This window comes from Acidovorax sp. Leaf78 (genome assembly GCF_001422735.1).
Taxonomy (GTDB): Bacteria; Pseudomonadota; Gammaproteobacteria; order Burkholderiales; family Burkholderiaceae_C; genus Acidovorax.
Genome location: NZ_LMLZ01000020.1, coordinates 941,451 through 997,504 on the forward strand (window position 1 = coordinate 941,451; position 56,054 = coordinate 997,504).

Consider the following 56,054-nt stretch of genomic DNA (forward strand, 5'->3'; position numbering starts at 1 on the left):
ATGAGCTGCGCCTGCACCACCTGCCACGTCATCGTGCGCCAGGGGATCAATTCGCTCAACGAGGCCGAAGAAGAAGAGGAAGACCTGCTGGACCGCGCATGGGGTCTGGAGCCACAATCGCGCCTGTCTTGCCAGGCCATCCTGGCGCAGCAGGACCTGGTGGTGGAGATTCCCAAGTACACCATCAACCACGCCAAGGAGAACCACTGATGAACGCAGCGTCGGGCCCCTCCAGCCAAGCTCGCGCCCCCTTTGCGGGCAGCGAAGCCACGAAGTGCCGTGCGTGGGGGCGCGTATGACCCGCCAGATCGTTCTCGACACCGAAACCACCGGGCTGTCGGCCGACAGTGGCGACCGCATCATCGAACTCGGTTGCGTCGAGCTGCTCAACCGCAAGCTCACGGGCAACAACCTGCACTTGTACTTCAACCCGGGCCGCGACAGCCATGAAGACGCGCTCAAGGTGCACGGCATCAGCAACGAGTTCCTGAAGGACAAGCCCAAGTTTGCCGAGGTGGCGGACGAGATCCTGCAGTACCTGCAGGGCGCCGAGATCATCATCCACAACGCTGCGTTCGACGTGGGCTTCCTGAACAAGGAGCTGGAGCTGACAGGCCGGCCCGGGTTTCGCACCTATGTGGAGAGCGTGACCGACACGTTGGCCATGGCCAAGGAGATGTATCCTGGCAAGCGCAATTCGCTGGACGCCCTGTGCGACCGTCTGGGCGTGGACAACTCCAGCCGCACCTTGCACGGCGCGCTGCTGGACGCCGAGCTGCTGGCCGATGTGTACATCAACCTCACGCGCGGCCAGGATGCGCTACTCATCGCAGACGACTCGCAGGAAGGTGCGGATGGCCTTGCGATACCTGCTGTGGACCTGCGCACGTTCAGCTTGCCGATCCTCACTGCCAGCGATGCTGAAAACGTGGCCCACGAAGAGGTGCTGGTGCAGATCGACAAGGCCAGCGGAAGCAAAACTATTTGGCGAATTGCCCAGGCTGCTTGAAAAGCTGTGCCATAATCGAAGGCTGTCGCAGCGACAAGGGTGATTAGCTCAGCGGTAGAGCACTGCCTTCACACGGCAGGGGTCACATGTTCGATCCATGTATCACCCACCACGCTTGCACAGACTTTCGTCCTCGCATCCGGTTCATCCGATGTGCTGGCGACGGGTGATTAGCTCAGCGGTAGAGCACTGCCTTCACACGGCAGGGGTCACATGTTCGATCCATGTATCACCCACCAATTCAAACCCCTGCAGGCTGCGGCCTTCAGGGGTTTTTTCATGGCCGGCCAAGGTGTGATGACCGCAGCATGGATCGCGCCGCCGTGTGTAGGCTGCAGCACAGGTGCCGTCCACGCACGGCCTCACATCGCGCACGCTGCACACACTGGCAAGTGCCGATCTCGTGCAAAAAGGCCCGGCGTGCCGCTAAAGTGTCAGGCGTTGCCGACTGCGCAACATGCCTCCAATGACGCGCCACCTTCGCCATGATCACCTTTCACAACCCCTTGCACCAAGGCCACGCGCCTGTCCATGAGTTCTACCGCGGCGAGCGCGTGCCGTGTTTTGAGAAACCCGCGCGCGTCGACTACGTGGAAGAGGCGCTGCGCCTGCGCGGCCATGACCTCGCCGCGCCGGATGTCGACAGCGCTGCGGTTCTGTCAGAGGTGCATTCACAGCGCTACCTCGCGTTCCTGCAAACGGCGTGGCAGCAGTGGGTGAGCGTTGATCCAGCCAATGCGGCAGTGCAGCCCTTTCCTTCGGTCTGGCCCGTGCGCACTTTGCGCAGCGATGTGGAGCCCGACAACTTTGTGGCGCGCCTGGGGCTGTACTCCATGGACAACGGCACGCCGATGGCTGCCGGCACCTGGGCTGCAGCCAAGGCCGGGGCTGACGCCGCTGCCAGTGCCGCGGCGCGTGTCGCTCAAGGGGCTCGCGCTTCTTTTTGCTGCACCCGCCCTCCGGGCCACCACGCCGGCCCTGACTTCATGGGAGGCTATTGCTTTTTGAACAATGCCGCCGTGGCTGCACAGGTGTTGCGCAACCAGGGTGCGGGCCGGGTCGCGCTGCTGGACGTGGACTACCACCACGGAAACGGCACCCAGAGCATCTTCTACGAGCGCTCCGACGTGCTGTTCATCAGCATCCACGGCGACCCGCGCACCGAGTACCCCTTCTATCTGGGTCATGCGGACGAGACCGGGGCGGGGCAGGGGGCGGGCTTCAATCTCAACCTGCCGCTGCCAGCGGGCACCAGCGCAGCCACCTGGTTCAGCGCGCTCGAAGCGGCGTGCCAGCGCATTGCATCCAGCGGTGCAGATGCGCTGGTGATTTCACTGGGCCTCGATGCTTTCGAGGGCGACCCTATTTCACGCTTCGCGTTGGCCTCCGAGGATTTCACGCGGTTGGGCAAGCGGCTCGCGCGCCTGGGTTTGCCCACGGTCTTCGTGCTGGAGGGCGGCTACGCCGCGGCCGAACTGGGCACCAACGCCGTCAACGTGCTGGATGGCTTCGAGCAGGCGTAAATGCAGATCTGCCCCATGGCGCTGACGCCAACAAATACTCAGGAATACGAATGACCGACAAGGTGGATTGCGTGGTGATCGGTGCGGGCGTGGTCGGGCTGGCAGTGGGTCGCGCCCTGGCCTTGAAGGGGCACGAGGTGTTGGTGCTGGAGGCTGCGGATGCCATCGGCACCCAAACCAGTTCGCGCAATAGCGAGGTGATCCATGCGGGCCTGTATTACCCCACTGGCTCGCTGAAGGCGCAGCTGTGCGTGCGGGGTCGCGACATGCTCTATGCCTACTGTGCAGAGCGCGCAGTGCCCTTTCGCCGCTGCGGCAAGCTTCTGGTGGCCACGTCCGACGCCCAGCTGCCGGGCCTGGAATCGATTCGCGCGCGTGCGTTGGCCAACGGTGTTCCGGAACTGCAGTGGCTCACCCGCGAAGAAGCCCAGGCGCTGGAGCCCGCCCTGCAATGTGTGGCGGCCCTGCATTCGCCCAACACGGGCATCGTCGACAGCCATGCGCTGATGCTCGCGCTGCAGGGCGACCTGGAGCACGCTGGTGGAATCGTGGCCCTGAATTCGCCCCTGGCGCGCGCTGAGTGCGCGCAAGATGCTATTTATTTGATAGCTGAAGACGGAACACGGCTTCAGGCGCGCACGGTGATCAACGCGGCCGGTCTGTATGCGCCCGGACTGGCTGCACGCTTTGCCGGACTTGACGCCGCCCACGTGCCCATCGCCCATTACGCCAAAGGCAACTATTTCACCCTGGCAGGCAGGGCGCCCTTCAGCCGTCTGATCTATCCCGTTCCTGAAGCAGCTGGCCTGGGGGTGCACCTGACGCTGGATCTTGGTGGCCAGGCCAAGTTCGGCCCGGACGTGCAATGGGTCGATTCCCCCGACGACCTGCTGGTGGACGCGGCCCGCGGAGATGCTTTTTATGCGGAGGTGCGCAAGTACTGGCCTGGCCTGCGCGACGGCGCACTGGCGCCTGGCTATGCCGGCATTCGTCCCAAGATCCACGGCGCCGATGCGCCCGCTGCAGATTTCGTCATCCAGGGGCCTTCGGTGCACGGAGTGGCCGGCCTCGTCAATTTGTTTGGCATCGAATCGCCCGGCTTGACAAGTGCCCTGGCCATTGCGGACCATGTGGCGGCACTGGTTTGATCCAAGGCAAGCTGCTTTCAATCGGTAACCTCTTGGGCCCCTGTCCTACGAAGGGCTTTCAAGCAGTTGGCTAAGATGAAACTTGATTCTCCAGCAGGGGAAACACCCGTTTTTTGTTGTTCTTAAGAAAGGCTTGTATGACTGTTTCCGACACCATCAATACCACCCAGGGCGAACTGGAAAAGTTGGTTTCCGATCTGCGCGGACTGCTGGCCAGCAAGGACCTCGACACCTTGCCTGAAATCAAGGTTCTGCGCCAAAAGCTGGACGACGGCCTGCAAAACGCACGCGAGTCTGCCGTCCGTGCCGCACAGGACGCCGCACGCCAAGCCAAGGATGCAGCTCTGGCTGCAGACCGTTACGCCCACGACGAACCATGGCGCGTAGCAGGTGCGGCCTTGGCAATCGGCGCGCTCGTGGGCTTTCTGTTGTCCCGCCGTTAAACAAGGCGTGCAAGGTATGAAGCTCAGGTTCGGAGGCCGCGCATGAACTGGCTGTCCATTTTGGGGCTGGAAACCTTGGTGTCCCGGTGGCGTGCCAACGTCATCGAAGCCGCCATCGCTGCCGAGGACCGCATGGACCTGGCTCGCCTGGAGTGGCAGGATCAGAAGCAACGCTTGCAGCAGATGCTGGTGTTGACCATTCTGGTCGCCGGTTTGACTGTTGTGGCTTTGATCATGCTGTCGTTGGCCGTGCTCGTGCATTTCTGGGACACACCGCAGCGTACGCTCGTCGCGTGGATCGTTGCAGGCGTCTGGGTCGCTGGATGGGCGGCTACGCTGCTCTCGCTGGTGGCTGTTGCCAAGCGCGCCAGCGACGGGTTTGCATTGACCCGCCGCGAACTCGCACAGGACTGGCGTGACATCAAGGAGCGTTTGTAATGGCCACTGCATCTCCATCCACTGCCATCGATAGCGCTGCGGACCTACCGCAGCCTACCGACGTGCAACAGAAGGTGCTCGACCGCATTGCCACTCAGCGAGCCCGCCTGCGCGCTCGCCGTGCTGCGCGTGCGCAGTCCCTGGCGCTGACTCAACAGCGAGATGGGTCGGGGGGCATCGATGAGTCGGTAGCTCTGCGCGCTATCGGATTTGCCCGAGAGCACCCCATTGCCTTGGTGGCGCTGGCAGGGGTCGGGCTCTTGGCGGGGCCACGGCGGTTGATCCGCTGGACTGGTGTGGTGTTGCCGCTGTTGCTGCGCCTGCGGCGCTGATAGCGCCCCTCGCGCTGCTGCGCTGTTGGGCTCGCTCACAAAAAAGCCGCTGTACTTCAGCGGCTTTTTTGCGTCTCAGCGGTTCACAATCGCGATTAAAAAGCTACGCGGCGTGACTATTGCGCCATGGCCTTGATGGCCTTGGCTGCCTTGACGACCAATGCGGGGCCCTCGTAGATAAGGCCGGTGTAGATCTGAACCACGTCCGCACCCGCCTGTATCTTGCTCACGGCATCGTCCGCGCTCATGACCCCGCCGACGCCGATGATCGGAAACCCTGGCCCCAGAGCGGCGCGCAGCTGCCGGATGACCTGGTTGCTGGCCTGCAGCACCGGCGCGCCACTGAGGCCACCGGTTTCTTCCGCATGCCGCATGCCTTGTACGGCGGTACGCACGATGGTGGTGTTGGTGGCGATCACGCCGTCCATGCCGTGGCGCTGCAACGTTGCCGCAATGACGGCCACCTGGGCTTCGTCCAGGTCGGGTGCAATCTTCACGAACACGGGCACGCGCTTGGCATGCCGATGGGCCAGCGCTTCGCGGCGATCTGCGATGGCAGCCAGCAACGCGTCCAGCGCAGCATCACTTTGCAGCGCGCGCAGGTTCTGGGTGTTGGGCGAGCTGATGTTGACCGTGACGTAGTCCGCATGGGAGTACACGCCTTCCAGGCAGGTCAGGTAGTCGCTGGTGGCGTTCTCGATGGGGGTGGTGGCATTCTTGCCGATGTTCAGGCCCAGCAGCATCGGGTGGCGGCGTGCCTGGGTGCGAAATTTTGCCTGCTGCACGTTGTGCAAGAAGGCGTCCAGGCCTTCGTTATTGAAGCCCAACCGGTTGATGAGCGCTCGCGCCTCGGGCAGGCGGAACATGCGTGGCTTGGGGTTGCCGGGCTGCGCCTTCGGGGTGACGGTGCCTACCTCCACAAAACCGAAGCCCATCGCTCCCAGCGCATCGATGCAGCGGGCGTTCTTGTCGAGCCCGGCAGCCATGCCGACACGGTTCGGAAAGGTCAGGCCGGCCAGTTGTACCGGGTCGTCCACCGTCTCGTTGCACCAGGCCCATTGCAGCGGCGTGCGTTGCCCGCGGGCCAGCATGTCCATGGTGAGTTCATGCGCAGCCTCGGCATCCAGGCCGAAGAGGAAAGGGCGGGTCAGGGCGTAGGGGATCAGGGACATGGGGGTGTGGCGGGGGATAATTGCGCAATAACCTCTGATTTTCTCTCATGACGACCTCCACCCCTCTCACCCAAGACGAACTCAAGACCCTGGTAGGCCAAGCCGCGTTGCAATACGTGGTGCGCGGCGAGATTGTGGGGGTGGGAACGGGCTCCACCGTCAACAAATTCATCGATGCGCTGGCCGGCATCAAGGGCGACATCAAGGGCGCGGTATCGAGCTCCGTGGCCAGTACCGAACGTCTGAAGGCGCTGGGCATACCGGTGTTCGATGCCAACGAGGTCGACTCCCTGGCGGTGTACATCGACGGCGCCGACGAGATCGATGGCAACGGTCACATGGTCAAGGGCGGCGGTGCGGCGCTCACCCGCGAGAAAATTGTGGCGGCACTCGCGGCCCGTTTTGTGTGCATCGCTGACGAGTCGAAGCTGGTGGCGGCTTTGGGCGCTTTTCCTCTGCCGGTCGAAGTGATCCCGATGGCCACGCAGCAAATCACCCGCCGCTTTGCAGCGATGGGCGGCAAGGCCACAGTGCGCTTGAAGGAAGGTCAGCCGCTGGTCACCGACAATGGTCAGCACATTCTGGATGTGACAGGCCTGTCCATCGCAGACCCGTTGGCTTTTGAGTCCGAAATCAACCAGTGGCCGGGCGTAGTGACGGTGGGCGTCTTTGCCCATCAAAAGGCATCGGTATGCCTGCTCGGTACTGCGCAGGGTGTGAATACAGTGACTTACTGAGAAAAAACCAACCGGTTTCGCCAAAAACAAAGGGCCGTGAGGCCCTGTGTTGTTTGACGGCGCCATGAGTGTGTGCTGCCCAACGATGCCACCCAGCGCAGTTCACTATCAGAAACGAATGCCTGCCGGATTGCTGGGCGAGGCGCCCTCGTTGACTGGCGCAGCGGGGCGCGCCCGGGGGTTGGCCGCTGGCGACGCTGGGTTTGATGCGGGCGCGGCTGTTGGCTCCGCAGCCTTGACGGCGACAAGTGGCGTAGGCGCTGGGGGGCGATAGTTGCGCGGCAGTTGCGATTGCGGCGGATACCCGGCCGTATCGAGATACTGTGCCCATTCGCCTTCCGAAAACCCGATGAGGTGCTGGGACCCGACGGTGCCGAAGGGAAGGCTCGTGTTGTTGCTCAGCTTCTGCAGTGCAGCAATATCTTCATTGCTGTTCACCGTGCGCTCGGTGAACGGAATGCCGCGGGCAGTCAGAAAGCTGCGGGCCGAGGTGCAGGGCGTGCAGTCATTGCCGGTGTACAGCGTGACTGGGAAGCGACCGGCAACCTGGCGCAGCGCCACAGGCAGGGTGTCATTGGCAGATGCAGGGGCGGCGCCGGTCGTACGCGTGGGCTGCGCATTGCCTTCTGCGGGCGGGCGGTCCGAGAACGTGACCTTGCCGTCTGGCCCGACGATGCGGTAGACGCCTTGCGCGTGGGCTCCGGCACACGCCAGCGTCATCAACAAAGACGCCAGCAGGGGGGCGGTCAGGGGCTTGTGCATGCTCAATTCTCCTCACTCATTCGGGTCTGATCTGTGGCCTGGATGCATTACACCGCAATGGCTTCGGGCTCAGTGTCTTCTCTTCTTCACGCGGCGGACGTTTCGGCCATGCCCTGGTGGCGCAGCAGCGCATCCAGGTTGGGCTCGCGGCCTCTGAACGCCTTGAAGGACTCCATAGCAGGGCGGCTTCCGCCAGCCTCCAGAATCGCCTCGCGGTAGCGGCGGCCTGTTTCGGTGCTGGGCAGGCCGTCGGTGCCTGCGGTTTCTTCAAAAGCGGCATAAGCGTCCGCGCTCAGCACCTCGGCCCACTTGTAGCTGTAGTAGCCCGCGGCGTAGCCGCCTGCAAAGATGTGGCTGAAGGTGTGGGCCGTGCGGCTGAAGGCCGGGGGCGTCAGCACCGATACCTCGGCGCGCACTTGGTTGAGCAGGGGCATGAAATCCTGTGCCGGGTCGTGTTCGGTGTGCAGCAGCATGTCGAACAGCGAGAACTCGATCTGGCGCAGCGTCTGCATGCCGCTCTGGAAGTTCTTGGCCGCGATCATCTTGTCGAACAGCGCGCGCGGCAGCGGGGCACCCGTGTCCACATGGGCAGTCATGTGCTTGAGCACGTCCCATTCCCAGCAGAAATTTTCCATGAACTGGCTGGGCAACTCGACCGCGTCCCATTCCACGCCGCCGATGCCCGACACATCGCGCTCGTTCACCTGGGTGAGCATGTGGTGCAGGCCGTGGCCGAACTCGTGGAACAGGGTGATCACGTCGTCGTGCGTGAGCAGGGGCGGCTTGCCGTCCACGCCACTCGCAAAGTTGCACACCAGATGCGCCACCGGGGTCTGCAGCGCGCCGGTGTCGGGGCGCAGCCAGCGGGTGCGCACGTCGTCCATCCAGGCGCCGCCGCGCTTTCCGGTGCGGGCGGGTTGGTCCAGGTAGAACTGGCCCACCAGCGTGTCGCCGCGCTCGATGCGGTAGAACTCCACGGCGGGGTTCCATACCGGAGCGCTGTCGCGGCGAATCGCCACCTCGAACAAGGTCTCGATGATCTTGAACAGGCCAGCCAGCACCTTGGGTGCCGTGAAGTATTCCTTGACCTCTTGCTCGCTGAAGGCATAGCGCGCCTCCTTGAGCTTCTCGGAGATATAAGGCCAATCCCAGGGCTGAGGGTCCGCGAGCGAGAGCTTCTCGGCCGCAAAGGCGCGGAGGTCGGCCACGTCCTTGAGGGCGTAGGGCCGGGCGCGGCGGGCCAGGTCGCGCAGGAAGCCGATCACCTCGTCGGGCGACTGGGCCATCTTGGGCACCACGGACACCTCGCCAAAATTGGCGTACCCGAGCAATTGAGCCTCTTCGCGGCGCAGCGCAAGGATCTCGCTGATCAGCGCGGTGTTGTCGAACTTGCGCGCATCGCCCTCGGCCTGGTCGGAGGCGCGGGTGACATAGGCGCGGTACAGCTTCTCGCGCAGGTCGCTGCGCGTGGCGAACTGCATCACCGGCAGGTAGCACGGCATTTTCAGGGTGAGCTTGTAGCCGTCCTTGCCGTCGGCCTGCGCTGCAGCCAGCGCTGCCTGCTGCACATCGGACGGAATGCCTTCCAGCTCGTCGGCCGTGGCGTAGTAGGCGTAGGCGTCGGTGGCGTCCAGTGCGTTCTCGCTGAACTTTTGGGACAGCTCGGCCTGGCGCTCCTGGATCTGGGCAAAGCGCTCCTTGGCTGCACCGATCAGCTCTGCACCGCTCAGCACGAAGTTGCGTACGGCATTGCGGTGGGCCTGGCGCTGTTCGGTCGAGAGCGCGGCAGGGTCGATGGCCTTGTACTTGGCATACAGCCGCTCGTCGGCGCCCAGGCGCGTCCAGAATTCGGTGACGCGGGGCAAGGCGGCGTTGTACGCGGCCCGCAGCTCTGGCGTGTCGGCCACGCTGTTGAGGTGACTCACCGCGCCCCAGGCCATGCCCAGCCGCTCGGTCGCCACGTCCAGCACCTTGGCGATCGCATCCCAGCGGGCCGGGAAGTCGGGTGCCGTGACGGTTTCCAGGGCCGCACTGGCCCGCTCGAGCAGCACATCCATGGCGGGCGCCACGTCGTCGGGACGGATGCTGTCAAAGGGTGGGAGGCCGGAGAATTCGAGAAGGGCGTTGCTCATGCGGAGGTAGATGACGCCGAAAGGCGTAGGTTCAAGTTGCAAGGCAGCCAGCGCAATCGCCGGTCGTCGTCAGGGCTCTTGGTCCATTTGACGCATTTGGCCCGTTTGGCCCGCGCTCAGTGGGCCGCGGTGCGTTCGGCTGCCTCGATGGTGTTCACCAGCAGCATGGTAATGGTCATGGGCCCAACCCCGCCAGGGACGGGGGTGATCCAGCCGGCCACTTCCTTGACACCGTCGAAGTCGACATCGCCGCAGAGCTTGCCTTCATCGTTGCGGTTCATGCCCACGTCGATCACCACGGCACCCGGCTTGACCATGTCGGCAGTCAGCACGTTGCGCTTGCCCACGGCCGCCACGATCACGTCGGCCTGCAGCGTCTGGGCTTTCAGGTCCTGGGTGGCGCTGTGGCACACAGTGACTGTGGCGTTCTGGCCCAGCAGCATCAGCGCCATGGGCTTGCCCACGATGTTGCTGCGTCCGATGACCACAGCGTGTTTGCCCTTGAGGTCGTAGCCGATGCTTTCCAGCATCTTCATGCAGCCGTAGGGTGTGCATGGCCAGAAGCCAGGCATGCCCGTCATCAGGGCGCCAGCGCTGGCGATGTGAAAGCCATCGACGTCCTTGGCGGGCGAGATGGCCTCGATCACTTTCTGCGCATCGATGTGCTTGGGCAAAGGCAGCTGCACCAGAATGCCGTGAATGGCCGGGTCGTTATTGAGTGCTTCGACGCGCGCCAGCAATGCGGCTTCCGTCATGTCGGCGTCGTACTTCTCCAGCACCGAATGCAGGCCGCCGTCTTCGCAGGCTTTGACCTTGTTGCGCACGTAAACCTGGCTGGCCGGGTTGTCGCCCACCAGCACCACAGCCAGCCCAGGCGTAACACCACGGGCCTTGAGTGCTGCTGCGCGTTGCGCCACATCGGCGCGCAATTGTCGGGAGAGGGCGTTGCCGTCGATGAGCTGTGCTGTCATGTCAAAAATACCGAATCAAAATGGCCGCTACCGCTTGTCTTTAGAGCGCAGGCAGCTATAAAAATGTGAGCAATGCAGTTTGTTCAGCTCAACCCTTGGGTGCGTTCTGCCCCAGCGCGATCTTGAGCAGGTCAGCCACGGTGTTGGCGTTGAGCTTTTCCATGATGTTGGCGCGGTGCGCCTCCACCGTCTTGATGCTGATGCCCAGGTCGTCGGCGATCTGCTTGTTCAGGCGGCCGGCCACGATGCGTTCGAGCACCTGGGCTTCGCGGCTGGTGAGCTTGGAGAGCAGGGCGTCGCGGCTGGCGGCCTGCTGGTAGCCGGCGAAGGCTTCGCGGGCGTGGTCCAGCATGCGCTCGACCAGGCCCACCAGTTCTTCTTCATTGAAAGGTTTCTGGATGAAATCCAGCGCGCCCTTCTTCATGGTGTTCACCGCCATGGGCACGTCGCCGTGGCCGGTGATGAAGACGATGGGCAGGGGGGACTTGCGCTCGATCAGGCGGTCCTGCAGCTCCAGGCCGGTCATGCCGCCCATGCGGATGTCGACGATCAGGCAGGCCACCTCGCGCGGGTCGTAGCGCGAGAGAAAGGTCTCGGCCGAATCAAAGCAGCGTACCCGGTAGTCCTTGCCTTCCAGCAGCCACTGCAGGGAGTCGCGAACCGCCTCGTCGTCATCCACAACGTAGACGGTGCCTTTTTTCGGAATCAAGCTCATGCAGTTGTCCTTGGGTTTTGTATGTTTGCTACAGAATTTGTAGTGGCATCCGCAGGTTTGGCAAGCGGCAGCCAGAAGAAGAACCTGCAGCCAATGACCTCTGTTCCATTGTAGAGGTTCTCCGCCTGCATCCGGCCCTGGTGCGACTCGACGATGCTGCGGCACAGGTTCAGCCCCATGCCCATGCCTTCGGCCTTGGTGGAGAAGAACGCTTCGAACAGGCGCTCCAGCACCTCGGGCGCGAGGCCCTTGCCGGTGTCCTGCACCGAGAATTCAACGCCTTGACGGTCCTCGATGGTCTTGGGCACCACCCGCAGCTCCACGCTGCGGCCTGCCACCGGGCGGTCGGCGTGCTGGATGGATTCGGCGCCGTTTTTCATCAGGTTGACCAGCACCTGCTCGATCAGGATCGTGTCGGCCATCACCGGCGGCAGGCGGGCCGCCACGTAGTGCGTCAGGCGCACGTTGTGGCGGCGCAGCTCGATGTCGGCCAGCTCCACCGCCTCGTTCACCATCGAATGCACGTCCGCCAGCGTGCGGTTGGGCTCGCTCTTCTTCACAAAGGCGCGGATGCGCTGGATGATCTGGCCCGCCCGCTGGGCCTGGTGGGCCGTCTTCTGCAGCGCGGTCAGCAGGGCCTCTTCGGTCAACTGCCCGCTCTGGATGCGCGAGACCATGCCGCTGCAGTAGTTGTTGATGGCCGTGAGCGGCTGGTTCAGCTCGTGGGCCACGCTGGACGCCATCTCGCCCATGGTGATCAGGCGGCTGACCGACTGGGCGCGCTCGGCCTGGCGCGAGGCCTGCTCTTCAGCCTGGCGGCGCGGCGTGATGTCGGTGGCAATCACCATCTGCGCGAGGCGCCCGTCCACCCAGTTCAGGTAGCGCGACCGCACTTCCAGCCACTTGCCCAGGTCGGGCAGATAGATTTCGGCGTTTTCGGTGCGAGCGCTGGTGAGTGGGTCGGTCGGCAGCCCCATCAGGCCGTCCTCGTCGTCCATGCCGGTGTTGCTGGTGCCTGCCACGGGCACCACACCAGCCTGCGCCACCAGTTGCAGATGCCCGCCGGTCTGCGAGCCAAACCATTGCCGGTACAGCTTATTGGCAAACAGCAGCTCCTCGCTGCCCAGCGGAGCGACGGATACCGAAGCGTCCAGCGACTCGAGCACGATGGTGAAGCGTTCGTGCGATGCCGACAGCTGCTCGCGGATGCGGTTGGGCTCGGTGATGTCGGTCATCGACGTCATCCAGCCGGTCTGATGGCCGCGCGCGTCGATCAGCGGCGACACGTACAGCCGCGCATCGAACAAGGTGCCGCTCTTGCGCCGCACCCGCACCTGAAAGCCACCCACGATGGTCTTGCCCGACAGCTCGTCGCGCAGCTTGGCGTGCAGGGCTTCGTGGTCGGAATCGGGCCAGTAGGGGAAGGGCGCCTTCAGGCCCACCAGCTCGGCCTCGCTCCAGCCGGTCATCTGGCAGAAAGCGGCGTTCACGTACGTGATGCGGCCTTCCATGTCCAGCGCGCGCATGCCGGTCAGTATGGAGTTCTCCATCGCACGGCGGAAGTTGGTCTCGGCCACCAGGGCCTGCTGCGCCTGCATGCGCCGGCGCGTGTGGCGCCAGGTGGCGATCAGCATCCAGGCCGTCATGGCCGACAGCGTGCCCACCAGCCAGAAAAGCCCGCTGCCCACCACGCCCAGCGATGTGCGGTAGGCCTGCGCTTTCAGCACCAGGCCGTTGCCTACGGGCGAGACGGGCACCTCGTATTCATTGGCCCGCGGCGCCCACGGCAGCAGCTGCGTGGCGGTGTTGCGCGGCCCCAGCGGCGTGCCCGCCAGTACCTGGTTCTTGCCGTCCAGCAGCGTCACGGCATAGCGCGCCAGCACCTCGGTGGGCGTGCCGTAGCGCAGCAGGCTGTCGATGGAATATTCGCCCAATACCACACCGCTGAACTTGCCTTGGTTGTTCAGCGGCACCTGCAGTTGCAGCAGCGGTGTGGCGTCTCCCGCGGTGACCGCGGGCTGGGCGTACACGGGCTGCTGCAGGTCGCGTGCCAGGCCGAAAGTGTCCGCTGTGTCGCCAGGCTTGAGCACCTCGCCGGCAATGCGCAGCTCGCTGCTTGCCAGGGTGGGGGCGGCGTGGCTGGCGCGGATGCGGCGGCGCTCGTCGATCCAGGTGATGGCCTGCAGTTCGGGGTATTGGCTGATCAGGGTCTCGGCGCGGCTCACGAATTCGGAGCGCTCCAGCTCCTGGTTCGACAGGTCGCGCGCAATGCGCATGAGCTGTTCCTGCCGTTCCAGCAGGCGCAGCCGCACGCGCTGCTGGGCATATTCCACATCACGGCGCAGGGCTTCCTGTTCCCGTTCGGCCTCTTCCGCCCTCAAATACCAGAACGCCGCCACGATAGCCGCCAGAAACATCAGCACCGCGGCCAGAGGGGCCAACGCCGCAAAACGGTCCTGCCGGGTGGGCGACAGCCCACGCCACCACTTGCGCCACCAGCGAAGGGGCGCGACCACGGGGGACGCCGTGGGAGGGGAGGCGGAGGGCATCGAGTCCATCCTCCGAGTGTAGGGGAGGCTTGTGCCCACACTGTCTTCGCTATTTTGTGCGTTTGCAGCATTTTCTTGCAATGTGAAATGCATAAGCACCATTTGAAATTGGCAAAAAATATGCGAAACTAGAGCCAACGACCTAAATTTGCTGCCACATCTACAGGAGACAAAACATGTCAGCTCAGCCCGACCAAACGGCCGGTTTCGGCATCGGCACGGACGCCGACCAGCAGGAAACCCGTGAATGGATGGACGCCCTGTCCGCCGTCATCGACAAGGAGGGCCCTGAGCGTGCCCATTTCCTGTTGGAGCAGCTTTTAGAACACGCCCGCCAGAGCAGCATCGACATGCCGTTCTCTGCCAACACGGGCTACGTGAACACCATCGAAGTCGACCAGGAAGCCCATTGCCCTGGCAACATTGCGATCGAAAAGCGCCTGCGCGCCTACATGCGATGGAACGCCATGGCCATGGTCGTGCGGGCCAACCGCCTGAACCCGGCCGACGGTGGCGACCTGGGCGGTCACATCGGCTCGTTCGCGTCCGTCGCCAGCATGTTCGGCGCTGGTTTCAACCACTTCTGGCACGCCGCCAGTGAAGACCACGGCGGCGACCTGCTGTACATCCAGGGCCACAGCTCGCCCGGCATCTACGCCCGCGCCTACCTCGAAGGCCGCCTGACCGAAGAGCAGCTCGACAGCTTCCGCCAGGAAGTGGACGGCAAGGGCCTCTCGAGCTACCCGCACCCCAAGCTGATGCCCGAGTTCTGGCAGTTCCCCACGGTGTCGATGGGCCTCGGCCCACTCATGGCCATCTACCAGGCGCGCTTTCTCAAGTACCTGCACGCCCGCGGCATTGCCGACACCGAAAAACGCAAGGTCTGGGTGTTCTGCGGCGACGGCGAAATGGACGAGCCCGAATCGCTGGGCGCCATCGGCCTGGCCGCGCGTGAAAACCTGGACAACCTGGTCTTTGTCGTCAACTGCAACCTGCAGCGCCTGGACGGCCCGGTGCGCGGCAACGGCAAGATCGTCCAAGAACTTGAAAGCGAGTTCCGCGGCAGCGGCTGGAACGTCATCAAGCTCCTGTGGGGCAATGGCTGGGACACCCTGCTGGCGCGCGACAAGACCGGCAAGCTCAAGCAGCTGATGATGGAGACGCTGGACGGCGACTACCAGGCCATGAAGGCCAACGACGGCGCCTTCGTGCGCAAGAACTTCTTCGGCAAGTACCCCGAGACCGCCAAGCTGGTCGAGCACATGAGCGACGAAGAGATCTTCGAGCTGCGCCGTGGTGGCCACGAGCCCGCCAAGGTGTATGCCGCCTTCCGCGCCGCCAACGAGCACAAGAACCAGCCCACCGTGCTGCTGGTCAAGACCGTCAAGGGCTATGGCATGGGCAAGGCCGGTGAAGGCAAGAACACCGTGCACCAGACCAAGAAGCTCACGGACGAAGACATCAAGTACATCCGCGACCGTTTCAACATCCCCGTGCCGGACAGCGAGCTGCCCAATCTGCCGTACTACAAGCCGGCCGACGACACGCCGGAAATGCAGTACCTGCAAGAGCGCCGCAAGGCCCTGGGCGGCTACCTGCCCAAGCGCCTGCCCAAGGCCGAAGAGAGCTTCACCGTGCCCTCGCTCGACACCTTCAAGGCCGTGCTCGAGCCCACCGCCGAAGGCCGTGAAATCTCCACGACCCAGGCGTACGTGCGCTTCTTGACGCAGCTGCTGCGCGACCAGGCCCTCGGCCCGCGCGTCGTGCCCATCCTGGTGGACGAAGCCCGCACCTTCGGCATGGAAGGCCTGTTCCGCCAGATCGGCATCTACAACCCCAAGGGCCAGCTGTACACCCCGGTCGACCGCGACCAGGTCATGTACTACAAGGAAGACAAGGCCGGCCAGATCCTGCAGGAAGGCATCAACGAAGCCGGCGGCATGGCCAGCTGGATCGCCGCAGCCACCAGCTACAGCACGAACAACCGGATCATGATCCCGTTCTACGTGTACTACTCGATGTTCGGCTTCCAGCGCATCGGCGACCTGGCCTGGGCGGCGGGTGACATGCAGGCCCGCGGCTTCCTCTTGGGCGGCACGTCCGGACGCACCACGCTCAACGGCGAAGGCCTGCAGCACGAAGACGGCCACAGCCACATCCTGGCCGGCACCATCCCCAACTGCGTGAGCTACGACCCGACCTTCGCGCACGAAGTCGGCGTGATCATGCACCACGGCTTGAAGCGCATGGTCGAGCGCCAGGAGAACGTCTTCTACTACCTGACGCTGCTCAACGAAAACTACCCCATGCCCGGCCTGCAGCCCGGCACGGAAGAGCAGATCATCAAGGGCATGTACCTGTGCAAGCAGGCGCCCGCCCTGGCGGCAGACGCACCCACCGTGCAACTGCTGGGCAGCGGCACCATCCTGCGCGAATCCTTCTTCGCCCAGGAGCTGCTGGAGAAGGAATGGGGCGTGGCGGCCAGCATCTGGAGCTGCCCCAGCTTCAACGAATTGGCCCGCGACGGCCAGGACGTGGAGCGCTGGAACCTGCTGCACCCGACGGAAACCCCACGCACGTCCTTCGTGGCCGAGCAATTGGGCAAGACCACGGGCCCCGTGGTCGCATCCACCGACTACATGAAGAACTACGCGGACCAGATCCGCTCGTTCATCCCGGCTGGGCGCACCTACAAGGTGCTGGGCACCGACGGCTTTGGCCGCAGCGACTTCCGCAGCAAGCTGCGTGAGCACTTCGAGATCAACCGCCACTACATCGTGGTGGCCGCCCTGAAGGCGCTGTCCGAAGAAGGCAAGGTGCCTGTGGCCAAGGTGGCAGAGGCCATCGCCAAGTACAACATCCAGGCCGACAAGGTCAACCCGCTCTACGCATAAATCGAACCGGAGACAACAATGGCATTGGTAGACATTCAAGTTCCGGACATCGGAGACTTCGACGAAGTCGGCGTGATCGAGTTGCTCGTCAAGCCTGGCGATACCGTCAAGGCAGAGCAGTCGCTCATCACCGTCGAATCCGACAAGGCATCGATGGAAATCCCGTCGAGCCACGCGGGCGTGATCAAGGAGATCAAGATCGCCGTGGGCGACAAGGTCAAGCAGGGCTCCGTCATCGTCGTGCTCGAATCGGCCGACGCTGGCGCAGCGGCTCCAGCACCGGCCGCAGCTTCTGCACCCGCTGCAGCAGCAGCCCCGGCACCGGCACCGGCACCTGCGCCTGCAGCTGCGGCTCCTGCACCTGCTGCAGCGCCTGCTGCGTCCGGCCCGGTGGAAGTGCGCGTTCCCGACATCGGCGACTTCAAGGACGTGGCCGTCATTGAAATGCTGGTCAAGGTCGGTGACACCATCAAGCTCGAGCAGTCGCTCTTCACCGTCGAATCCGACAAGGCCTCCATGGAGATCCCGTCGCCCGCCGCCGGCGTGCTCAAGGAGCTCAAGGTCAAGATCGGCGACACCGTCAACATCGGTGATTTGATCGCGGTGCTGGAAGGTTCCGCCCCGGCAGCCGCAGCACCTGCGGCACCCGCTGCTGCATCTCCAGCTCCAGCCGCACAGCCCGCGGCCACTGCGTCGGCACCTGCACCAGCCCAGGCCGCCGCAGCCGCACCAGCCCCCGCAGCAGCCGCTGTGGCCGTGCCCGCCCACCAGCCAGGCACGCCCGCCCCCGGCCTGCCGCATGCATCCCCCTCGGTGCGCAAGTTCGCCCGCGAGCTGGGCGTTCCGCTCGAAGAGATCAAGGGCACCGGCCCCAAGGGCCGCATCAGCCAGGACGACGTGCAGGCGTTCACCAAGCAGGTGATGAGCGGCGCCACCCAGACCAAGGCGCAGGCTGCCAAGGCGCCCGCGGGCGGTGGTGGTGGCTCCGGCGCAGGCCTCGACCTGCTGCCATGGCCCAAGGTCGACTTCAGCAAGTTCGGCACGGTGGAGCGCAAGGACCTGTCGCGCATCAAGAAGATCAGCGGCGCCAACCTGCACCGCAACTGGGTGATGATCCCCCACGTCACCAACAACGACGAGGCCGACATCACCGAGCTCGAAGCCTTCCGCGTCTCCACCAACAAGGAGAACGAGAAGAGCGGCGTCAAGGTGACCATGCTCGCCTTCGTGATCAAGGCCGTGGTGGCCGCGCTCAAGAAGTTCCCCGAGTTCAACACCAGCCTGGACGGCGACACCCTCGTCTACAAGCAGTACTACAACATCGGCTTTGCGGCAGACACGCCCAACGGCCTGGTGGTGCCCGTACTCAAGGATGCCGACAAGAAGGGCATCATCCAGATCAGCAATGAAATGGGCGAGCTCGCCAAGAAGGCCCGCGACGGCAAGCTCGGCTCGGCCGACATGCAGGGCGGCTGCATGTCCATCAGCTCGCTGGGCGGCATTGGCGGTACGCACTTCACCCCCATCATCAACGCACCCGAGGTGGCCATCCTGGGCCTGTCCAAGGGCCAGATGAAGCCGGTGTGGGATGGCAAGCAGTTCGTGCCGCGCCTGGTGCTGCCGCTGTCGCTGTCGTACGACCACCGCGTCATCGACGGTGCATCGGCTGCGCGCTTCAACGCCTATCTGGGTCAGGTGCTGGCGGACTACCGCCGCATCCTGCTGTAACAAGGAGACCCTGGTATGGCAATCATTGATATCAAGGTTCCCGACATCGGCGACTTCGCCGAAGTGGCGATCATCGAAGTGCTGGTCAAGCCCGGCGACACCATCAAGGCAGAGCAGAGCCTGGTCACCGTGGAGTCCGACAAGGCCTCCATGGAGATCCCCTCCAGCCACGCCGGCGTGGTCAAGGAGCTGAAGGTCAAGCTCGGCGACAAGATCGCCGAAGGCTCGGTGGTGCTCACGCTCGAAACGTCGGATGCGGCCGCCGCACCGGCGCCAGCGCCTGCGGCTGCTCCAGCCGCGGCGTCTGCACCCGCAAGTTCTGAGCAAAAAGCTGCTCCAGCGCCCGCTGCACAAGCGCCAGCAGCTCCTAAAATCGAAGCATCCAGCTTCGGTGGCACTGCCGACCTGGACTGCGACGTTGTCGTGCTCGGTGGCGGCCCCGGCGGCTACAGCGCCGCCTTCCGCGCGGCCGACCTGGGCCTCAAGGTCGTCATCGTCGAGCGCTACGCCACCCTGGGCGGCGTGTGCCTGAACGTGGGCTGCATCCCCTCCAAGGCGCTGCTGCACGTGGCGGCCGTAATCGATGAAGTCAGCCACCTCAAGGCGGCCGGCATCGACTTCGGCGCACCGCAGGTCAACATCGACACCCTGCGCGGCCACAAGGACAAGGTCATCGGCAAGCTCACCGGCGGCCTGGCCGCCATGGCCAAGATGCGCAAGGTGACCACCGTGCGCGGCTACGGCAGCTTCGTCGGCGCCAACCACCTCGAAGTGGAAGAGACCAGCGGCACCGCGCAGGAGAAGACCGGCACCAAGAAGGTCATCGCCTTCAAGAAGGCCATCATCGCCGCCGGCAGCCAGGCCGTGCGCCTGCCCTTCATGCCCGACGACCCACGCGTGGTCGACTCCACCGGCGCCCTGGCGCTCAAGGAAGTCCCCAAGCGCATGCTCATCCTGGGCGGCGGCATCATCGGCCTGGAAATGGGCACCGTGTACAGCACGCTGGGCGCACGCCTGGACGTGGTCGAAATGATGGACGGCCTGATGCAGGGCGCCGACCGCGACCTCGTCAAGATCTGGCAGAAGATGAACGCGCCGCGCTTCGACAACATCATGCTCAAGACCAAGACGGTGGGGGCCAAGGCCACGCCCGAAGGCATTGAGGTGACGTTCGCCGCAGCGGAAGAGGGCGGCACTGCACCCGCACCGCAGACCTACGACCTGGTCCTGCAGGCCGTGGGCCGCACGCCCAACGGCAAGAAGATCGCCGCCGACAAGGCTGGCGTGGCCGTGACGGACCGGGGCTTCATCAACGTCGACATCCAGATGCGCACCAACGTGCCGCACATCTTCGCCATCGGCGACATCGTGGGCCAGCCCATGCTGGCGCACAAGGCAGTGCATGAAGCACACGTGGCAGCCGAAGTCATCGCTGGTGAATTGCAAGGCAACAAGGAGCTGGCCAGCGCCGCCTTCAACGCCCGCGTGATCCCGAGCGTGGCCTACACCGACCCCGAAGTGGCATGGGTGGGCCTGACCGAAGACCAGGCCAAGGCGCAAGGCATCAAGGTCAAGAAGGGCTTGTTCCCCTGGAACGCCTCCGGCCGCGCCATCGCCAACGGGCGCGATGAAGGCGTGACCAAGCTGCTGTTCGACGACTCGCCAGAGGCCCACGGCCACGGCAAGATCCTGGGCGGCGGCATCGTGGGCACCCACGCTGGCGACATGATCGGCGAGATCGCTTTGGCCATCGAGATGGGCGCGGACGCAGTCGACATCGGCAAGACCATCCACCCGCACCCCACGCTGGGCGAAAGCATCGGCATGGCGGCGGAGATCGCCCACGGCAGCTGCACGGACGTGCCGCCGCAGAAGAAGTAATCGCATCAGCCATTGCGCAAAAAAGCCCAGGCAGTTCGCTGCCTGGGCTTTTTTTCGTCTGCCCAAGGGGTTGCTGGGCCGTTGTCAGCCTGATCAGGACCGGAGCCCGATGCAAACCGCCCCTGTCACTTGTGCGGAATCGCAATAGGGCGTTTGCGCGGCGGTTTGGTCACCGGCTTGTTCTCTCCGAAAGCGACCTTCTCGCTGCGCTCTGAGTTCATCAGTGCGATGAAGAAGGGCTTGAGCGGCACAAAATCGAAGTTCTTTTCCACCACCAGGTACCGTGACAAAGGGCCGATATCGGCAAAGCCCGACGCTCCCGATTGCACCTGCCGAAACCGGCGGTTGGCCCCCTGTGCCAGGCCCCGGCGCTCGCGCAATGAAAGGTCCGCCAGCGGCTGCACGAAGGCGCTGCGCGCGCTGAAGCGCACCCAGGTCTGGCCGCCGGGGGGAATCGCTGTGGAGTTGACGCTGACGGTTTCTGCAGCCGTGCCAAGAGGGCTGGCCGGGGAGGGCGGGCCCATCACGGTCAGGCGCAGCTCCAGTTGCAGCGATTGTTCGGTGCCCTGGTTCTTGACCAGAACGTCGAGCTGACGCTTGCTGCCCGGCACCGCCTTGAAGTCGATGAACTTCAGGTTGGAAAACGGGCTGGGGTCGCCTTCTTTCCACTTCGGAACCAACGGGGGCACTTGCGCCTTTTCCCACAACACCACGTTGTCGTTCTCGTTCGACTCGATCACGTCGCCATAACCATCGGCGGTGATCCGGAAACCATGCTTCGACCCGAACTGATCCTTGGTGATGTTCTTGGGCAGCTGCATCGAGAAGCCGATCATGCAGTCCCCGCTGCCCGGATACCCGCCCAGCTTGTCGATGTCGTGGCCCACCGCGTACATGGGGCCATCCGCTTGCGTCGGCCCGGCAAACACCTCGAACCGCACATAGAACAGCCCGGTTTCGCCCGTCGGATTCTTGGGGTCGAGGAAGGCGTCCGGTGGGCTCAGGTCGGTGCGGTAGTTGGCGTTGAGCACGGTCACGTGGGCAAACCACGGTTGTGCGGCGTCGTAACAGGGCATGTCAGGCGTCGCCTGCTCGATTCCATCAAAACGGACATGCAAATTGGGTAGTGCCATGGTGCTTCGTACCGGTTGTTGTGGATGAACAAAAGCGGTGGATGCCTTGCAAGGGCTGAAGGCAAGCGCGCGCGGGCAAAGTATGTCACTGAACCCCCAAAATGGCCTTGCAATTTGTGCCAGCGTCTGTCGTGGCGCACGCCAGCCTTCCATCGCCGCAAAGCCGTTGTAGCGTGTGCCTGGCCCCGACATACGGCCCCGACACACGGCCGCGCCAGAGTGCAACGCCAAAAGTGGTGGAAAATACCGGGTTTGCTGCCGCATGCCCGTTGGGCAGCGCTGCGGCTCGGTTTTTTTACTTGTTTGCTCCCTTGAGCCTGTCCATGCAAGACGTTCAAAACTCCAAGATCTCCGTCGAAAAGATCGGCGGCACTTCCATGACCGCCTTTGGCGATGTGCTGCGCCACATCGTCCTGCACGATCCCAAGCGCATCAACGGCCGCATCTACGTGGTATCCGCCTATTCCGGAGTGACCAACCAGTTGCTGGAGCACAAGAAGACAGGCGAGCGCGGCATTTATGCGCTGTTTGCTGAAGGCAAGGGCTACCAGGACGCCTTGACCGAGCTGGCCGTCAGCCTGAAAAAGCTCAACGCAGGCTATGCCGACATCGGCCTGCCGCTCGATGTGGCCGATGCCTTCATCGACCAGCGCATCGGCCAGGCGCGCGAGTACCTGGGCGCCATGCAGCACGTGCTGGCCAGCGGTTACCTGAGCCGCCACGACGTTCTGCTGGCTGCGCGTGAAGTGCTGGCCTCCATCGGCGAGTCGCACAGCGCCTTCAACTCGGTCGAGATCCTCAAGGCCAACGGCGTCAATGCCATCCTGATGGATCTGGCCGGCTTTGAAGACAACGAAGCCTGGACGATTGACGAGCGCATTGCGCAAAGCTTCAAGGGCCTCAACCTGAGCGACAAGGTGGTGGTGGCCACTGGCTACACCAAGGGCACCGAAGGCATCATGCGCGAGTTCGACCGCGGCTATTCCGAGGTCACGTTCAGCAAGATCGCGGTGGAAGTGCGCCCGGCCGAGGCGGTGATCCACAAGGAATTCCACCTCTCGTCTGCCGACCCCAACCTGGTCGGCCTGGAAAACGCCATCGTGGTCGGCGCCACCAATTACGACGTGGCCGACCAACTGGCCGACGTGGGCATGGAAGCCATCCACCCCAAGGCCGCCAAGCCCATGGAGCTGGCCGGCATTCCGATCCGCCTGAAGAACACGTTCGAGCCCGACCACCCCGGCACGCTGATCACCAAGGACTTCGTGGGCGAGCGCGCCCGCGTGGAGATCGTCACCGGCACCGACAAGGTCACGCTGATCGAGATCCACGACCCCAGCATGGTGGGCACGGTGGGCTTCGATGCCGGCCTGATGAACGTGTTCTGCAAGCACGGCGTGAGCTACATCCTGAAGGCGACGAACGCCAACTCGATCGCCCACCTGGTGTGGGACAACCAGCTCACGCCCGCCATGGTGGCCGAGCTGCAGCGGGACTACCAGATCGTGACGATCAAGCCCAGCGCCATCGTGTGCGCCATCGGCTCCAACATCAGCATTCCCGGTGTGCTGGCCAAGGCGGCGCAGGCGCTGGCCGATGCAGAGGTCAACGTCAACTGCGTGTCGCAGACGCTGCGCCAGGTGAACATGCAGTTCGTGATCGAACGCGAAGACTACAAGACGGCGGTCAAGGCGTTGAACTTGGCGCTGTGCGTGAACTCCGGCGCGCCGGTGCCCCGCGTGTGATGACGTGGCGGCAGGGGTATGGCCTGCCGCGATGCCGGTGCATAAAAGCAGATGCAGAGAGCCGATGCAGGAAGCCTGCGATGGATGACCGAGAGCCCGCCTTGCGCGGGCTTTTTGTCGTCTGGGTGGACGTGAACGGGTGTGGGCAAATTTGAGGGTGTCCGCCCCACGGGTTTGCGTTCAGTCTCGTGGTGTGCCAGGCCGATCCCAGGCGGTTTGGGCTGGGCCCTGCGAGGTGCTCAGGGGAGGTGGTTCGACGAGTTGTGCCGCGCTTCGACAGGCTCAGCGTGAACGGTTTGCTGGTCTGGAGAACACGTGGGCATTGCTGGCGTTACCCATGGCCGAGCAGCCTTTCGAACAGATCCGCTCCCCCCATCTGTCCACCCTTGAGCATCAACTCCAGCCCGTGGCGCGACGGGTCTGCGCTGTGTGCGCTGCTCAGCGTGACGCCCGGACAGACCGTGGTCTTGTACGACAGCCCCCACAACTGCAGCGCCTGGACTGCGTGGCTGGACGTGTCACCGCCCGCGATGCCGATGCGGCGCAGTGGCGCGCCGTGTTCTGCGCGGGCTTGCACCACGCGGGCGATCAGATGGGCGCTGGCCTGGGCGACATCGGTGGACGAGGCCCCAGCGGCCAGGGGCGCGCCGTCCGCGGGGCCGGTGAAGGCCAGCACGTTTTGTCCGCTGTTCAGCCCCGTGCAGATGGCGTCCTGCAGACCCTGCGCGTAGGCCGTGTCACTGCACAGCCGTTGGGCATCCACGGCAATGCGGTGGTATGCGGTGGCGGCCTTCACCTGCGCGGCGGTCAGAGGGGACAAGCTGCCCGCCCAGGCCAACACCGGCCCGTCGGCGGGCGCCAGCGGTGCAGCGGCCGTGGACGCGGGCTTGCCCCAGTGGGCGACCAGCGCCTGGGCCACGGCGCTGGAGCCCACGGCCAGCAACCGGGCGTGTTGAGACTGCTGCCACAGCAGGCGGCCTACCGTGGCCAACTGGCCGGGCGTGGTCAGGTCCAGCAAGGTAGGCGCCATGGCGTGGGACGCTGCGCCATGTGCCAGCAGGGCCTGCAGGGCGGCGTCCAGGGCGTCGGTGGTGGTGGTGTCGGTGTCGGTGGTGGCGTCGTACAGCGGGTAGTGCAGGGCGGTGATGCCGTCGAGCCCCTGGCGCGCCAGATGGAGCCGGAGGTCGGCCTCGCCCATGGGCGTGACCGGGTGCTGGCGCATGGTGGGGTGGCGGTCTATGCGGTGCACGGCGCCGCCCGTGCCCGCAGCAGCGAACAGGTTGCTGAACGCGCAGTAGCGCCCCAGGCTGGGCTGCCCACCCACGATGGGCACCCAGCGGTTGTTCACAAACGGGTGCAGGGTCTGAATGCCGCAAGCGATGTTGCCGACATGCGGGGCGCTGTCGAAGGTGGAGCACACCTTGTAGTGCAGCACCGGCGGCGCCAGCTTTTCGAAGAAGCGGCCTACAGCGGACATCTCGGCCCGCATGGCCTCTGGCGGCATGGCGCGCGCAGCACCGGCAATGCCCACCGCATCGAGCGGCCCGGCAGCGGCCAGCGCCTCGGCGCTGGGCACGCCCATGAACAGCATTGAGCGCAGGCCGGCCTGGGCCAGCACGGCCAGGGTGTCGGTGGCGCCGGTGAAATCGTCGCCGTACCAGCCGTACAGGGGGGCACTCGTCGTCATCGCTTATTTCTTGCCGAAGAATTCGATCGCACGGCGCAGCTCGGAGGCGTGAGTGGCGCGCTGGCTCAGGGTCTCGCCCTTTTGCACCGCGTCCCAGGCCTGCTGCAGGCTGGCCACGCCCGCAGCGGGGCCGTCGGGGTGGGCCAGAATGCCGCCGCCGGACATGAACAGCAGGTCGTTGGACCGGATGCTGTCCCACGTGGCGGGCACGGTGCCGGCCCACTGGCCATTGGAAAACGCTGGCAGCACGCGGTCGTCCAGCCCTTCGCACAGCGGCGCCAGCGTGTCGTGGGCCGACTCGATGACTTCTTCATCGGTCTGCGAGAACTTGCCCTGCAGGCCGTGCACATGCATGTGGTCCACGCCCGCCAGGCGCCACAGCGTCTGCCAGGCGTTGAAGGAAAAGCCCAGCAGCGGGTGGCGCGACAGCGCGCCGTAGCCATTGCGGTGGCCGTGCAGCGCCAGCGGGCTGTGGCGGCGCAGGGTTTGCACGGCCGAGTAGCCACACCAGTTCAGGCTGACCATGATGCAGCTGCCGCCTTCGGCAGCGATCAGGTCGGCGTGGCGGCGCATGGCGTCGGTCTCGTCGGTGATGTTGAAGGCCACCATCACCAGCTTGCCGGTCTTGTCCTGGTGGGCGCGCACCCTGCGCATCACGGCCTTGACGCGGTCGGCCAGCGGCGCGTGAACCGGGTTGGCGCAGACCTCGTCGTCCTTGATGAAGTCCACCCCCGCAGCGCACAGGCGGCCGGCCAGGTCGCCGGTTTCTTCGGCCGACAAGCCCACGTTGGGTTTGATGATGGTGCCGATCAGCGGGCGGCCCTGCACGCCGGTCAGCGCGCGGGTGCCGGCGATGCCGTGGCGGGGCATGTCGAACTGGATGCGGTAGGCACTGGGCAGCTTCATCGACTCCAGGCGCAGGCCGGTGACCTCGCCCAGGTCGTACAGATTGCCCGACACCGTGGCGGCCAGCGTTGGCAGGTTGGGACCGATGTTGTCGCACGGAAAGCTCACCCGCAGCCGGGCCCGCTGCCAGGTCTGCGGCGTGTCGAACATGCCGCGCCGCTGCATCCAGCCGTTGGGCAGCGAAGGGGCGGGCGCCACGTCCAGCAGCTCGACCGACTCGACCGTGGCGCGCGCACGTTCGCGCAGCGCGTCGGTTTCGCCCTCCACCCGGGTGAAGGTGCCGCACGACTGCTCGCCCGCCAGCACTTCGGCCACGTGGGCGGGGTCTAGCGGGGTCTCGATCAGGTAGGTGGCTTCAAAGCGGTCTGGGGACATAAGTCGGTTTACTACTTTTTTGATAGCTGCTAGCGCTTACATATCAAGCGGTAGAGGCCTATTTGGCTTGAAAATTGCACGCACTCAACGCGTTACCCGCGGTCGCAGTCAGCCTGACGAAGGGCTTGCCGTGTGCGCAGAAGCTTCGACAAGTTCAGCCTGAACGGTGAGGCGGACTTGGCTCATGCGCACAGGCTTCGACAGGCTCAGCTCGAACGGTTGGGGTAGAGATGGATGGCCCTTAAAAATCAAATCTTCGACAGATCAGGAAAAGGCCGCACCGGGTCCGTCACGCCATCCCATGTTTCCGACTCTGCACGGATCAGGTCGAACATGCGCCCCTTGGGTCCGGCCACTTCCGACAGCTCGATCACCGTGCCGGGGTGGTACTCGGTGTCGAAGTAGACAAAGCGGCCTTTCTCGCCCACCTCGCCACTCATCACTGTCTTGAAGCCCTGGGCCGTCAGGCGCGCCAGGTCGGCGTCGTAGTCGCTCGTCCAGTACGCCACGTGCTGCAGCCCGGTGCGTCCGGCCTGCAGAAAGTCGCGGTACATCGACGGCACGTCGTTGCGCGTCTGGATCAGCTCGACCTGCACGTAGCCCGAGTTGGCCAGCGCCACCGAGTTGTGCGGCTCGTAGGACTCGCCCTGGTACACGTAGTTCTTGATCGGAACCTTGGGGTTGTAGAACCACGGGCCCACGCCCAGGGTCTTGCTCCAGTAGTCCATGGCGGCTTCGATGTCGTGGACCACATAGCCAAGTTGGCGGATGGCGCCGAAATGACGACTCATAAAAATTTCCTTTGGTGGTAACGGTCGGATCGGATCGAGTCAGGTCGGGGCAGGGCGCTGCCGGGCGGGGTGGCTTTACCCACCGCCCATCACGTGCCGCCCCGTCGCAGGCTTGGCTTGGCTGGTCTTGTTGGCTGCTTGCTTGCTTACTTCGCGCCGTCGATGATTTCTTTGGGGATCGGCACGCCCGCGTACTTCATGTGGATGTCGTTGAGCTTGCCGTTGGCCAGGTTGGTCTTGATCCAGCCGTTGACGGCGGCCATCAGCTCGGGCTGGCCCTTGCGCATGGCCACGCCCAGCTGGTACGACTGCAGGATGAACTTGGTCTCGAAGTCGCGAGAAGGGTTCTTCTTGGCGATGGCCGCAATGATCGGCGGCGTGATGGCCACGATGTCGGCCTGGCCGGTGGCGGCTGCGGTGATGGAGGCGGATTCGTCGTCGAACCGCACGACCTTGGCCTGCGGTGCGCGCTCGGTCACGATCTTGTCCTGCGGGCCACCACGCGTCACGGCCACGGTCTTGCCGGCCAGGTCTTCAATGCTGGTGAGCTTCAGGCCCTTGGGCGCGCCCACTGCCGCCTGGATGGCGCCGTACGGGATGGAGAAGTCCACCGCCTTCTGGCGCTCGGGCGTGATCGACAGCGACGAGATGATCAGGTCCACCTTGTTGGACAGCAGGTTGGGGATGCGCGCGGAGTTGGTCGTGTTCACGATCTCCAGCGTCAGGCCCAGGTCCTTGGCCAGCAGCTCGGCCGCCTCCACGTCCGAGCCCACGGGCTTCATCTTGTCGTCCACGTAGCCATAGAACGGCGCGCCAAAGTCGATGCCCACACGCAGCTTGCCGGCGGACTTGATGTCGGCCAGTTCGGCCATGGCGGGCACGCACAGGGCGGCGGCGCTGACGGCCAGCAGGGTGCGGCGGAGGATGCGGGAAGTGGTCATGGTGTTGTCTCCTGGTGGTTTTTGGCTAGGCAATCGAAAGGGGCTGGGCGCTGGTGGTCTGGGTGGCCCGCTGAAATTCAATATCCGTTATCTCGATATCCGTTCGGGCTGAGCTTGTCGAAGCCTCGCGCGGCGCTTCGACAGGCTCAGCGTGAACGGTTCTAGTTGGTTCATGGCGTCTCTCAATACGCCGCATCCGTCATCACAACCCGTGCGACAGAAAATCGCGCAGCTCGGCGGTCTGCGGGTTCTTGAGCATCGCGCCCGGGCCCGTCTCCCACACCTTGCCTTCGTGCATGTAGATGATGGTGTCGGCCACCCGGGCGGCAAATTCCATCTCGTGGGTGACCAGCACCATGGTCATGCCGCCCTGGGCCAGGGCCTCGATCACGCGCAGCACCTCGCCGGTGAGTTGCGGGTCGAGGGCAGAGGTCACTTCGTCGAACAGCATCACCTGCGGCTCCATCGCCAGCGACCGGGCAATGGCCACGCGCTGCTGCTGCCCGCCGGACAGTTGCTCGGGGTAGGCCTGCGCCTTGTCCGCCAGGCCTACCTGCTGCAGCGTGCGGGCGGCAATCTCGCGCGCCTTGGCCGTGGGCATGTTCTTCACGGCCTTGGGGGCCAGCGTGATGTTCTGCTCCACCGTCAGGTGCGGAAACAGGTTGTAGCTCTGGAACACGATGCCCACGTCCTGGCGCAGCTGGCGCAGGTCGATGGCCGGGTCGTGCACCGCGTGGCCGCAGACGTGGATCGTGCCGCTGTCGATGATCTCCAGCCGGTCGATGCAGCGCAGCGCCGTGCTCTTGCCCGAGCCGCTCTTGCCGATGATGGCCACCACCTGGCCCCGGGGAATGGCAAACGACACGCCCTTGAGCACCTGGTTGCTGCCAAAGCTTTTGTGGACGTCTTTCAGTTCCACCACGGGCTTTTGTGACTGTGACTGTGACTGTGGTTGTGGCTGTTGTTGAAGCGGTGGTTGTGCAGACAGCGCAGCTTGCGCAGAAGCTTGCATGGCAGCGTCTTGGGCCAGGTTCATGGTGTCGTCTCGTTTCATGCGGTGGTCACAGGCACAGTGGCTGGGCCACGGTTTCCAAACTGCTGGCGCTGCTCCAGCTTGCGGCTCCAGACCGACAGCGGGTAGCACATCGCAAAGTAGACGATGGCGATCAGCAGGTACACGGTGAAGGGCTGAAAGATCGAGTTGTTGATGAGCTGGCCTGCACGCACCAGTTCGATGAACCCCACGATGGACGCGAGCGAAGTGTTCTTCACGATCTGCACCATGAAGCCCACCGTGGGCGGCGTGGCAATGCGCACGGCCTGCGGCAGCACCACCAGCCGCATGCGCTGGGTGCGCGACAGGGCCAGGCACTCGGCCGCCTCCCACTGCGTGCGCGGCACCGACTCGATGCACCCGCGCCAGATCTCGCCCAGATACGCGCTGACGTAAACAATCATCGCAATGCTGGCCGCCACGATGGCCGGCAGCTCCAGCCCAGCGATGGACAGGCCGAAGTAGCACAGGAACAGCACCACCAGCAGCGGCGTGCCCTGGATGATCTGAATCCACGCAATGGTCGCCCAGCGCACCGCCTTGATCGGGCTGACACGGCACAGGGCAATCACGCCCCCGGCCAGGCCACCGCCCACAAACGCAATCAGCGACAGGCCGACGGTCCACAGCGCGCCCCACAGCAGGTACTGCAGGTGATAAGAGTTCAGTCCGCCATCAATCACAGGCGCACCTCCATAGGGTTGTTGCTTTTGTTTTGGCTGTAGCCGTTGTCGGTGTTGTCGTCGTCGTTACCGAGCTGGCAACTGAGCTGACGGGCTCGAACCACAAACCCCCGTTCAGGCTGAGCTTGTCGAAGCCTCACGCAGCGCCTGGGCAAGCCCATCGTGAACGGATGGCGACCGGACGAACCCGGCGTCAGTGGCCTGCTCATCGCATGCCCCCAGAGGCGCCGAGCCTGCGCTTGCGCGTGAACACGATCTGCCCGAACACCCACAGCCCCAGCCGCATCAGCAGCGACAGCGCCAGGTACGCCACCGCCACCAGGATGTAAGCCTCGAACGGGCGAAAGGTCTCGGACTGCACCCGCGCCGCGACGGCGGTGAGTTCCTCTACCGAGATCTGCGAGGTGATGGACGAGGCCAGCATCAGCAACACGAACTGGCTGGTGAGCGCGGGGTACACCTTCTCCATCGCCGGGCGCAGCACCACGTGCCAATACACCTGCCGGCGCGTCAGGCCCAGGCACTCGGCCGCCTCGATCTGGCCCTTGTGGATCGAATCCATGCCCGCCCGCATGATTTCGCAGGTATAGGCCGCCACGTTGATCACCAGCGTCAGCAGCGCCGCAGCAAACGCCGACACCTTGAAGCCCAGGCTGGCCAGGCCAAAGAACACCAAAAACACCTGCACCAGCAGCGGCGTGTTGCGCAGCACCTCCACATAGGCACCGCAGGCCTTGACCAGCCAGCGCTGGTCGCTGCGCCGGCCCACGGCCAGCAGCGTGCCGCCCACAAAACCGATCACGGTGGCCGGGAAGGACAGCAGGATGGTCATCCACGCCCCCTCCAGAAACTGGGGCCAGTTGGCCAGCACGCTGGCAAAGTCGAACTCGTACGTCATGGGTCGGGCAGCCGTGCGCGTCAATCAGCGAGTGTGCTGGCGCGGCGGCCAAAAGCTGGCGGCTTGCCCTGTGGGCGCAGGCGAGCGTGAGCGTATGTGCGAGCGGAAATACCAGGCATGTCTTTGTCTCCTGCGTGATCGGCCTGGCACGCGTGCCAGCCGTCACAACCTAGGGTTTGTACTGATGGTTTCTGATGCCTTTGAGCATCGAACGCCGAGTGATAGTATCCGCAGAATCCATCAAATACCAGCAAGCTGGATGATGGTTTTTGATTGAATCGCAAATGGCCCAAACCCCGCCCCACCCAAGCAGTCCCAGCAGTCCCCGCAGCCCGCGCATCCCCGACATCGCCCAGCTGTCCGGCGTCTCCACCGCCACGGTCGACAGGGTGCTGAACCAGCGGTCGGGCGTGCGCAACGCCACCGCGCAGCGGGTGCTGCAGGCTGCTGCCACCCTGGGCTATCTGCCGCAGGCCGAGCTGCACGCAGCACTGCAGCCGCAGCCCCTGCGCCTGATGGTGCTGATCCCCGAGGGCAGCAACCGATTTCTACAAATGCTGGGCGACGTGATCGGCTACGCGCAGGACCACTGGGCCCCGTTCAACGTGCGCTGCCAGGCGGCGTACATCGAAAGCTTCAACCCCGACGCGCTGGCCAAAGCGCTGCTGCATTACGGCAAACGCTGCGACGGCATCGCCTTCATGGCGCTGGAGCACCCCGTGGTGCGCGAGGCCGTGGCCCAGCTGGCAGAGCAGGGCGTGCCCACCGTCACGTTGATATCGGACTTGTCCAACTCGCGCCGCGTGGCCTACGTGGGCCTGGACAACCGCGCCGCCGGCCGCACCGCCGCCTATTTGATCGCCCGCTTCATGGGCCCGCTGGCCCACAGCCGCAACGCGCACGTGGCGATGATTGTGGGATCACTGCGCTACCGCGCCCACGAGGAGCGCGAGGCGGGCTTCTTGCACCTGTTTGAAGAGCAGTTCCCCCTGGTGCAGGTGGTGGGCGTGCGCGAAGGCCAGGACGACGCCGAACGCAACTACCGCCAGGCCCGCGCGCTGCTGGAGCAGCACGATGATTTAGCAGGCATCTACAACATCGGTGGCGGGGCCGAAGGCATTGGGCGGGCGCTGAAAGAGGCGGGTGCGGATCGCAAGATCGTGTTCATCGGCCATGGGCTCACGCCGGATACGCGGGCGCTGCTGATTGACGGGACGATGGATGCGGTGATCACGCAGAACCCGCAGGGGGCGGTGATGAATTGCGTGCGGATTTTTGCGAATCTGCGGGATGGAAGGGAGCCGACGAGTGGGGTGGAGACGACGCGGAGCCAGGTGATTTTTCGGGAGAATTTGCCGTAGGGGTGTGAAACGGCGACCATCTAAAGTCACTGAGCAATCGTCGAGAACAAAGAGGCACTTACAAATTGTTGTATAAGCACTGGATTCGAAGATCGAAAGTTCCCGTCATGAGAGAGCAAATTGTGGTGTGCGATGTCGTTAAGTCCGTTTCTTAAGTGGGCTGGAGGGAAGCGCTGGTTAGTTGAAAAGCATGCAGACCTTATTTCACTTGGCACGTTGAGGCTCATTGAGCCTTTCGTAGGTAGTGGAGCCGTTTTTTTTGGCATGGAACCTTCCTCCGCTATCCTGTCTGATAAAAATGTACGTTTAATTGAATCCTATCAAGCAATAAAGGATGACTGGAAGGGCGTTGTTAAATGGCTTAATATTCACCAGCAAAATCACTGTCTCGAATACTATTACGAAATCCGCTCAATGGACTTCGATGATATCGACGCAAGAGCAGCACAGTTTATTTATCTAAATAGAACTTGCTGGAATGGTCTTTATCGGGTGAATAAATCGGGGCAATTTAATGTTCCAATTGGCACTAAGCAAAATGTATTGCTTTCAACAGACAACTTCAAAGCGGTATCTAGAGCTTTGAGTAATGTCGAATTGTTAGCAGGAGATTTTGAAGAAGCTCTTAATAGGGCGTGCTTGGGGGATTTTGTTTTTGTCGATCCACCGTACACCGTAAAGCATAATCACAATGGTTTTGTTAAGTACAATGAGAGTATTTTTTCTTGGGATGACCAGATAAGACTTCGAGATAAGGTGAGTTTAGCGGTCGATCGGGGAGCCGTGGTTTTGGTGACAAACGCATGCCATGATAGCGTTAAGTCGCTATATAAAGGCCTTGGGAAAATTATTACACTTAGCAGGTCAAGTGTAATAGCTGGCAGCGCAGGCGCTCGTGGAACATTCCAAGAGGTAGTCATAAAATGTTACTAAAAATTGCATTGAAAATCCCTTTTGTTCAGTGTGTTGCATATTTCCCCTTTGCCAGTCACCGGAAGGCTGCACTGAAGTTTTTTTTCTTGTTGGTGGCAACGAGTTTGCCAATATTGGCCGCAACAGTGCTAACCGCAATACCCGCTGGGGCGGAAGGCGCATTCATAAAATTCGTGGCAAAAATCGGTTCTGCGATAAATATATCTGAACTTTTTGTCTATGCAACGACTTTTTTAGCACCATACCTCTATTTGATATTTGAACGCTACAAAGCTGTTCGTCTCACTTTATCGGTAGACGTGAAAAATAACAAGGGCAAAATAGATCTTTTTCCCGGCTACTTTTTTGTGTTAGGCTTGGCATGTTTGCTGATTGTCGCAACGGCGATAGCGTTTGGCCTAATAAGAATTAACTCTCCAGCGTTTTTGGATAGTTTTTTGTATCGCGGCTTGGATAGTTATGCCTTTTGGGTTTATATATTTGGTTTATATTGCTGGTATCTAACGTTGCTTGATGAGGCACACGATCCGGCCGTTTATGGCGCGGAGTTGGGCAATGGCGGTGCTGACGTGACAGCTGGGCTTGCTGAACGCCTTGCGCAGAGAGGATAAATATGCCCACAACACTGAGGCTTTCGGTCTTAAAAGTTAGTCAGCCGATTGGTGATTATTATATCGCCTCGATTCGAGCTCAGGATTTGGTTGAAATGTCGTATTCAGATGTCAGGCGAATGGTCCAGTCTGAGCGAGACATCGAGCGATACTTGGGAATCCAGCGACCAGTTAGCACAGCTCGAGTCAAGCAAATTAGAAAGTATTTACAAGGACGTGATGCGACTTTTCCCACGGCAGTGATATTGGCGGTGGAGGAAAAATGTGCCACATTTGAGCCAGGGCAACAGTCAGGCGGAATATTGACCATTCGAAGCTTTGAAGGTGCCGAAGGCGATGAAGAGTCAATTCCGTTTGATAGAGTAGCTAAAGTAATTGACGGGCAGCATCGAATCGCTGCCTTCATGGATGAGGATAAAAATTGGCAATTTGATTTTCAAAGACCTTTTGAAGTGAATGTTGCGATTTTTGTTGGCGCCGATATTTCCGTGCAAGCAAATATCTTTGCAACGGTGAACTTACAGCAGACCAAGGTAAGCAAAAATCTTGTTTATGATCTGACCGAGCTTGCGAAAACGCCCAGTCCACATAAAACTTGTCACAATGTAACGGTTGCTCTCGATTCACAACGAAATAGCCCATTTTTTCAAAGAATTAAGCGCTTAGGCTCGGCAACTCCCGGTCGAGAAAAGGAGCCATTAAGTCAGGCAGCATTTGTGGAATCGTTGGTGAAATTCATTTCCAATGATCCGATTGAAGATCGGAATAAGTTATTGGATGGTGTTCGAATAAAGACTGCTTCTATCATGGAGCTTCAAAAAACACCATTTCGTAATTTATTTTTGCATGGTGAAGAAGTGGATATTGCAGAAATATTATTTAATTATTTTTCGGCAATCAGAAACAAGTGGCCGAGATCATGGGATAATCTAGGGCAAACGGGTAATTTGCTACCTCGATCAAATGCTTTTAAGGCTTTTATGGTCTATTTGCGTACTGACTTGTACGCATCTATAGTCGGTGAGTCATTCGGTCGCGTGCCGACTACAATGGAATTTTCAGAAGCGCTTAGGCATATCCATGCGTCTGACGCAGATTTCACCGCACGCAATTTTGCTCCCGGAAGCAGCGGCCAATCTATGTTTCTTAAGTTGTTTAGAGGCGAAATAGATATATCAGACATGTATGAGTGAGATTTCGGGGCAGAGCTCTTTGCTATCAATTGAAGAGACTATCGCGCAAACCTAATTTGCCGTGGTTTCTCGGTCCAATGTAAGGTCTGCCAGCGCGCCGCCAAACCGCGGGTGAGCAAATCAGTAGCCATTCGCTAACGCGGTACGGCTTTCCGGCCGTCCCGCAGCAAAGCAGGCATTTCGCCCAGCATGATCCTCAATGACGCTTAGGCACGCTAACCCAGCCACGCCGACCAAAAGCGATCCCGCTAGAACCAGCGCAAACGCGGCCTTCTTCACTGCTTAAGGCGACACAGCATTGGCGACGCCTTGCAGATTTGCGCCATCGCAACCCCATCAGGTCCCCCGCGTGGGACCGATGACTCCTCGGCGCACGCTGGCTGCCATAGCTGCCATGGAAGGCGCTAAGGGCCTGCATCGTGTCGGCGCCACCGAGCTCTAGCAGCACCCCAAACCGCATGTGCAACGCCCTCGTACTCGATAGCAGCGCACAGGTCGGACTGGAATTCGCCCGAGCAAGGTAGGGAAGTTTCTTCCAAGGACTCCATCGACGCGTTGGTGATGCGCCGTACAAGCCGATAGGCCGACGCGCTGGCTAGCATGCGCGGGACCCTTTGCAGTCGCCGCATTTCGCCGACCACGGCTACGGTGATGTCAACGCTGGCCAGCAAATGGCGTCTGCGCGCCCTGGCCCATGTCATGCTCAGCACGCGGGAGGCTGCTAGCTTGACCTCTGCGTCGATGGTCGTTCAGCCACACGCCGGGGCCGAAGCTTACGCGGGCTTGCAGGGCGTACCGGACACCACGATCACCCGCTGGCTGTCGCGCGCCGGGGATGCTGCTACGTCGTGAAGTTGCACAGCGGAATTATGATGCTGCGGCGCCTGACGAGATGACGAGTCTGCAGTTGCGCCGGCTGTAGGAGCACAAGTGCTGGCTCCATACTCCTGCCGCTGGTCAACGAATTGCTGAGTACCAGAGTGCATTGCAGATTCGCAGAGTAAGCAAGCCTCGCCCCCATTTAGTTCGACGGCATGATGGGAAAATCTCGCACTCAGCCTAGGTTCGTTGCGGTGATTTCCCCAAGAGCCTAGGGCCGTTGGCAATTCATCTCTCTGCGCGCCCGTTTCCCCCGCTTTTGCATCCCCATGAAATGTCCAACCTGCCAGTGGCACAACCCCGGCGAAGCAACCCAATGCGTGATGTGCCGAACCCCACTGGCCAGCGGCGGTGAGCCTGACTTCACTACGGCCTTCGCGCAGCAGCCTGCACCCGCCGCAGCGGCCACACCGGTCGCCGTCCTCCTGGCCACCGACCTGAGCCGCACCGTCGCCACCGTGATCGATGGCGTGCAGATGCTCGTCTCAGCCGCGGTGTGGCTGGTGGTGGTGTGGGATATGTCCTGGTCCATCTGGCCCAAGCTGCTGGGTGCCGTGGTGCTGTTTTTCCTGCCGGCGCTACTCGACGCAGGACCTGGATCGCTGGGCAAACGGTGCCTGAAGATTCAGGTGGTGACAACGCGTGGTGAAAAGCCGTCGCTCGCCACCAGCATCTGGCGGCACTTCATCAAGTACGTATTGCACATCGCACTGCCCATTGTGTGGAAGCTGATCGAGCCGTGGCTGACGGGCGGTCGGCACCTTCACGATGTGTGGGCGGGCACCACGGTCATCGAGCGCTTGCCTGCCAGTGCCCGTGCAGCCCGCGCCGCGCCGGAGCTGTTTCATGAAGCGTTGATCGCGCAGGCCCAGGGCGCGGAGGCCGGCGCAGCGCCACAGGCCCCGGTGCGGGCCGATGTGAAGAACGCCAGGCAGCAAGTCACGCGGGCGTCCAGGGCGTTCGATGTGTTCAAGAGCCTGCTGGCCTGGTGCATTGCGGGTGCGTTGCTGTGGCTCTTTGTCCCCGCAGTGTGGTCTCTGTACCAGGAGTCTCAGGACCCCACCATGTCTGCCGTGTCAGACGCCAAGGCCGCTACCAAAAAGCTCACGCACCTGCTCAGCCAGCGATTCGAGCAAGGCCAAAGCCTGGAGCTCGACTGGAGCGACCCTGCCTTGGCAGCGCTGGAGGCAGAGATGGGCGCAGTGTTCACCCGCATCACCACCGAGCCGCGCGGGCCCGTCACGCTGCAGATCAAGAGCGGGCCGGTGGCGGGCAAACACATCGTTCTTGCGCCGGAGTACAACTTCAGCAAGAAGGCCATCAAAAAGTGGACCTGCGGCAGCCCGGACATCGAGCGGGCCCAGTTGCCCACCGGCTGCAAGGCCACGCTGAGCACGGCGCCTACCACCCCTTAATTTGATTGGTGGCCGCCACTTCAGCGCGGCGCCGATCGCACCCAGACACTTACCGATGATGATGACTGCTTTGTCCCAGCACCAACACCTTCTCGACCCTGTCGTTCTCAACCACCCCCAACGGCAATTTGCCTTGAAGGTGATGGACCTGCTCAAGGCCCGGCAGTTCGACGCGCTGCAGGCGCTGCTGGCGCCCAGCTGGGCGGCGTTCGAGTCGGGTGCGTTGTCTGACCTGGGGCTGTCACGCACGTGGTCCCACATGGGCTTGCAGCGGGCCGATCTGATCGAGCCCGCCCAGGCGTGGGTGCAGGCGTACCCCCACAGCTTTGCGGCCCTGCTGTTCGCAGCGCAATTGCACTGCGTCGTGGCCTGGCAAGCGCGCGGTACTTGCACGGTCGATGCCACCAGCGAAAAACAGTTTGCGGTGATGCAGCAGTACTTCGATGCGGCGTTTCCGTACCTGCACCGCGCCCTGGCGGCGGCCGCTCGGCCCACGCTGGCCATCGCGGTCGGGATCACCATGGCGCGTGCCGGCAGCGATGATCCTGAGCACGACTACATCGCACTGGCCCAGCCCCACTTGCCGCACAGCCCGGTGCTGTATGGCCGCCTGATGTGGGCGCTGAACCCCAAGTGGGGCGGGTCGCTGGCAGAGGTCGACGCGTTGTTCCGCGCTGCACAGCAGTGGAGTGCATCGTGGCCTGAAGAGGAGCGCAAACGTGTGCATGCTACCCACCGGTCAGAACTGGCAGACGTCGAGGAGTGCAACGGTGATTCGGACCGCGCCATCGCCTTGCTCAACGGCATCCTGCACGAAGCGCCCGACTTCGACGCAGCGCATTCCCAACTGGCCAGCCAATACCGTTACCAGGACCAGATGCAGCTGGCCGTGGACCACCTGCTGCGCGCCGTGCGCATCACGCCGGTGGCGGACCGGTTCGACCGGCTGGGCGACTACTACGAAGCGCTGGGCCAACAAGACGTCGCCATGGCGTATTTTGAAGAGGCCATGCTGTGGGGCAGTGGCAGCGCGGCGGGCTCCGTGGCGAATTGGCTGAGCGACCAGCTCAAGACCGCACGCGCCGACCAGCGCCCCGCGATCGAAGAGCAGCTGGGGCGGGTGGCCTCCTACGGCATGCAGCAGTTTTCGCCCAGAACCATGTTCGTGATGGGTGCCATCGAGTTCTTTCAGCGCGGCGACGATGCCGCCAAGTTGCGCGCGTACGACTGGTGGCGCGAAGCCGCGCGATGGGGACACAGCGGTGCCATGTTCAACCTGGGCATCGCGCACTTCGACGGCGAAGAGGGCCAGCCGTTGAACAAGGCTTTGGCCATGCAGTACTGGGCACGGTCGGCTGCGCTGGGTCATCTGTCATCCCACGAGCGCCTGGGCAAGGCGCTGCTCGCGGGCGACGGCATTGCGCAAGACCTTGAAAGCGCTGCCTACCACCTGGAGATTGCGGCCGATGGAGACAACGTCTATGCCATGCGCGACTGGATTGGTTGCCTGTGGTTCGGTCGGGGCACGCCGCAGGACCGAGGCGCTGCCAAGCAGTTGCTGCAACGCCTGAAGGCGCTGAGCCCGGATATGTACGAGTCGGCCCGCGAGCGCATCGGCTTGGGCGCCAGCATCAAGAACTTTGTCGGCAAGCTGTTCGGCTAGCCCGTCGTACGCCAAGGCCTGCCGCCTGCGCTGACTGCAGCGCCACGTCAGGCCGAATGGCGGGGGACTGCAACTTGCGAGGGGCCTTCGCTGGCGTTGCCCTGGCGCGGCGCCACTGGGCTGCCCCGCTTGCTGATCAGCAACACCCCCGCCAGCACCAGCGCAGCCCCCGCCATCTGCGGCCAGGACAGCGGCTCGTCCAGCAGCCAGCAACCGAAGAAGATCGTAAGGATGGGGCCCAGCGTGCCCACCAGCGCGGTTTGGGCTGCGCCGATGCGGCGGATGGCTGCGGATGTCATGAACACCGGCAGCACGGTGGAAAACACCGCCATGCCCAGCGCGTGAAGGTAGACCGGTGCCGGCTGCACCAGGGCGCCCACCGGTTGCGACACCATGAAGTGCAGCAGCGTCGCGCCGGTGGAGACCAGCATGGCCAGCGCGGTGAAGCGCGCCGCGCCCAGCCTGCGGATGGCAGGCTCGCTGCCGGCCTGGTAGAACGCGTACGACACCGCCGAGCCGAACACGAAGCCTGCGCCCAGGAACACGGCGCGGGTGTCGCCCGCGATCTGCAGGTCGTGCGCAAAGGCCAGGCCGATGCCGGCGTAGGACAGCAGCAGCGCCCCCATCTCGCGGCGGGATGCCCGCTTGCCCATGAAGAGCACACCGATCACAATGGTGAGCGTGGGGTAGGTGAACAGGATCAGTCGCTCCAGGCTGGCAGTGATGTACTGCAGGCCGATGAAGTCGAGGATGCTGGCGCCGTAGTAGCCCAGCAGCCCCAGCGCGACGATGGCCAGCCAGTCGCGCCCGCTCAGGGGCGCGAGCTGCCGGCTGGCACGCCAGCCGACCCAGGCGAACACGGGCACGGAAAACGCCATGCGCAGGCACAGCAAGGTGACCGAATCCACGGGGACGGCCTGCGGCACGGCGTAGGCCAGCTTCACAAAGATGGCCTTGAACGAAAAGCCCAGTGCAGCCAGGATGGCGAGGGCAAGACCAAGGCGTTCGGCGGACCAGTTCTTCCAGGGCATGGGGGATTTGTGCGGCAAGGCAGTGCGTTCAGATCGTGTGAAATCTTCGAACGCTGTGTGTGCTTTGCATCGGCATGGAGTGATAAGGGGTTGCATGGTGCCCTGGAGAGCAGTCATGCACAATTGCCCATCCCGCAACCCTGCGTTCGTTGCAGACGAACGATGCCAGGACGCCCTTGAACTACGACCTCACCGATCTGCGCCTCTTTGTTGCCATGGCCGAGGAGCGCAACCTCACACGCGGCGCCGCCCGCGCCTACCTGGCACCGTCGTCCGCCAGCCACCGGCTGCGGCGGCTGGAGGAGGCGCTGAACACCACGCTGTTCGAGCGCCAGACGCGCGGCCTGGCGCTCACGCGCGCGGGCGAGGCGCTGCTGCGCAATGCGCGGCAGGTGCTGGCCAGCATTGAGCAGATGCACGCCAATCTGTCGCCCTTTGCCACCGGCATCCGTGGCCATGTGAGCCTGTGGGCCAACACGCACGCCACCCACACTTTTCTGCCGGACGACTTGGCGGGGTTCCTGAAGCGGCATCCGCAGGTCAGCGTGAGCCTGGAGGAGCGCACCAGCGCAGAGATCGTGGTCGCGGTGGCCAGCGGCGAGATCGAGGTGGGGGTGCTGGCCGACAGCGGCACGGGCGCGGGGGTGGAGCTGGCCCCCTACCGGCAGGACCGCCTGGTGCTCATCGTCCCCGCAGGCCACGCACTGGCTGCGCGCGCCAAGGTGGGGTTTGCCGAAGTGCTGGACCACGCCTTCGTCATGCTGCACGCCGGCTCGGCCATCCACACTTTCACCATGAATGCAGCGGCCGCCCTGGGCCGGCACCTGGATGTGCGCATTCAGGTGCGCAGCTTCGAGGCCGTGTGCCGCATGGTGGGGGCGGGCGTGGGCATTGGCCTGGTGCCCCGCGGTGCGGTGCCGGCCGCGGGCCTGAGCGAGCCGCCCGTGGTGGTGGAGATGGACGAGCCCTGGGCGCAGCGCGACCTGCAGATCTGCGTGCGCCGCGGTGTAGTGCTGTCGGGCTTTGCGCAGGCGCTGGTGGATGCGCTGCGCGCTGGGTCGCACTGATTCGGCGTGGCTCGGACGGCATCACTCTGACAGAGCCTGCCGGAGCGGGTGCTCAGCGTTCTGCGCTCAGCAGTCCGCAGCTTCGGGCAGCTTGGCGATCACCTTGATCTCGAACTGAAAGCCATACAGCCATGTCACGCCGATGCCGGTGAGCGTGGGGTGCGGCGCGTTGCCCCAGTATTCGCCGACCACTTCCCACGCGGCCTCGAAGTGCTTTTCAGGGTCCACCATGAACACCGTCACGTCGATCACGTCGTCGAAGGTGCAGCCTGCGGCTTGCAGGATGGCGTTCAGATTCTCGAACGCCAGCCGCACCTGGGCCTGGTAGTCGGGCTCGGGCGAGCCGTCGGGGCGGCTGCCGACCTGGCCGGAGACGAACAGAAAGCCGTTGGACCGGATGGCGGGCGAGTAGCGGTTCTTCTCGTAGAGCGCCTGGCGGCCGGGCGGAAAGACCACGTCGCGGGGAGACGTCGAGGGCATGGTCGAGGGCATGGGGATATTCCTTTTCGGTGGGCCGTGTCGGCCCGGGTTGTCGATGCCCTGCAATTTATCGGCGCGCCCGCCGGGGATAAACAGGCCAGCCTGTCCATCACTGTTTGTAAACTCCAAACAATCGTTGGCCAATCTTCGGCAAGACAGGAGCGCTATGGACCGGTTCGATGCAATGCAGGCCTTCGTGCGGGTGGTCGAATCGGGCAGCTTCACCAAGGCGGCGGACACCCTGCACGTCAGCAAGACCACGGTCACGCAGCTGGTGCAGCAGCTGGAGGCGCGGCTGCGGGTGAAGCTGCTGCACCGCACCACGCGCCGGGTGCAGGTCACCGCCGATGGCGCTGCGTACTACGAGCGCGCGGTGCGGCTGCTGGCCGACATGGACGATGCGGAAACCAGCCTGTCGAGCGCATCGGCCGCGCCCCGGGGGCGGCTGCGGGTGGACGTGCCCAGCCCGCTGGCCCGGCTGATCCTGGTGCCGACCCTGCCGCAGTTCCATGCGCAGTATCCCGACATCCAGCTCGACATGGGCGTGAGCGACCGCATGGTCGACCTCATCGGCGACAACGTGGATTGCGTGGTGCGCGGGGGAGAGATCCAGGACCAGTCGCTCATCGCGCGGCGGGTGGGCGATTTGCAGCTGGGCGTGTACGCGGCCCCTGCGTACCTGGAGCGCGCCGGGATGCCAGCGCACCCGAAGGACCTGGAGGACACGCACCACCGCGTGGTGGGATTCCTGTGGTCGCGCTCGGGCAAGACCTTTCCGTATGCGATGCGGCGCGGTGCAGAGGACGTGCAGGTGCAGGGCCGCTATGTGCTGGCGGTGGACGACGGCAATGCCTACCAGGCCGCGGGGCTGGCGGGCATGGGCATCCTGTGGTTGCCGCATTACATCGCCCAGCCGCATCTGGGCACTGGCGAGCTGGTGCCTTTGTTCCAGGACTGGGCGCTGGACACCATGCCGCTGTACGTGGCCTACCCACCCAACCGCCACGTGAGCGCCAAGGCGCGGGTGTTCATCGACTGGGTGGCGGCCCTGATGGCGCAGCATGCCCCGCTGGTGGGGCCGGGCGGCGGCTTGCCCCGGCCCTGAGGCAGCGCCTGCGGGTCTGCACCGGCCCCCCAGGTCCACCCAGGATCAGGCGGGTGCCAGGGTCACGGGCGCTCCGGCCGCCTTCAGCGCATTGCGCACGCGTGCGGGCGTATTGGCAGGCACCACCAGGCCCGCCAGGGCCTTGAGCGGCGCCACCGTGAAGGCCGATGCTGCCCCCAGCTTGTCGGTTGATGCCAGCACCACCGTCTCGGCCGCGCGCTGGAGCAGGGCGCGTTTGACGGCGGCCTCCTCGAAGTCGCCTGTGGTCAGGCCCGCGTCCGCATGCACCCCGGTCACGCCCATCAGGTACAGGTCCGCACGCAACTGGGCCGCAGCTTCGACCACGCTGGCGCCCACGTTCACCATCGAGTGGCGGAACAGGCGGCCCCCCAGCACCAGCACCTCTACCTCTGTATGCCCCGCCAGCGCGACGGCTACGGCCGGACTGTGCGTGACGATGGTGGCGCGCAGCTGCAGCGGCAGGTGCTGCACAACCTGCAGCGACGTGGTGCCGCCGTCCAGGATCACCACCTGGCCGGGCTGCGCCAGCGCCGCCCCGGCGCGGCCCAGGGCGCGCTTGTCTTCGGGGGCCAGTTGCTCGCGCACCTGCAGGCTGCCCACGGCGGCCGAGGCGGGCAGGGCGCCGCCGTGCACGCGCTGCAGCAGACCGTCGGCCGCCAGCTCGCGCAGGTCGCGGCGCACCGTGTCTTCGGAGATGCCGAGTTCGTCGCTCAGGGCTTTGGCCACGACCTGGCCGTGCTGCCGAAGGCGTTCCAGGATGAGTTGCTTGCGGTGGGTGGTCAGCATGGGAGGAAACTGGCGTTGACAAACGGGTACGGCATTACGGTTGCGTGAATTTGCATGTTTGTGCATGATATTGCACGAATCACGATTGTGCAAAAACATGTCCACCTCGATCCCCCACGACCTCCCGCTGCTGGTGCTCATCGCTGGGCCGTATCTCTCGGGCACCGATGGCGATCCCGAAAAAATCGCCGCTAACCGCGCCCGCCTGGAGGCCGCGGCGCTGCCCATTTACGAGCGCGGGCACCTGCCGATGCTGGGCGAATGGCTGGCGCTGCCCATCATCCACGCGGCGGGTGGGCGTGAGCCGGGCGATGCGGTGTTCCACGCTTACCAGTACCCGGTGGCCGAGCGGCTGCTCGCCCGCTGTGACGCGGTGCTGCGCCTGCCCGGCGAGTCCCGTGGTGCCGACATGGATGTGGCCCGGGCCCGTGCACGCGGTTTGCCGGTGGTGCACGACGTGGACGAGCTTCCACTGCGGCAGCTCGCTGTTACCGACGCGGCGCATGGGGTTCAACTGTGAGCCGCCCCGTGCCCGCCCCGGTGCCGGCCAGCACCGATCAGGTCAAGCTATTGGCGGTGGATATCCTGTCCGACCACTGGTACACGCTGCGCAAGGTCACCTTCGACCTGCGCCGCAGTGACGGCCAGTGGCAGACCTTGAGCCGCGAAGCGTATGACCGGGGCAATGGCGCGGCGCTGCTGCTGTTCGACCCGCGCCGGCAAATGGTGGTGCTGACGCGCCAGTTCCGCCTGCCGGCGTTTCTGAACGGCAGCGCCGATGGCATTCTGGTCGAGACCTGCGCGGGCCTGCTCGACGGTGACGACCCCGAAACCTGCATCCGCCGCGAAGCCGAGGAAGAAACCGGCTACCGCGTGCGCCAGCCGCGCAAGGTGTTCGAGGCCTACATGAGCCCGGGCTCCGTCACTGAAAAGCTCCACTTCTTCGTGGCCGAATACGAGCCGGCAGACCGCATCCGCAGCGGGGGCGGGCTGGCCGACGAAGGGGAGGACATCGAGGTCATCGAGATGCCGCTGGCCGAAGCCCTGGCTGGCATTGGCACCGGTGCCATCGAGGATGGCAAGACGGTGATGCTGCTGCAGCATGTGGCGTTGATGCTGCAGAGCGCGGCGGGGTAGGGACGCGCGAGGGAATCAGGTGGGGAAACTCGCGGTGGGGTCGCGGTGCTCCGCTTTCAGGGCGCTGCCCACCCATTGCAGCCCACAGCCCCTGCCGAAGGTCAGGCCTTCTTCTTGATCAGCCCGTAGATCACCAGCAGCACGATGGCGCCGATGATCGATGCGATCCAGCCCACCGGCGCTTCGGGTGCATACCAGCCCATCGCCACACCTACATAGCGCGCGACAAACGCCCCTGCGATGCCCAGCAACGTGGTCATGATCAAGCCCAGCTTGTCGTCGCCCGGCTTCAGGGCCCGCGCGATCAGTCCCACGATGAAGCCGACGATGATGGTTCCGATGATTGAAAACATGAGGTTCCTTGGTTGAGGTCTTTGGCTGAAGTTGAGGCCGTGCCATGCCTTGGCAGCGAATGTAATGGCATTTGCTGCCAGGCCTTGGGTGGGCGATCGATAGCCCATTGGTTTGAGCTTTGGTCACGGCCGAACATCGTCGCACTGGTCGATGACGGTGGCTGTAGGTGGATGCTGAATCGCGAGTGAAGGGAAACCGCCGAGTGCACGCCTGCACCACCGCCCCGCGCGCGATAATCCGGTGCTATTGATTCCGTAGCTGTCCGCGCGCATCCATCCAGCGGTAGCGGCTGTTTTTATCATCTCCCCGGTTGTTCCTCACCTCAACGCTCCCATGCAAGCCCTGCTCGACGCCATTGCCTCCATGCCCCTGCCGACCGAAGCCGGGCGCGTCTTTCATGGCCGCGGCGGTTTGCACCCCGGCTGCGAACAATGGGCGATGGATGCTTACCCGCCGGTCTTCGTGCTGACCAGCTTTGCGCCCGCGACCGAAGAAGAGCTGGCCGCCATCGGCGCGGCCCTGCAGGCACGCTGGGCGCAGATCGCCCCGGCTGGCGAGCCGCTCAACTGGGTGTTCCAGCACCGGGGCGAGGCCCTGCGCATGCAGGGCCGCAGCGAGACCCGCCTGATGGCCGGCGCCGTGCCCGACCCCCACACGGTGACCGAGGCGGGTGCGCGCTACCGGGTGCATGTGCTGCGCGGCCAGAACCACGGCCTGTTCCTCGACATGGCCGAGGGCCGCCGCTGGGTGCACGACTACGCGGCCGCGCGCAGCGCAGACCGCTACGGCCTCAAGGTGCTGAACCTGTTTGCGTACACCTGCGCGTTTTCGGTGGTGGCGTTGCAGGCGGGCGCCCGGCAGGTGGTCAACGTGGACATGAGCCATGGGGCCATCGGCATCGGGCAGCAGAACCACCAGCTCAACGGCATCACCACCGGCGCCGCGTTTTTGCCGCACGACATCTTCAGCAGCTGGGGCAAGATCACGCGCGGTGGGCCCTATGGCTTGGTCATCGTGGACCCGCCCAGCTACCAGAAGGGCAGCTTCGTGGCGACCAAGGACTATGCGCGCCTGATGCGCCGCCTGCCCGATCTGCTGGCGCCGGGCGGCCACGCGCTGCTGTGCCTGAATGCGCCGGAGCTGGGCGCGGCATTTCTGCAGGACCAGATGCGCGAGTTGGCGCCGGAGCTCGCCTTTGTGGAGCGCGTGGCCAACCCGGCCGTGTTTGCCGACGCCGATGCAGACCGGTCGCTCAAGGTGCTGGTGTACCGCGCGCCCGACCTGGTGGCGCCAGAGCCTGTGACCGTGACCGCTACGGCGACGTAAGCCGCGCAACCCAGCGCCGCGCCAGCGGAGCCGCCACCAGCACGCAAGGGCCCGCAAAAGCCCATGCCGTGAGCCAGGCCCCACCCCACACGCTGACGAACCCGGCCGACCAGCCGCGCGCGTGCAGGGTGGAGATGCCCGACACCAGCAGCGACATCAGGCCCGACAGGATGAAGCCGAACAGCACGGGCGCAAAGCGCTGCGGGATCATGCTGCGGCCTCGGCAGTGACTTGGCCCTGCGCGATGTGCGGCGCAAAGCCGTGCACTTTGCGCGCAAAGTTCTGCCCGAACAGGTGGGCCGTCTTGATGTCGCCGGGCGCGAAGGCATTGGGTGCAGACGCATGCCCCGCCTGCGCCATCAGACCCGACCAGGAGCCCAGCCGGTTGGCCGCTTCGTCATACGGCGTGCCGCTGTGCTGCTCGGGCAGGATGGGGTTGCCCACCCAGACCATCCCGTGCTGCATGGAGAACACGAACATCGACAGCAGCGTGGACTGCTTGTCGCCCGCCGGCAGCGACGACACGGTAAAACCCGCCGCCAGCCGGCCCTGCAGCTGTTGGCGGCGCCACAGTCCGCCGGTCGCGTCCATGAAGGTCTTGAACACGCCCGACACGCCGCCCAGGTAGGTGGGCGACCCCCACACCAGGCCGTCGAATTCTTGCAGCGCTTCTGGTGCCGGGGTCAGGCTGGCGGCCTCGATCAATTGCACCTGCGTGCCGTGCACGCAGCGTGCCCCGTGCGCCACGTGCTGGGCGATGTGCTCGGTGTGGCCGTGGGCGCTGTGGAACACCACCGCGATCTTCTTGCTTGTCGTCATGTCAAAAGCTCCATTCAAAAACAGGGATAGGCGAAAAAGGGTCAGGCCGCAACGCAGCGGCTCCACGCCCAGGAGGCGAGGTACAGGCCCAGGCCGAACACCGTGTGGTTGGCCAGGCTACGCAGCCGGTTGCGCCACGGCGTGGCAGTGCGGGACGCCGCGATGCCGCTGCCCATGGCGGGCTGCATCACAAACCATGGCGCCACCACGGTGGCAATGCCGATGGCCAGCGCCGGCAGCAGCGTGGGCTCTGCAGCCCAGCCGCGGCCGTTCACCAGCACCGCCAGGGCCGCAAACCCAATGCCGACGGCGTAGTGCACGACCCAGCCCGCCACGCGCTCACCACGCACCGGCGTGGACTGGGCAATGGCGTCGTGAAACCACCGTCCGCGCAGCAGATGCCCCGCCCAGCGCCCTATCAGCGCGAACGGCTGCGTGGGCACGCCCAACTGCCTGATCACTGCCAGCCACACGTCCATCACTGCGGTCGCGCCGACGCCGATCCACAGCACGCGCAGCGCCTCGTGGGTCCATTCATTCATAGGTTCCTCGTTTCTTTCACAGTTGACTGAGCACCGGTGTCTGGGTACTGTACGAATTCAAGTCAACTTGAAGTCAAGAGGTTTTTTGTGATCGACATCGGCGAAGTCGCCAGGCGCTCGGGCGTGGCCGCGTCCGCTCTGCGGTACTACGAAGAAAAGGGTTTGATAGCCTCCACCGGCCGCCACGGCCTGCGGCGGCTGTTCGACGCGCGGGTGCTCGATCAGCTCGCTTTGATCGCGCTGGGGCGCGTGGCGGGTTTCTCGCTGGACGAGATCGCCACCATGTTTGCGAGCGACGGCCAGCCCGACATCGATCGCGCCATGCTGACGGCCAAGGCGGACCAGATCGATGAGATGGTGCGGCGCCTGGAAGCCATGAGCGCCAGCCTGCGCCATGCCGCCGTGTGCACGGCGCCGAGCCACATGGAGTGCCCTTCGTTCCGCAAGCTGCTGCAGTCCGCAGCGTCGGGCGACATGGCGCCGCGAGAGCTCATGCCCCGGCGGCGGGGGTGAGTGTGTGGGCCGCGACCGGGCCGTGGGGCGGTGGCCGTTGCTGCGGTATGGCTGCCCTGGAGAGCGATACCGCAGCGATGCGGCAGTATTGCGAAAGCGATGAGCCCCGTCAGCCCGCCTGCAAGGCGCTGACGATGGCCGCCCACTCGGCCGGGGCGACGGGCGTGATGGACAGGCGGCTTCCCTTTTGCAGCACGCGCATCTCGGTCAAGGCGGGGTGCTCCCGCATTTCAGCCAGGGGCATCAGCCGCGTCTTCTTCACCGCCTGCACGTCCAGCAGCAGCCAGCGCGGCTTGTCTGCGGGTGACTTGGGGTCGTGGTAGGGCGATGCGGGGTCGAACTGGGTCGGGTCCGGCCGCGTGCCCGAGGCCACGCGCGCGATGCCGACGATGCCGGGTTCGGGGCAGCTCGAGTGGTAGAACAGTACGCCGTCGCCCACCTGCATGTCGTCACGCATGAAGTTGCGGGCCTGGTAGTTGCGCACGCCGGTCCACGGCACTGTGGCGGCCGGGGCGGCCAGGGCGTCGTCGATGGAGCATTCTTCGGGCTCGGACTTCATGAGCCAGTAGTGCGGCGTGCGGCCAAGTGGGGCGGTGGGCGTGGTCATGGCGGCATTTTGGCAAAGCCGGGGCCGCATGGGCGACGGTGCGCTTCTGGCCCCGAGGCGGCGTGGACGCCTGAGGGCTATTGAATGCATAGCTGCTGGCGCTTGTCCATCCAGCGGTAGAGCACAAAAATAGCCAGATAAAGAGCCAGCGCGCGAACGTGACGACTTCATTGCCCCGCTGAGCATTAGCAGCAAAAACTCTTGAAGAACCGCTCCGGCCATGATGAGTGGATAGCGCTTTAAATCAATGCAGTGATCTGGTATGAAATATCAATAACCCAAAGCAATTCTTTATTTCCGATTTTTTCCATTTCTTGCTTTTGTGGAATTCTGTTTTTCCTTCGCTGCCGTCAATAGTTCAATAACTTCGGGATTGTTTTTCTTTTTTGCCATATCCCAAACTGTCAAACCATTTTTTTTTGAAATATCAAGACGTGCGCCGTGTTTTAAAAGCACTTTAATGACGGGTATGTTTGAAAGAGAAACTGCCCCCATCAGAGGGGTTGCCAAAGGATTGCCCATGCTGTTTACATCAAATCCATTTTCAATCATGTATTCGACAAAAATGGCCGCATCCTCCTGTGGAGAGAATGTAGATAGCTGAGCAGTACTGAATATTCTATTTCTATCTGTTTTTGAGGTGGGAAACTTTGCATGATTTTGAATCAATTTGCATGCAATGGAGTACTTTGAGGTGATGAGGGCTGCCTCCAGTGGAGTAATTGAAATATCTGCCCTTCTGATATTTATGTTTGATCCGATATCTATCAAAAATTTTGCAGCAGGCCAATTGCCGACAGCCGAGGCTGCGATGAGGGGAGTGATGCCAGGTGGAACTACGATCTTGTCCGGATCATTGCCTGACAGGATTGACGCTATTGTTGAAGCATCTGCGCCCATTTCAATGGCGTGGTAAAGGGGGTGCGGATTGGGAGATGCTGTTGATGTGGGCAGCGGCACAAAGGGTGTAGTTTCCGCTGCCTTACACAAAGACTTCATTTCTGGTGAAAATTCTTTTGCATAAGATGAGAAATTCAACGAAAAAAATAGGCAAAAGAATAAGTAAACTAGTTTTCTCTTTTTCATTTTTATCCCGTTAATTCGCTTTGTCGGCGGACTGCAGCTTCCTTGATAATATTTCTGGCGGCTTCCCAATCTTTGCCAGCCAAATGTCGAGTTAAATAATACTTTTCCTCGGGCCAAAGAATTATCCCTTTTTTTTGAAGATCTTTTTCTATGGCTGCAGTACCGAGAAGCGCTGAGAACCCGGCGTATGCAGAGGGCTCCAGCGCACCAATCATCGCGTCCAATACGGGTCCCCCAACTCGTGTGGCAGCCGTACCTGCAGAAGTTAACACAGGCCGCCCAGAAACAGCCGTCTGCGCTGCCTTGGATGCCTTTGCGAGTCTCTCACTCTCTTTTTGTGACCATTGCCCCAGGCGCGTATTGCTGTAGGTGGGTATCTTTTCAGGCAAGGTTGTTGCCTTGTTTCCCAAGACACTGCCAGGAATGAAGCCATCTTTCTTCATGTAGTCTGTCAAGGTTTTTTCGGCGTACGTAGCAGCCGTCCCTGTGCTGGAGCGGCCTGCAAACAGATCACCCAAAACTGACGTACCAGCATCCAGCATATTGGAGAGCCGCTGGTGTGGCTGAAGGGGCTGAAAAATACGGGCTTGCGTCAACTTGACAAAGGTTTTTGGGTCATTCTTTTTAATATCCATCATATATTGATGATAGCGTACGGGATTATTTTTTCTTAAGTACTCTACGTAGTCAATGTAGGCAATTGTTTTTGGAATATGCTTGCGTGCATCGGCAATGTATCCCTTGGCTTCATCATGCGGGCTTTTGGGTGCAGACTCTGTTTTTACCACGATACCGTTCAATGTGACGGTGACCGGTGAAGTTGTTTCGTTTGGAGATGGCATTCGGTCTGAATAGACTGGATGCCCATTTTTATCTTTGTAGAAGTACATCATTTATCAGTTTCCCAAGCTATTTCATGTTGATGAAAAGGCGGTATCTCGACTTCGATATTGCTATCATCAAGAGACGATTGGGAACTATAGCGAGAGTAAGTTTGACCAGCTGCAACGAACAGAAACGATATAGATTTGTGCATAATTCAAATTAAAACTATGCATTTATTCTTCGCAGGGGATGCTGAGCACAGAAATATGCTGTTTAGAGGCGCCGTGCGCTTGTACAAACGCAAGATTGCCGATCTGGGTGAGCACCAGACCATCGCCCAAAAAATCGATCTCGCAGAGTTTGGCTGTGCTGGTCTATGGGATGCTTGGATGGAGCGATGGCCGCACCGGCGGGGCGAGCGCAATCTGTGGTCTGTCAGCCGGCCTTGCGAAAGGTGAGGTTGATGCGCACCGGCCCCGTCATCGCATGCTCCCCCACGGCCAGCGGTAATACGCCATGGAACCGCAGCCGCGCCGGCCCGCCCCACACCACCACGTCGCCATGCCACAGGCCCACGCGCCGGGCCTGGTCGGCGCGCGCTGCGCCGCCCCACAGGAAGACCGCCGGAATGCCGAGCGAGACGGACACGATGGGGTGGTCGTAGTTGCCCTCGTCGCGGTCCTGGTGCAGCGACAGCCGCGTGCCGGGCTCGTAGCGGTTGATGAGGCAGGCGTCGGGCGTAAAGCCGGGGTAGCCCGCTGCATCGGCGGCATTGAGGGCCAATTGCCGAAATGCAGCGGGCATGGGCGGCCAGCGCTTGCCGGTGTCTGGGTCCACAGGGCCATACCGGTACCCGCTGCGATCGCTGATCCACCCCAAAGGTCCGCAATTGGTCATGGCGACCGACATGCGCTTGCCGCCGGGCGTGATGAGGTGCCTGAAGGGCGCGCTGCCCGCAATGGCGTCGACGGCGTGCAGCAGCTCGGCCGCCTGCTCCAAGGCAAAGCCGCGCAGCACCACGGCACCCGGCTCCAGCAATTCGGGCTCGTGGGGTGTTGGCAAATGTTCGAACAGATCCAGTGTCATCGTGTGCAAATCCCTGCCGTTGCGCCAACACGCGGTCGCAGCAACTGGCGCGGCCGAGGCCAGTGCACCCGTGGAACTGGCTCTGCCAGGCCACCGGGTGCGTCCCCCTCCCGCGCAGCGAGAGAGGGGGAAGGCGCCGCAGGCGACTCAGGGGGAGAAAGTTTATTCAGCATCATGAAAGATGATCCCCGCCGTGTGCCGCTGCCCTGACCGCACACGGCTCACACCGTGCCGCAGGTTCACTCGGTACACGCCCCGCGTGCCCTGCACCGGGCGGTGGTGCACGGCGAACGCCACGGCATCGCCCTGGCGCAGGGGCACCACCTCGGCGCGCGACTGCATGCGGGGGCGTTGTTCGGTCAGCACGAACTCGCCCCCGGTGAAGTCCCGACCGGGCTCGGACAGCAGGATGGCGACCTGCAGCGGAAACACATGCTCGCCGTACAGATCCTGGTGCAGGCAGTTGTAGTCGCCGGGCGCGTACTGCAGCAGCAGCGGTGTGGGGCGCAACTGGCCGGCCGCATGGCAGCGCGCAATGAAGTCGGCATGCCGCGCGGGGTAGCGCACCTCGATGCCCATGGCGGCGTTCCAGTGGTTGGCGATGGGCTGCAGGTGCGGGTACAGCGCATCGCGCAGCCCGGCCACCACGTCCGGCAGCGGGTAGCTGAAGTACTGGTATTCGCCCAGGCCGAAACCGTGGCGCTGCATGACGACGCGGCTGCGGAACACGGGCGGGCCGGCCTGGCGGTACAGCCCGGCCAGCGCCATGCACTCATCGGGGCCGAGCAGTTGCTGCAGCACCGCGTGGCCCTGGGTGTGCAGGTCGTCGGTGGCCTGGGCCCAGTCGATGGCGGCAGTGCGACGAGGCCAGGTGCCCTGGCTCGGGCTTGTCGTCGGGGTGCGGGGCAGTGCGCTCATGCTGCTGCCTTCTTTGTGGCTGCTGGGGCTGCGGCCTCGGCCTCGCGTTCCAGCAGCACGCGCTTGCGCTCCACGCCCCAGCGGTAGCCCGACAACGCGCCGTCGCTCCGCACCACCCGGTGGCAGGGGATGGCCACGGCCAGCGCATTGGCGCCGCAGGCCTGTGCCACGGCGCGCGTGGCGGTGGGCGCGCCGATGCGCTGGGCGATCTCGGCATAGCTGGCGGTCTGCCCGGCCGGGATGGTGCGCAGCGCCTGCCACACCCGCTGCTGGAAGGCGGTACCCTGCACGTCCAGCGGCAAGGCCAGGCCCACGCCGGGGGCCTCGACAAAGCCCACCACCTGGGCGACCAGCGCTTCGAAGTCGGTATCGCCGCCCACCAGCTGGGCCTGGGCGAAGCGGTCCTGCAGGTCGCGGACCAAGGCGTCGGGGTCGTCGCCGAGCAGGATGGCGCACAGGCCCTGGCCGCTGTGCGCCACCACGATTGCGCCCAGCGAGCACTGCGCCACCGCAAAGCGGATGCGCTGCGTGGCTCCGCCCGCTCGATAGTGCGTGGGTGTCATGCCCAGCACCTGGTGCGACTTTTCATAGAAGCGGCTGCTGGACTGGTAGCCCGCGCTGTAGATGGCGTCGGTGACCGAGTCGGCCGGTTGCTCCAGCGCGCTGCGCACGCGCTGCTCGCGCCGGGCGGCGGCATAGGCCTTGGGCGTGAGGCCTGTGGCCTGCTTGAAGATGCGGTGAAAGTGCGATGGGCTCAGGCCCGCGCTGGCTGCCAGCGCATCCACAGAGGGCGCACCGTCGGCTGCGGCGTTGTCGATGGTGCGGCAGGCGTCGGTCACCAGCGCCGCATGGTGGGCCAGCGCCGTGGGCTGCCGGGGCCTGCAGCGCTGGCAGGGGCGAAACCCGGCGCCTTCCGCGTCGGCACAGCTGGCATGGAACCGCACGTTCTCGGGCCGGGGCGTGCGCGCTGCACAGCTGGGGCGGCAATACACGCCGGTGGTCTGCACCGAGTACCAGAAACTGCCGTCGGCCTGGGCGTCGCGCGCCACCACCGCTGCCCAGCGCGGGTCGGCCTGGGTGGCCGCTGCGTGTGCGGCCTGGTCGGCCTGGCGAGAGGTCGGGGTGCGGGGCATGGCGGGGCGGTGGGTGGCTAGGGTGTTCATCTGCATGGTGGATGGCTCACAAATTGGTTGCGATGCCATGCACTCTAGGGACGGGGTGTGCGGGGCGCACTCCGAAGTCTGCTTTTGAATTCTGCGCCACTGCGGCGGATGGTTCTAGACTTCATGCCGTCTTTCCGTTTCCATCGTCACCGTCCACAGCCTGTCACACGCTGGCGGGCAACAGTCACCCATGCCACCTCGCACCGCGTTTGTCCGCCTTGTTGTTTCCATTGCCACCGCGCCGCCGACCGTATCGCGCAGCGATGCTGCCAGGGTCACTGCGTAGTGGGCAAGTCCAGCACGCGCAAACGGCAGCGCCGACGCGACACACCGCCCGGTGGCGCCAACGCGCGACCCATCGGTTCGGGGATGTGGTCGCAGGTCGCGCTGGCGGTGGTCGCCTTGATGCTGCTGGCCACCAGCCTGGGCTTGCTGTTCTTCGGCGTGGGCCCCACGCTGGTGGACTGGTCTCGCATGCGCCACTGGCAAGCGGTGCCAGCGCAGGTGGAGTCCGCGCGGTTGCACCAGGGTGGCACGGCGCGTGGCGGCACCTACTACCAGGCCCTGGTGCGCCATCGCTACATCGTGGACGGCACGCACTACACCGGCCAGCGCGCGGTGATCGACACCGCTGGCGACGGCGGGCGCCGCTATCACGAGCAGCTGGTGGCGCAGTGGCAGGCCGCGCAGCGCACGGGGGCGCCGATACAGGTGTGGGTCAACCCTGACAAACCGGCGGAATCGGTGGCGGACCGCAGCCTGCGCGTGGGTTCGCTGCTGTGGGACCTGGTGACGGTGGTGTTCACCGGTGCCGGCGGGCTGCTGTTGCTGCGCTTGTCGGTCTGCACGATCCGGCGAGAGCGCAGGTTGCGAAAGCCATAGACCGCCTGGCGCCGGGTGCTGCGCTGTGTTGGTGTGCACTGCGGGGATGTGCTACTTATTTGATAGCTGCTAGCGCTTTCCTATCCAGCGGTAGAGGCACTTTTTATTCGTTTTCAGGCGGCTGCAGGGGCCTGGGCCGGCGCTTGCCCGTGCCGCCCCACCGCCGCGCATCCTCACCCGGAATGGCCAGCGGGTTGTTGGCCGGCTCGGCCAGCGGCGCCAGCAGTGCCGTCAGGTCGGCCTCGCTGAATTTCACCGCGCCGGCTTCGTCATGCCCCAGCACGCCTTCGGCCAGGGCCGCCTTGCGGGCCTGCAGCTCCAGCATGCGCTCTTCGATGCTGCCTTCCACCACCAGCTTGTAGACGAACACCGGCTGGTCCTGCCCGATGCGGTGGGCCCGGGCGGTGGCCTGTTCTTCCACGGCAGGGTTCCACCAGGGGTCGAAGTGGATGACGGTGTCTGCCGCGGTGAGGTTCAGGCCCGTGCCGCCGGCCTTGAGGCTGACCAGCAGGATGGGCGCACTCGCCGCGTCCTGGGCCTGAAAGCGCTGGACCACGGCGCCGCGCTGGCCGGGCGGCGTCTGGCCGGTGAGCGTGGCGTAGGGCAGGGCCAGCGCATCCAGACGTTCGGCGGCCAGCATCAGCAGTTCGGTGAACTGCGAGAACACCAGCACGCGGCGGCCTTCATCGACCAGCGCGGGCAGCATGTCGGCCAGCAGGTCGAGCTTGGCGCGCTCGGTGCCGGGGTGGACGGTGGCGCCTTTGACCAGGTGCGGATCGCAGCACACCTGGCGCAGCTTGAGCAGCGCATCCAGGATGGTGATCTGCGAGCCTTCGAAGCTCTGGCGCTCCAGCGCGCGGCGCACCTGCTTGTCGGCCGTGGTGCGCACGGCTTCGTACAGCTCGCGCTGTTTGCCCTGCAGTTGCACGCGCTGGATGACCTCGGTGCGCGGCGGCAGCTCGGTGGCCACGTCCTGCTTGCGCCGGCGCAGGATGAAGGGCCGCACGCGCTGGGCCAGCAGCTGGGCACGCAGGGTTTCGCCGTTCTCCTCGATGGGCTTGCGCCAGCGGGCGTTGAAGCTGCGCACATCGCCCAGAAAGCCGGGCATCAGAAAGTCGAACTGCGCCCACAGCTCGCCCAGGTGGTTCTCCAGCGGGGTGCCGGTCAGGCACAGCAGGTGCGGCGCCTGCAGCTTGCGCAGCGCCCGGGCGCTGCGGCTGCCGGCGTTCTTGACCATCTGGGCTTCGTCCAGGATGAGCAGATGAAAAGGCCCGGCCGCGAGGGCATCGACGTCGCGCCAGAGCAAGGGATAGGTGGTCAGCACCAGGTCGTGCTGCGCGATTTGCAGGAACCGCCGGCCCCGGTCAGGCCCGTGCAGGCTCAGCACGCGCAGGCTGGGCGCCATGCGCGCGGCTTCGGCCTGCCAGTTGAAGAGCAGCGACGTGGGCACCACCACCAGGGCGGGGCGGACGAGTCGGCCGGCATCTTTTTCGGCCAGCACATGGGCCAGGGCTTGTGCCGTCTTGCCCAGCCCCATGTCGTCCGCCAGGATGCCGCCCAGGCCCTGGGCCCGCAGGTACTGCAGCCACGCCAGGCCTTCGAGC

At 63.7% G+C, this 56,054-nt stretch carries 52 protein-coding genes and 2 tRNA genes (2 of these 54 cut by a window edge); 26 read left to right on the top strand and 28 right to left on the bottom strand.

The features are described from left to right. From fdx to ASF16_RS15765, 8 genes are all read left to right on the top strand, one after another. Nucleotides 1-210, top strand: the 3' portion of a protein-coding gene (fdx, locus tag ASF16_RS15730) for an ISC system 2Fe-2S type ferredoxin (protein WP_056168874.1). Its footprint begins 129 nt before the window's first position; 210 of the gene's 339 nt are visible here — the last part of the coding sequence; its start codon lies beyond the left edge, outside the window; the stop codon is at nt 208-210. Nucleotides 211-295: 85 nt separating this feature from the next. Further along, nucleotides 296-1,009, top strand: a complete 714-nt coding sequence (gene dnaQ, locus ASF16_RS15735; protein ID WP_056168877.1) for a DNA polymerase III subunit epsilon — start codon at nt 296-298, stop codon at nt 1,007-1,009. A 37-nt stretch (nt 1,010-1,046) separates the two neighbouring features. Beyond that, nucleotides 1,047-1,121: transfer RNA gene (locus tag ASF16_RS15740), tRNA-Val, on the top strand. Between the two features lie 52 nt (nt 1,122-1,173). Then, nucleotides 1,174-1,248, top strand: a tRNA-Val gene (locus ASF16_RS15745). 246 nt (nt 1,249-1,494) lie between these two features. After that, the gene (locus ASF16_RS15750; protein ID WP_056168880.1) at nt 1,495-2,532 is read left to right on the top strand and encodes a histone deacetylase family protein; all 1,038 of its coding nucleotides are present in this window, start codon (nt 1,495-1,497) and stop codon (nt 2,530-2,532) included. A 50-nt stretch (nt 2,533-2,582) separates the two neighbouring features. Next, entirely contained in the window at nt 2,583-3,680 is a 1,098-nt protein-coding gene (locus ASF16_RS15755; protein ID WP_056168884.1) for an NAD(P)/FAD-dependent oxidoreductase, read from the top strand. A gap of 137 nt (nt 3,681-3,817) precedes the next feature. Further along, nucleotides 3,818-4,123 (top strand): YqjD family protein, encoded by a 306-nt coding sequence (locus tag ASF16_RS15760; protein ID WP_056168886.1) that lies wholly within the window; start codon nt 3,818-3,820, stop codon nt 4,121-4,123. Between the two features lie 42 nt (nt 4,124-4,165). Further along, nucleotides 4,166-4,561, top strand: a complete 396-nt coding sequence (locus tag ASF16_RS15765) for a phage holin family protein (RefSeq protein ID WP_056168890.1) — start codon at nt 4,166-4,168, stop codon at nt 4,559-4,561. Nucleotides 4,562-5,009: 448 nt separating this feature from the next. On the opposite strand, the gene ASF16_RS15775 is transcribed toward ASF16_RS15765, so the two are convergent. Continuing rightward, nucleotides 5,010-6,065, bottom strand: coding sequence for a quinone-dependent dihydroorotate dehydrogenase (locus tag ASF16_RS15775; protein WP_056168894.1), 1,056 nt, complete (start codon nt 6,063-6,065; stop codon nt 5,010-5,012). A 47-nt stretch (nt 6,066-6,112) separates the two neighbouring features. On the opposite strand from ASF16_RS15775, the gene rpiA reads away from it, so the two are divergent. Next, nucleotides 6,113-6,802: a ribose-5-phosphate isomerase RpiA gene (rpiA, locus tag ASF16_RS15780; protein ID WP_056168897.1), complete on the top strand. Its 690-nt coding sequence runs from the start codon at nt 6,113-6,115 to the stop codon at nt 6,800-6,802. Nucleotides 6,803-6,910: 108 nt separating this feature from the next. On the opposite strand, the gene ASF16_RS15785 is transcribed toward rpiA, so the two are convergent. The 5 genes from ASF16_RS15785 to ASF16_RS15805 form a co-directional block, all read right to left on the bottom strand. Next, nucleotides 6,911-7,564, bottom strand: coding sequence for a glutaredoxin family protein (locus ASF16_RS15785; protein WP_082516952.1), 654 nt, complete (start codon nt 7,562-7,564; stop codon nt 6,911-6,913). A gap of 86 nt (nt 7,565-7,650) precedes the next feature. Continuing rightward, entirely contained in the window at nt 7,651-9,696 is a 2,046-nt protein-coding gene (locus tag ASF16_RS15790; RefSeq protein ID WP_056168900.1) for a M3 family metallopeptidase, read from the bottom strand. A gap of 116 nt (nt 9,697-9,812) precedes the next feature. Beyond that, complete coding sequence (folD, locus tag ASF16_RS15795) at nt 9,813-10,667, bottom strand: bifunctional methylenetetrahydrofolate dehydrogenase/methenyltetrahydrofolate cyclohydrolase FolD (RefSeq protein ID WP_056168904.1); 855 nt, start codon at nt 10,665-10,667, stop codon at nt 9,813-9,815. An 88-nt stretch (nt 10,668-10,755) separates the two neighbouring features. Beyond that, complete coding sequence (locus ASF16_RS15800) at nt 10,756-11,382, bottom strand: response regulator transcription factor (RefSeq protein ID WP_056168907.1); 627 nt, start codon at nt 11,380-11,382, stop codon at nt 10,756-10,758. Next, complete coding sequence (locus tag ASF16_RS15805; RefSeq protein ID WP_369817158.1) at nt 11,379-13,931, bottom strand: PAS domain S-box protein; 2,553 nt, start codon at nt 13,929-13,931, stop codon at nt 11,379-11,381. Before ASF16_RS15805 ends, ASF16_RS15800 begins: the two co-directional genes overlap by 4 nt. A gap of 176 nt (nt 13,932-14,107) precedes the next feature. Here ASF16_RS15805 and aceE point away from each other — a divergent pair, with 176 nt between their 5' ends. The 3 genes from aceE to lpdA are packed head-to-tail and all read left to right on the top strand — an operon-like array spanning nt 14,108 to nt 20,434. Further along, on the top strand, nt 14,108-16,825 hold the full coding sequence (gene aceE / locus ASF16_RS15810; protein ID WP_056168913.1) for a pyruvate dehydrogenase (acetyl-transferring), homodimeric type: 2,718 nt from the start codon (nt 14,108-14,110) through the stop codon (nt 16,823-16,825). An 18-nt stretch (nt 16,826-16,843) separates the two neighbouring features. Then, a complete protein-coding gene (aceF, locus tag ASF16_RS15815) occupies nt 16,844-18,553 on the top strand; it encodes a dihydrolipoyllysine-residue acetyltransferase (protein ID WP_056168916.1) in 1,710 nt (569 codons plus the stop codon). A gap of 15 nt (nt 18,554-18,568) precedes the next feature. Beyond that, nucleotides 18,569-20,434 carry a dihydrolipoyl dehydrogenase gene (gene lpdA / locus ASF16_RS15820; protein ID WP_056168918.1) on the top strand — a complete coding sequence of 622 codons (1,866 nt, stop codon included), beginning with the start codon at nt 18,569-18,571 and terminating at the stop codon, nt 20,432-20,434. A gap of 125 nt (nt 20,435-20,559) precedes the next feature. Here the strand turns inward: lpdA and ASF16_RS15825 are convergent, their stop codons facing one another. Beyond that, nucleotides 20,560-21,720 carry a hypothetical protein gene (locus ASF16_RS15825; protein WP_156372087.1) on the bottom strand — a complete coding sequence of 387 codons (1,161 nt, stop codon included), beginning with the start codon at nt 21,718-21,720 and terminating at the stop codon, nt 20,560-20,562. Between the two features lie 170 nt (nt 21,721-21,890). Between ASF16_RS15825 and ASF16_RS15830 the strand changes: the two genes are divergently transcribed. Further along, nucleotides 21,891-23,312, top strand: a complete 1,422-nt coding sequence (locus ASF16_RS15830) for an aspartate kinase (protein ID WP_056169371.1) — start codon at nt 21,891-21,893, stop codon at nt 23,310-23,312. Nucleotides 23,313-23,643: 331 nt separating this feature from the next. Here the strand turns inward: ASF16_RS15830 and ASF16_RS15835 are convergent, their stop codons facing one another. From ASF16_RS15835 to ASF16_RS15865, 7 genes are all read right to left on the bottom strand, one after another. Further along, nucleotides 23,644-24,999, bottom strand: coding sequence for a four-carbon acid sugar kinase family protein (locus ASF16_RS15835; RefSeq protein ID WP_056168925.1), 1,356 nt, complete (start codon nt 24,997-24,999; stop codon nt 23,644-23,646). A gap of 3 nt (nt 25,000-25,002) precedes the next feature. Continuing rightward, nucleotides 25,003-26,280, bottom strand: a complete 1,278-nt coding sequence (locus ASF16_RS15840) for a ribulose-bisphosphate carboxylase large subunit family protein (RefSeq protein WP_056168927.1) — start codon at nt 26,278-26,280, stop codon at nt 25,003-25,005. Between the two features lie 248 nt (nt 26,281-26,528). Next, nucleotides 26,529-27,071: a VOC family protein gene (locus ASF16_RS15845; protein WP_056168930.1), complete on the bottom strand. Its 543-nt coding sequence runs from the start codon at nt 27,069-27,071 to the stop codon at nt 26,529-26,531. Between the two features lie 146 nt (nt 27,072-27,217). After that, nucleotides 27,218-28,012 carry a transporter substrate-binding domain-containing protein gene (locus ASF16_RS15850; protein WP_056168935.1) on the bottom strand — a complete coding sequence of 265 codons (795 nt, stop codon included), beginning with the start codon at nt 28,010-28,012 and terminating at the stop codon, nt 27,218-27,220. Between the two features lie 202 nt (nt 28,013-28,214). Next, entirely contained in the window at nt 28,215-29,048 is an 834-nt protein-coding gene (locus ASF16_RS15855) for an amino acid ABC transporter ATP-binding protein (RefSeq protein ID WP_056168937.1), read from the bottom strand. Nucleotides 29,049-29,062: 14 nt separating this feature from the next. Continuing rightward, nucleotides 29,063-29,734 (bottom strand): amino acid ABC transporter permease, encoded by a 672-nt coding sequence (locus ASF16_RS15860; RefSeq protein WP_200926918.1) that lies wholly within the window; start codon nt 29,732-29,734, stop codon nt 29,063-29,065. Between the two features lie 220 nt (nt 29,735-29,954). After that, entirely contained in the window at nt 29,955-30,647 is a 693-nt protein-coding gene (locus tag ASF16_RS15865) for an amino acid ABC transporter permease (RefSeq protein WP_056168940.1), read from the bottom strand. A gap of 284 nt (nt 30,648-30,931) precedes the next feature. Between ASF16_RS15865 and ASF16_RS15870 the strand changes: the two genes are divergently transcribed. The 6 genes from ASF16_RS15870 to ASF16_RS15885 all read left to right on the top strand — a co-directional run bounded on the left by ASF16_RS15870 (nt 30,932) and on the right by ASF16_RS15885 (nt 38,702). After that, nucleotides 30,932-32,008 carry a LacI family DNA-binding transcriptional regulator gene (locus ASF16_RS15870; protein ID WP_056168941.1) on the top strand — a complete coding sequence of 359 codons (1,077 nt, stop codon included), beginning with the start codon at nt 30,932-30,934 and terminating at the stop codon, nt 32,006-32,008. 132 nt (nt 32,009-32,140) lie between these two features. Then, nucleotides 32,141-32,941, top strand: coding sequence for a Dam family site-specific DNA-(adenine-N6)-methyltransferase (locus ASF16_RS25550; RefSeq protein ID WP_082516953.1), 801 nt, complete (start codon nt 32,141-32,143; stop codon nt 32,939-32,941). Further along, nucleotides 32,932-33,552 (top strand): hypothetical protein, encoded by a 621-nt coding sequence (locus ASF16_RS26215; RefSeq protein ID WP_156372088.1) that lies wholly within the window; start codon nt 32,932-32,934, stop codon nt 33,550-33,552. The genes ASF16_RS25550 and ASF16_RS26215 overlap by 10 nt, the downstream gene beginning before the upstream one ends. A 2-nt stretch (nt 33,553-33,554) precedes the next feature. Then, nucleotides 33,555-34,745: a DGQHR domain-containing protein gene (locus ASF16_RS25555; protein WP_082516954.1), complete on the top strand. Its 1,191-nt coding sequence runs from the start codon at nt 33,555-33,557 to the stop codon at nt 34,743-34,745. Between the two features lie 1,202 nt (nt 34,746-35,947). Further along, nucleotides 35,948-37,039 (top strand): RDD family protein, encoded by a 1,092-nt coding sequence (locus ASF16_RS15880; RefSeq protein ID WP_056168946.1) that lies wholly within the window; start codon nt 35,948-35,950, stop codon nt 37,037-37,039. Between the two features lie 61 nt (nt 37,040-37,100). Beyond that, a complete protein-coding gene (locus tag ASF16_RS15885; protein WP_235507391.1) occupies nt 37,101-38,702 on the top strand; it encodes a tetratricopeptide repeat protein in 1,602 nt (533 codons plus the stop codon). Between the two features lie 47 nt (nt 38,703-38,749). Here ASF16_RS15885 and ASF16_RS15890 read toward each other — a convergent pair whose 3' ends face one another. Then, the gene (locus ASF16_RS15890) at nt 38,750-39,733 is read right to left on the bottom strand and encodes a DMT family transporter (protein WP_056168951.1); all 984 of its coding nucleotides are present in this window, start codon (nt 39,731-39,733) and stop codon (nt 38,750-38,752) included. 176 nt (nt 39,734-39,909) lie between these two features. On the opposite strand from ASF16_RS15890, the gene ASF16_RS15895 reads away from it, so the two are divergent. Further along, nucleotides 39,910-40,800 carry a LysR family transcriptional regulator gene (locus ASF16_RS15895; protein WP_056168954.1) on the top strand — a complete coding sequence of 297 codons (891 nt, stop codon included), beginning with the start codon at nt 39,910-39,912 and terminating at the stop codon, nt 40,798-40,800. Between the two features lie 66 nt (nt 40,801-40,866). On the opposite strand, the gene ASF16_RS15900 is transcribed toward ASF16_RS15895, so the two are convergent. Next, nucleotides 40,867-41,292 (bottom strand): RidA family protein, encoded by a 426-nt coding sequence (locus ASF16_RS15900; RefSeq protein WP_235507392.1) that lies wholly within the window; start codon nt 41,290-41,292, stop codon nt 40,867-40,869. A 154-nt stretch (nt 41,293-41,446) separates the two neighbouring features. On the opposite strand from ASF16_RS15900, the gene ASF16_RS15905 reads away from it, so the two are divergent. Then, nucleotides 41,447-42,385: a LysR family transcriptional regulator gene (locus ASF16_RS15905; RefSeq protein WP_056168961.1), complete on the top strand. Its 939-nt coding sequence runs from the start codon at nt 41,447-41,449 to the stop codon at nt 42,383-42,385. 45 nt (nt 42,386-42,430) lie between these two features. On the opposite strand, the gene ASF16_RS15910 is transcribed toward ASF16_RS15905, so the two are convergent. After that, nucleotides 42,431-43,192, bottom strand: a complete 762-nt coding sequence (locus ASF16_RS15910; RefSeq protein ID WP_056168964.1) for a DeoR/GlpR family DNA-binding transcription regulator — start codon at nt 43,190-43,192, stop codon at nt 42,431-42,433. A 97-nt stretch (nt 43,193-43,289) separates the two neighbouring features. On the opposite strand from ASF16_RS15910, the gene ASF16_RS15915 reads away from it, so the two are divergent. Both ASF16_RS15915 and ASF16_RS15920 read left to right on the top strand, forming a co-directional pair. After that, entirely contained in the window at nt 43,290-43,712 is a 423-nt protein-coding gene (locus ASF16_RS15915) for a hypothetical protein (protein WP_056169379.1), read from the top strand. A 20-nt stretch (nt 43,713-43,732) separates the two neighbouring features. Beyond that, nucleotides 43,733-44,329 carry an NUDIX domain-containing protein gene (locus ASF16_RS15920; RefSeq protein WP_056169382.1) on the top strand — a complete coding sequence of 199 codons (597 nt, stop codon included), beginning with the start codon at nt 43,733-43,735 and terminating at the stop codon, nt 44,327-44,329. 101 nt (nt 44,330-44,430) lie between these two features. On the opposite strand, the gene ASF16_RS15925 is transcribed toward ASF16_RS15920, so the two are convergent. Continuing rightward, entirely contained in the window at nt 44,431-44,682 is a 252-nt protein-coding gene (locus ASF16_RS15925; RefSeq protein WP_056168968.1) for a GlsB/YeaQ/YmgE family stress response membrane protein, read from the bottom strand. Nucleotides 44,683-45,016: 334 nt separating this feature from the next. On the opposite strand from ASF16_RS15925, the gene ASF16_RS15930 reads away from it, so the two are divergent. Next, nucleotides 45,017-46,009: a class I SAM-dependent methyltransferase gene (locus ASF16_RS15930; protein WP_056168971.1), complete on the top strand. Its 993-nt coding sequence runs from the start codon at nt 45,017-45,019 to the stop codon at nt 46,007-46,009. Here ASF16_RS15930 and ASF16_RS15935 read toward each other — a convergent pair. Genes ASF16_RS15935 through ASF16_RS15945 form a run of 3 tightly spaced genes read right to left on the bottom strand, consistent with a single transcriptional unit; the run spans nt 45,996 to nt 47,370 of the window. After that, a complete protein-coding gene (locus tag ASF16_RS15935) occupies nt 45,996-46,220 on the bottom strand; it encodes a DUF2798 domain-containing protein (protein WP_056168975.1) in 225 nt (74 codons plus the stop codon). The two genes, ASF16_RS15930 and ASF16_RS15935, sit on opposite strands and share 14 nt — an antisense overlap. Next, a complete protein-coding gene (locus ASF16_RS15940; RefSeq protein WP_056168978.1) occupies nt 46,217-46,828 on the bottom strand; it encodes a flavodoxin family protein in 612 nt (203 codons plus the stop codon). The genes ASF16_RS15935 and ASF16_RS15940 overlap by 4 nt, the downstream gene beginning before the upstream one ends. A 41-nt stretch (nt 46,829-46,869) precedes the next feature. Then, complete coding sequence (locus tag ASF16_RS15945; RefSeq protein WP_056168981.1) at nt 46,870-47,370, bottom strand: DUF2938 domain-containing protein; 501 nt, start codon at nt 47,368-47,370, stop codon at nt 46,870-46,872. A gap of 87 nt (nt 47,371-47,457) precedes the next feature. Here ASF16_RS15945 and ASF16_RS15950 point away from each other — a divergent pair, with 87 nt between their 5' ends. Then, entirely contained in the window at nt 47,458-47,883 is a 426-nt protein-coding gene (locus tag ASF16_RS15950) for a helix-turn-helix domain-containing protein (protein WP_056168984.1), read from the top strand. A 109-nt stretch (nt 47,884-47,992) separates the two neighbouring features. Here the strand turns inward: ASF16_RS15950 and ASF16_RS15955 are convergent, their stop codons facing one another. From ASF16_RS15955 to ada, 6 genes are all read right to left on the bottom strand, one after another. Beyond that, entirely contained in the window at nt 47,993-48,490 is a 498-nt protein-coding gene (locus ASF16_RS15955; RefSeq protein WP_056168988.1) for an EVE domain-containing protein, read from the bottom strand. A gap of 291 nt (nt 48,491-48,781) precedes the next feature. After that, on the bottom strand, nt 48,782-49,576 hold the full coding sequence (locus ASF16_RS26220) for an ankyrin repeat domain-containing protein (RefSeq protein WP_156372089.1): 795 nt from the start codon (nt 49,574-49,576) through the stop codon (nt 48,782-48,784). 2 nt (nt 49,577-49,578) lie between these two features. Continuing rightward, nucleotides 49,579-50,469, bottom strand: a complete 891-nt coding sequence (locus tag ASF16_RS26225) for a hypothetical protein (protein WP_156372090.1) — start codon at nt 50,467-50,469, stop codon at nt 49,579-49,581. Nucleotides 50,470-50,836: 367 nt separating this feature from the next. Beyond that, nucleotides 50,837-51,487, bottom strand: a complete 651-nt coding sequence (gene alkB / locus ASF16_RS15960; RefSeq protein ID WP_056168993.1) for a DNA oxidative demethylase AlkB — start codon at nt 51,485-51,487, stop codon at nt 50,837-50,839. A gap of 162 nt (nt 51,488-51,649) precedes the next feature. Then, nucleotides 51,650-52,405, bottom strand: a complete 756-nt coding sequence (locus ASF16_RS15965; protein ID WP_056168996.1) for a 2OG-Fe(II) oxygenase — start codon at nt 52,403-52,405, stop codon at nt 51,650-51,652. Then, nucleotides 52,402-53,538, bottom strand: coding sequence for a bifunctional DNA-binding transcriptional regulator/O6-methylguanine-DNA methyltransferase Ada (gene ada / locus ASF16_RS15970; protein ID WP_056169385.1), 1,137 nt, complete (start codon nt 53,536-53,538; stop codon nt 52,402-52,404). Before ada ends, ASF16_RS15965 begins: the two co-directional genes overlap by 4 nt. A 399-nt stretch (nt 53,539-53,937) precedes the next feature. On the opposite strand from ada, the gene ASF16_RS26485 reads away from it, so the two are divergent. Next, entirely contained in the window at nt 53,938-54,450 is a 513-nt protein-coding gene (locus ASF16_RS26485) for a DUF3592 domain-containing protein (RefSeq protein WP_056168999.1), read from the top strand. 103 nt (nt 54,451-54,553) lie between these two features. Here the strand turns inward: ASF16_RS26485 and ASF16_RS15980 are convergent, their stop codons facing one another. Beyond that, nucleotides 54,554-56,054 carry the 3' portion of a DEAD/DEAH box helicase gene (locus ASF16_RS15980; RefSeq protein WP_056169002.1) on the bottom strand. Its footprint extends 1,334 nt past the window's final position, so 1,501 of the gene's 2,835 nt are visible here — the last part of the coding sequence; its start codon lies beyond the right edge, outside the window — the gene reads right to left on this strand; the stop codon is at nt 54,554-54,556.

Excerpts from the sequence above, each read along its gene's own strand:
- ASF16_RS15945 (WP_056168981.1), bottom strand. The coding sequence starts at position 47,370 with ATGAATGAATGGACCCACGAGGCGCTGCGCGTGCTGTGGATCGGCGTC.
- ASF16_RS15900 (WP_235507392.1), bottom strand. The coding sequence starts at position 41,292 with ATGCCCTCGACCATGCCCTCGACGTCTCCCCGCGACGTGGTCTTTCCG.
- ASF16_RS15880 (WP_056168946.1), top strand. The coding sequence starts at position 35,948 with ATGTGCCGAACCCCACTGGCCAGCGGCGGTGAGCCTGACTTCACTACG.
- ASF16_RS26215 (WP_156372088.1), top strand. The coding sequence starts at position 32,932 with ATGTTACTAAAAATTGCATTGAAAATCCCTTTTGTTCAGTGTGTTGCA.
- ASF16_RS15750 (WP_056168880.1), top strand. The coding sequence starts at position 1,495 with ATGATCACCTTTCACAACCCCTTGCACCAAGGCCACGCGCCTGTCCAT.
- rpiA (WP_056168897.1), top strand. The coding sequence starts at position 6,113 with ATGACGACCTCCACCCCTCTCACCCAAGACGAACTCAAGACCCTGGTA.
- ASF16_RS25550 (WP_082516953.1), top strand. The coding sequence starts at position 32,141 with ATGTCGTTAAGTCCGTTTCTTAAGTGGGCTGGAGGGAAGCGCTGGTTA.
- ASF16_RS26485 (WP_056168999.1), top strand. The coding sequence starts at position 53,938 with ATGTGGTCGCAGGTCGCGCTGGCGGTGGTCGCCTTGATGCTGCTGGCC.
- alkB (WP_056168993.1), bottom strand. The coding sequence starts at position 51,487 with ATGACACTGGATCTGTTCGAACATTTGCCAACACCCCACGAGCCCGAA.
- ASF16_RS15855 (WP_056168937.1), bottom strand. The coding sequence starts at position 29,048 with ATGAACCTGGCCCAAGACGCTGCCATGCAAGCTTCTGCGCAAGCTGCG.
- lpdA (WP_056168918.1), top strand. The coding sequence starts at position 18,569 with ATGGCAATCATTGATATCAAGGTTCCCGACATCGGCGACTTCGCCGAA.
- ASF16_RS15825 (WP_156372087.1), bottom strand. The coding sequence starts at position 21,720 with ATGGAAGGCTGGCGTGCGCCACGACAGACGCTGGCACAAATTGCAAGG.
- ASF16_RS15775 (WP_056168894.1), bottom strand. The coding sequence starts at position 6,065 with ATGTCCCTGATCCCCTACGCCCTGACCCGCCCTTTCCTCTTCGGCCTG.
- ASF16_RS15765 (WP_056168890.1), top strand. The coding sequence starts at position 4,166 with ATGAACTGGCTGTCCATTTTGGGGCTGGAAACCTTGGTGTCCCGGTGG.
- ASF16_RS15905 (WP_056168961.1), top strand. The coding sequence starts at position 41,447 with ATGGACCGGTTCGATGCAATGCAGGCCTTCGTGCGGGTGGTCGAATCG.
- ASF16_RS15915 (WP_056169379.1), top strand. The coding sequence starts at position 43,290 with ATGTCCACCTCGATCCCCCACGACCTCCCGCTGCTGGTGCTCATCGCT.
- aceE (WP_056168913.1), top strand. The coding sequence starts at position 14,108 with ATGTCAGCTCAGCCCGACCAAACGGCCGGTTTCGGCATCGGCACGGAC.
- ASF16_RS15965 (WP_056168996.1), bottom strand. The coding sequence starts at position 52,405 with ATGAGCGCACTGCCCCGCACCCCGACGACAAGCCCGAGCCAGGGCACC.
- ASF16_RS15755 (WP_056168884.1), top strand. The coding sequence starts at position 2,583 with ATGACCGACAAGGTGGATTGCGTGGTGATCGGTGCGGGCGTGGTCGGG.
- ASF16_RS26225 (WP_156372090.1), bottom strand. The coding sequence starts at position 50,469 with ATGATGTACTTCTACAAAGATAAAAATGGGCATCCAGTCTATTCAGAC.
- ASF16_RS15890 (WP_056168951.1), bottom strand. The coding sequence starts at position 39,733 with ATGCCCTGGAAGAACTGGTCCGCCGAACGCCTTGGTCTTGCCCTCGCC.
- ASF16_RS15930 (WP_056168971.1), top strand. The coding sequence starts at position 45,017 with ATGCAAGCCCTGCTCGACGCCATTGCCTCCATGCCCCTGCCGACCGAA.
- ASF16_RS15805 (WP_369817158.1), bottom strand. The coding sequence starts at position 13,931 with ATGCCCTCCGCCTCCCCTCCCACGGCGTCCCCCGTGGTCGCGCCCCTT.
- ASF16_RS15955 (WP_056168988.1), bottom strand. The coding sequence starts at position 48,490 with ATGACCACGCCCACCGCCCCACTTGGCCGCACGCCGCACTACTGGCTC.
- ASF16_RS15870 (WP_056168941.1), top strand. The coding sequence starts at position 30,932 with ATGGCCCAAACCCCGCCCCACCCAAGCAGTCCCAGCAGTCCCCGCAGC.
- ASF16_RS15800 (WP_056168907.1), bottom strand. The coding sequence starts at position 11,382 with ATGAGCTTGATTCCGAAAAAAGGCACCGTCTACGTTGTGGATGACGAC.
- ASF16_RS26220 (WP_156372089.1), bottom strand. The coding sequence starts at position 49,576 with ATGAAAAAGAGAAAACTAGTTTACTTATTCTTTTGCCTATTTTTTTCG.
- dnaQ (WP_056168877.1), top strand. The coding sequence starts at position 296 with ATGACCCGCCAGATCGTTCTCGACACCGAAACCACCGGGCTGTCGGCC.
- ASF16_RS15935 (WP_056168975.1), bottom strand. The coding sequence starts at position 46,220 with ATGATCCCGCAGCGCTTTGCGCCCGTGCTGTTCGGCTTCATCCTGTCG.
- ASF16_RS15850 (WP_056168935.1), bottom strand. The coding sequence starts at position 28,012 with ATGACCACTTCCCGCATCCTCCGCCGCACCCTGCTGGCCGTCAGCGCC.
- ASF16_RS15760 (WP_056168886.1), top strand. The coding sequence starts at position 3,818 with ATGACTGTTTCCGACACCATCAATACCACCCAGGGCGAACTGGAAAAG.
- ASF16_RS15830 (WP_056169371.1), top strand. The coding sequence starts at position 21,891 with ATGCAAGACGTTCAAAACTCCAAGATCTCCGTCGAAAAGATCGGCGGC.
- ASF16_RS15885 (WP_235507391.1), top strand. The coding sequence starts at position 37,101 with ATGACTGCTTTGTCCCAGCACCAACACCTTCTCGACCCTGTCGTTCTC.
- ASF16_RS25555 (WP_082516954.1), top strand. The coding sequence starts at position 33,555 with ATGCCCACAACACTGAGGCTTTCGGTCTTAAAAGTTAGTCAGCCGATT.
- ASF16_RS15790 (WP_056168900.1), bottom strand. The coding sequence starts at position 9,696 with ATGAGCAACGCCCTTCTCGAATTCTCCGGCCTCCCACCCTTTGACAGC.
- ASF16_RS15940 (WP_056168978.1), bottom strand. The coding sequence starts at position 46,828 with ATGACGACAAGCAAGAAGATCGCGGTGGTGTTCCACAGCGCCCACGGC.
- ASF16_RS15845 (WP_056168930.1), bottom strand. The coding sequence starts at position 27,071 with ATGAGTCGTCATTTCGGCGCCATCCGCCAACTTGGCTATGTGGTCCAC.
- ASF16_RS15925 (WP_056168968.1), bottom strand. The coding sequence starts at position 44,682 with ATGTTTTCAATCATCGGAACCATCATCGTCGGCTTCATCGTGGGACTG.
- ASF16_RS15910 (WP_056168964.1), bottom strand. The coding sequence starts at position 43,192 with ATGCTGACCACCCACCGCAAGCAACTCATCCTGGAACGCCTTCGGCAG.
- ASF16_RS15835 (WP_056168925.1), bottom strand. The coding sequence starts at position 24,999 with ATGACGACGAGTGCCCCCCTGTACGGCTGGTACGGCGACGATTTCACC.
- ASF16_RS15840 (WP_056168927.1), bottom strand. The coding sequence starts at position 26,280 with ATGTCCCCAGACCGCTTTGAAGCCACCTACCTGATCGAGACCCCGCTA.
- folD (WP_056168904.1), bottom strand. The coding sequence starts at position 10,667 with ATGACAGCACAGCTCATCGACGGCAACGCCCTCTCCCGACAATTGCGC.
- ASF16_RS15785 (WP_082516952.1), bottom strand. The coding sequence starts at position 7,564 with ATGCACAAGCCCCTGACCGCCCCCCTGCTGGCGTCTTTGTTGATGACG.
- aceF (WP_056168916.1), top strand. The coding sequence starts at position 16,844 with ATGGCATTGGTAGACATTCAAGTTCCGGACATCGGAGACTTCGACGAA.
- ada (WP_056169385.1), bottom strand. The coding sequence starts at position 53,538 with ATGCCCCGCACCCCGACCTCTCGCCAGGCCGACCAGGCCGCACACGCA.
- ASF16_RS15865 (WP_056168940.1), bottom strand. The coding sequence starts at position 30,647 with ATGACGTACGAGTTCGACTTTGCCAGCGTGCTGGCCAACTGGCCCCAG.